The organism is Leisingera sp. ANG-M1, assembly GCF_000813745.1.
Taxonomy (GTDB): Bacteria; Pseudomonadota; Alphaproteobacteria; order Rhodobacterales; family Rhodobacteraceae; genus Leisingera.
In genome coordinates this window covers 113,656-170,346 of the sequence record NZ_JWLC01000021.1, presented here as the reverse complement: position 1 = coordinate 170,346, position 56,691 = coordinate 113,656, and the positions used below count along the sequence as shown (strand labels likewise).

Here is a 56,691-nt window from a genome sequence, read left to right as displayed (position 1 = left end):
TTCAATCGAGGCGCTTCACAGCCTGCCCTTTCTTCACGATACCGCCCACACCGAATGGCAGCGCGTTATCGAAGCCAACGGAGGCGAATCCCGGAACTTTGAGAACGGATTGTACTTTGGTGATTCTAGCGCAACCTTGAATGCGCTGGTGTCTGGCCACGGCGTCGGGGTCGTACGTGATGTTCTGGCGAACCAGTACCTGCGCGATGGCCGTTTGGTCCGGCTGCCTTTTGCCTCCGTGAAAGGGCCGTTTTCCTATTACTTCCTATGCCCCACACATCGTCTCGAACAGCCAGCGGTTCAGGCCTTCCGCTCTTGGTTGAAGACTGAAATCGAATCCCCATAAGAAATTCTTTGTCAGCGGCCAAGATTTCACCGTTTGGAGACACGCAGGTTTCCCTGCACCATCCCGGCAAGAAACTTTAACTGGAGCCTGCCGTGGAATTCTCGATTTTCAACCTCATGACCAAACCGGTGGATGGTTCCACCCATCAGGATGTGTTCAACCAGATGCGCGACATGACCCGCATGGTCGATGATGCCGGGTTTGAAGTTGCGTGGTTTGCAGAACACCACCTGTCAAACTACTGCATTTCCCCGTCGCCGCTGATGACTGCATCGCATATGGCCGGGCTGACCAAGAACATCAAGCTCGGCCCGGCGGTTGTCGTCATGCCGTTCTACGAACCGCTGCGCCTGGTCGAAGACATCTGCCTGACAGATCAGCTGACCGACGGCCGCCTGGTTTTGGGTCTGGGCACCGGGTATCAGCCGCGCGAATTCAAGAAATTCGGCTTTGAAATCAATGACCGGCTGATGCGCGGGCTGGAGATCTGGGACTGTATCCAGCAAGGCACCACTACCGGCGTGATCAACTTCAAAGGCGACCACGTCCAGATCGAGGACGCAGCCCTGTCGATTGCCCCGGTGCAGAAAAAGATCCGCACCTTTGCCGTCGGCAACTCGCCGGAAATCCGCCAGAAGATGATTGATTACGGCGCGGAGCCTCTGACCACTCCGGCCTTCGGCCCGGCCTCGATCGTCGGCACCGCGCGCAGGCTCTATTCTGAAACCCGCGAAGAAAACGGCCTGTCGGCGGATGGCTTCCCCTTTGCAGTGCAGCGCTATGTCTATGTCGCCAAAGACAAGGAAGACGCCCGCCGGGCCGCAGAACAGGTTCTGGCCCACGCCCGGATGGCAACCAACATGCGCCTGCCCGAACCGGTGATGAACGGCGCCGACCTGGACGTGCTGCCCTTTGACGGCGAACCCGACATCGACACCATTCTGGAACGCGCAATCATTGGCGACGCAGAAGAGGTCACCCGCCGGATTGTTGCCGAAGCCCGCGAATTCGGCATCACCCATCTCAGCGTTTTCATGCAGATCGCCTCGATCCCCTTTGCCGATGTCCTGCGGTCGCTTGAAATCTTCTGCGACACCGTGATGCCTGCAGTGAACGCAGCCCTGGCGCAAGACAAAGAAGCGGCTGCGTAATGGTTAGTGCAAGTCTTTCGCTGCGCGGGAAAACGGTGCTGGTGACCGGCGCCGCCCGCGGGCTGGGCGCCGCCATCGCCCGCGCCTGTGCGGACAACGGTGCGCGGCTCCAGCTTCAGGATCTGAACGAGACGGCCCTGAACCAGACCGCGCAGGAACTGCGGAACGCCGGGCACGACGTGCAGACCGCAGCCTTCGACCTGACCGATTTTGGCGCCTGTGCCGAATGGGTCCATACCGCCGCCGCCGAAAGCGGCGGCATCTGGGGGCTGGTCAACAACGCCGGGATCACCAACCACGGGCATGTGACGGATCAGACCGTCGAAGACTACAAGTCGATCTACGACCTGCATGTCTTTGCGCCCTTTGTTCTGGCCCGCGAAGCCGGCAAAGCCATGCTGTCCAACCCCGGCCCGCAGCGGGGCCGGATCGTGTCCATGTCCTCCATCGCTGCCACCAACCCCCGGCCCGGCATCGGCAATTACGCCTCCTCCAAGGCGGCCATCGCCGGTCTGACGCGGTCGCTGGCGGCTGACTTCGGCAAGGACGGCATCTGCTGCAACGCGATTGCGCCGGGCTATGTCCTGACGGAAATGAACACCCGCATTCTCAGCGACGAGAAATTCGTGCGGCGCATTGAAAACAGAACCCCGGCCGGCCGCTGGGCCAAACCGGAGGAAATTGCCGCTCCGGCGGTGTTCCTGCTTTCGCAGGCCTCGTCTTACGTCAACGGCCAGCTGCTGGCGGTCGATGGCGGGATGAACGCATTTTTGCATGCAGAAGATGACTGACAATGATTGATCTCACTCAGAAAACCGCCCTTGTCACCGGGGCGGGCTCTCTGGCCAATGGCATGGGGAACGGCAAGGCGACAGCCCTGCGGCTGGCAGAGGCCGGCGCCGCAATCTGCGCTCTGGACCGCGATCTGAAAGCGGCCGAGGAAACCTGCCGACTGATCCAGGACGCAGGCGGCACGGCAATTGCCGTTGAAGCGGATGTGACCGACGAAGCGCAGATCAAATCCGCGGTGCAGCACTGCATCGAGGCCTTCGGGAAAATCGACATCCTGCAGAACAATGTCGGCATTCTGCGCACCGGCGGCGCGCAGGACACCACGGTTGAAGACTGGAACCTGCTGGCAGAGGTCAACCTCAAGGCCGTGTTCCTGCCCACCAAAAGCCTTCTACCGCATTTTGTCGAAAACGGCGGCGGCGTGATTACCAATGTCTCGTCGATTGCAGGCCGCCAGTATCTGGGCGCGCCCTATATCGCCTACAACACCACCAAAGGCGCGATTGTGTCTTATACCCGCAATCTGGCTGCGGAGATGGCGCCGCATGGGATCCGGGCCAATGCCATCCTGCCGGGCTTCGTGGACACGCCGATGGCGCGGGATTCCATCATCCAGAACGCAGAAAACCCAGAGCAGATCGACTGGGACGAACTGGACCGCCGCCGGGCGGGACGTATTCCCCTGGGCCGGGTTGGAACACCTTGGGACATCGCCGATACAGCCCTCTATCTGGCCAGTGATCTGGCCAGCTATGTGACCGGTACGGAAATCATTGTCGACGGAGGCGTATCTTGTCGCGTGTAAGAGCTGGACGATCCGGCCGCGAAGCCCGCCGCCAGGCGCAGGCCGTTATTGCCGGCCGCCTGCCTCCGGTTCGGCGCCGCCTGAAGCCGCAGGAATTTCTGGAGCCGGAAGGGCTTGAGCAGATTCACCTGGCCTCTCTCGATATTCTGGAGGAAGTCGGCATTGTCTTTCGTGACGAAAAGGCTCTGAAGCACTGGCGCGACGCGGGCGCGTCGGTGGATGGCGAGCGCGTCTACATCGGCCGGGATCTGCTGATGGAGCTTGTCAGCAAAGCGCCGTCCGAATTCCGAATGAAAGGCCGCGGCGAAAAGACCGGCTTTGTCATGGGCGGGAACACCAGCGTGTTCTGCCCCATGAAGGGCGCGCCCTTCACACGTGACCTGGATGGTGTCCGCCGCTCGACAACGGAACAAGACGTCATCAACTTTGCCCGTTTGACCCAGGCCTGCTCCAGCTTTCACATGGCCGGCGGTTTCACCTGCGAACCAATGGACATCGCGGTTCCGCACCGCCATCTGGCCATGATCCGCCACCATCTAATCGAGACCGAACTGCCGCTGTTCGGGATTGGCACAACCCGGGAAAGAGCGCAGGACAGCGTTGCAATGGCGCGGATCGCAACCGGTGGCATGGAAGATGCCGTCTCGATTCTGATGCACGCCTCCGGCAACTCGCCGCTGGTCTGGGACGAAGCCATGCTCGAAGGGCTGCGCGTCTTTGCAGATGCCGGACAGGGCGTGTTGTGCTCGCCCTTTGTTCTGGCTGCTGCCAATACGCCGGCAGATGTGGCCGCCACCATCGCCCAGGTCAATGCCGAGGCGCTGGCCGCAATCGCCTATGGACAGCTCTACCGGCCCGGCACCCCGATGATCTACGGCCAATATACCGTTTCGATCTCCATGCAATCGGGGGCGCCAATGGCCGGCACGCCGGAAGTTGCCCTGATCACCACAGTGATCGGCCAGCTTGCTCGGCGGTACGGGGTGCCCTGGCGGACCTCCGCCAACCATGCGTCTTCCAAATCTTTTGATGCGCAATCCGGCTTTGAGGGCGCAACCACGTTGATGACGGCGATGAATGCCGGCGCCAACCTGATGCTGCACTCCGGAGGCTGGGATGAAGGCGGGCTGGCCATCTGCTATGGCAAATTCATCGCCGACAACGAACAGAACCTGATGATGGCCCGCTATGCCGGCGGGATCTCCTTTGATCGGTTCAAAGATGCGCTGAAAGCGGTGCGCCGGATCGGTCCCGGCGGGCATTATCTGGGGGATGAATTCACAATCGCCCATTTCCGCGATGCCTTTGCCATGCCCGAAGCAATGGACTTTTCCAGCTTCGAACAATGGAGCGCGGCTGGGTCTGCTAACATGGCGGCACGCTGCCGTGCCAAAGCCCGCGCCCTGCTGGCCGAATTCAAAGCACCGGAAATGGATGCAGCGCGGCGTGAAGAGCTGGACGATTTCGTCGCACGCCGCAAAGAGCAAATCGACCCGGCAGCTCTGTAAGTTCGCTGGCAGCTTGCTTTTATTGTCAAAAACCCAAGGGCGCCCAGCAACTGCGGCGCCCTTTTGACATCCGGGTGAGACCTCCGCTGTCACAAAAGGGCGGCCAGGATCGTCATATCCATGAAAGCAAATGGAAAGGATGTTTTCATGACAGATATGCACGCCCCGGTAACACACGAACAGAATGATCCGGAGCTTATCGGCCATCTTGGGCAGGTTCACCCGATGATGGAAACACGCGGACTGGCGCCATCCCTGTCGGCCCTGATTGAACTGCGCGCCTCCCAGATCAACCAATGCGCCTATTGCGTCAACATGCATGTGACCGAGGCCCGCAAGGCAGGCGTGCCGCAGGAAAAACTCGACAAGGTGATCGTCTGGCGCCACACCAATACCTTTGACGATGCTGAACGGGCGGTGCTGGCCTGGACAGAAGCGCTGACCAAACTGGATCATCACACCGACTATGCCAGCCTGAGAGGAACCCTGCGGCAGCATTTCTCCGAACATGAAATCACGATTATCACCACGGACATCGCCATGATCAACATGTGGAACCGCATCCAGGTCTCCAAGCATTGACCCGGTTGATGGATAGAAAGACCGCTGAATTTGAAGCAGCGAGGCCCCATCTGACGGGCCTCGCTTACAGGCTTTTGGGGTCTGTCAGCGACGCTCAGGATGCGGTGCAGGATACCTTCCTGAAATGGATGACCTATCCAGAGCCAGTAGAAAGCCCACCGGCCTGGTTCACCCGGGTCTGCACCAACCGCTGTCTTGATATGCTCAAATCCGCCCGGCATCAAAGGGTCGACTACATCGGCCCCTGGATTCCTGATCAGCTCCAGACAGAATTTGAACCCGGCGCCGAACAGCAGCTGGAACTGTCCTCCTCGCTGACAACCGCATTTCTTCTGCTCCTGGAACGGCTGACCCCAAAAGAAAGGGCAGCCTATCTTCTGCACGACATTTTTGCGATGCCGTTCCAGGAAATCGCCGAAGTTCTGGATCTGAAACCGGCAAACTGCCGGAAACTGGCGGCGCGGGCGCGGTCACTAGTAACCCAGAGCACAGTGCGCCACGCGCCATCGCAGGCCCGGCAGGCCGAATTGCTCAATGCCTTTGAGACCGCACTCCAAACCGGGGACACTGCCGATCTGGGCGCTTTGCTGCGGGCGGATGCCGATTTGCGTGCCGACAGCGGCGGGCGGGTGCAGGCGGTGCGGGATGTCCTGACCGGGCAAAACGCCATTTGCGCCTTTGTCAAAACAGTGCTCATCCACGCCTGGGCCGGTATGCGGATCACCCGTCAAAGCGTGAATGGCAGCCTTGCCCTGATCCTGCACGAGGGGGCGGCGCTGCACGCAACCGTTTCTTTTGGTTGCGATGCGCAGGGCAACATCGCGCAGATCTACATACTGCGGCATCCCGACAAGCTGAGACAGCTTGGCGCAACCAAAACCTCCCTGTCGCAATCAGGCGGTATGCAGCTGCAGTGACGACAGCTGCCGGCCTGGCTGTTTCTTCTGCCGGAATGTCACATCCGGGCCGCCCCGGTCGTCAAACAAGGGAAGAGCGCAATCCGGCGCTCCAAACCCGCAAAAGGTTCCGCGCCATGACCCATCCCGACACCACCGCACAGCCACAGCCCGCGAAATGGATACATCTGCTCGAAGGCAAGCTGGCCCTATACTCCGTCATTTTTGGCGCCAGCGTCGCCTTGCACGCACTCAACGTCTTCATTGCCACCACAATAATGCCCTCTGTCATCCACGACATAGGCGGGCTGGAAGTCTACGCTTGGAGTTCGACAGTTTTCGTCATCACCTCGATTCTGGCCGCGGCGCTCAGCTCGCAGCTGCTTGCCCATGCCGGCGCCAACCGGGCCTATGCTATTGCCAGCCTTGTATTTTCGGTCGGCACCCTGGCCTGTGCCACAGCTCCGGACATCTGGGTTCTGATCCTGGGGCGCGCGGTTCAGGGCCTGGGGGGCGGCTTTTTCTATGCGCTGGCCTATGCGGTGATCCGGCTGGTCTATCCGGCCCGGCTGTGGCCCCTCGCCATCGGGCTGATCACGGTGATGTGGGGGATTGCAACGCTGACCGGCCCTGCAATTGGCGGTGTGTTTGCCGAACACCAGGCGTGGCGGGCAGCCTTCTGGGTGCTGATCCCGGTGTCCTGCGCGCTGGGGGCGCTGGCCTTCACAATCATGCCGACCCACACAGCCAGCGGCCCGCAGGAAGGGATGCCGATGCTGCAGCTCGCCCTGCTGATCGGGATCATTCTGATCCTGTCACTGGGCAGTGTGGGCGCCACCCCCGCCAAGGCTCTGATCTCTGTGGCCACGGCCGCTGCTTTGGGCGTAATTCTTCTGCGCTTTGAACGTCATGCAGCGGCCCGGCTGCTTCCCCGCGGCAGCTGGTCCCCGAAATCTGCATTGGGGGCGCATTACATCTGTATCGCGCTTTTGCTCATCGGAATGCAGCCGGAGCTGTTTGTGCCATATCTACTGCAAGCCCTGCACGGGTTGTCACCGCTCTGGGCCGGCTATGCCGGAGCCCTGATGGCTCTGGGCTGGACATTGGGGTCGATAACCAGCGTATCCTGGCCTGCGCCAATGGCCGCCCGCACCCTTGTGTTCGGGCCTGTTTTTGGCCTGTCGGGCCTTCTCCTTCAGGCGGTTTTTGTCCCCCAGGCGCATATGCCCTGGGCGCTGATCCCCATCTGCATCGGACTGACAGCTGTTGGGTTCGGCATTGGTCTGGCCTGGCCGCATATTGTCCCCCGGATCTACCAGCGTGCCGCCGAAGGCGAACAGGATCTTGCCGCCGCCGGCGTCACGACAATGCAGCTGTTTTCAACCGCTCTGGGGGCAGCTTTGGGGGGAATGGTCGTCAACCTCGCCGGGTTAACCGGGCAGGACAGCACCACCGGGGCTGCAACAGCGGCGCTTTACCTATTCCTCAGCTTTGCACTGGCCCCATTGTTCTGCATTGCGGCGGCAAAAAGGGCGCTTGCAGAATAGAAACAGGATAACAGCGCAGGTGGGCCGGGCCTTGACCGACCTAGCCCGAACCGCATTTTCACGGCTCTCCTTCACCGCTCCTGTCCCCGTCCCGGCCCGTGGTCAGGAACAGCGCCAGCACCACCAGACCGATACATGTCAGCATCCCTGCCGTCAGCGGATCGCCAAAAATCGCCGCCGCCCACAGCACCCCGGCAACAACGGTCACATAGTTTGCCTGCGCCACAAACACCGGCCCTGCCAGCCTGAGAATCTCAAAATACAGGTAGATTTCGAGAATTGAGAACAGAACCATGACCGGGATCGTCCAGGCTTCGGGCACCATCCATGCGGCAGGGGAAATTGTGCCGCCGCCAAGAAACATAATGGCCAACAGAACCAGTGCCGCCGCCCCTGTTTCACCATGCGCCACCTGCCATGAGTCGGCGCCCTCCGGCCAGAACCGCTCTGCATAGATGTGATACACCGCATAAGAGACCGGAACCGCACAGGCCAGCAGCAGCCAGCCAGCACTGCCTGTCCCCGCGGGGCCGGTCAGGTCCGGCAGCACAAGCAGAACCACAGCCCCGAACCCAAATGCCAGACCAGCCGCAGTGCGCATGCCGATGGCGCGCCTGTGCAGCAGGGAAGAAAAAGCAGTGGTCCAGAAAGGTGTGGTTGACACGATCACCGTCAGCAGCCCCGCTGTCAGATGCCGCGCCGTCGCCAGCTCTGTCAGGACAGGAACAGTATAGCCCAGGACCGCGCAGGCCGCATAAAAGGTCAGGCTGGACCGGGACAGCCGGGGCGGTTTTCTGCGCAGGGCCGCTATTAGCGTAAACCCTATCAGGGCGCCGCCAATGTTTAGCGCGGCAACTCCGTTAATATCCATCCCCGAAGAGGCCGCGATCTTGATCAGTGAAAAATGCAGCCCCCAAAGCGCGCCCAGCACAATCAGAAGGGTCACAGCTTTGATCCGGCTGCGCCGGTGTTCAGCCCGGGTTATGCGATCGGAAAACTGCATGCGGACACTCTGTTAAGGTGATTCTGACTTCGACGTGGCAAAAAGAAATCTCTAGCGGCTCAACCTGACTTCAGGTCAACAGCAGCCCGGTATTTTTCATTCTGCGGCGCCAGAGGTTGCGCTGTTTTTCCCCGCCTGATCAAGCGCTTTGTCCGCAACAAGCGACAGCAGACCCGCAGCCAGGACCAGCAGCATGCCCAGCAAAGTCGTCATGTCGGGCCGCTCGCCAAAAAAGACAAAGCCCCAGAAAGCCGCAAAAATCAGGTAGGAATAATCAAACGCCGCGATCACCTCCGGTTTTGGGGACTGATAGGCACGCGCCAGACCAATGCTGACAACGATGATCAGCACGGCCAGCACGGCGATGATCCCCCAGCTTTTCTTCGTCATGGCGGACCAGCCGCCGAACAGGAAAGGGTAATCAGGCAATTCAGCCGGCGGAAGGCTATGGATGGCAACCGTGGCCAGCAGTCCAAAAACCAGCAGGGCGGCATTCAGCCAAAGCGCCAGGGTTGCCGGATTTTCTGTGGCGCATTTCGCCCGCGTCATCACCGCGGCAACGGCATACAGAAAGGCAGCCAGCATGGGGATCAGGCTCAAGGCGTCAAACACATCGGCGGCCGGGCGCAGGATGGCCAGAACCCCCAGAAAACCCAGCGTAATCGCGCCCCAATGCAGGGCCAGAATACGCTGGCCCAGAAGCACCGCCGACAGGCAGACAATGAACAAAGGCCCCAGATACAGCGTTGCGGCAATGACCGACAGATCAAGAACCGGGATCGCCGCATAGATCGCCAGATACATCAGCACCAGCGCCAGACTTCGCGCCGCCACCCAGCGGGCGGCTCCCGGCCAGACAGCCCGGCGGGCGAAAACCGCAAAAACCGGCAGCACACAGGCCGAGCGCAAGACGTAAATCTGCCAAAGTCCCATGTCGGCGCTGCTGTATTTGACAAAGGCATCTGTCAGCGCCATCGCAAATACAGTCGCAATAATAGTGATGACACCTGCGGTAGTGGAGGGTCCGGCTTTGTAAGTCATGCAGATTCCTTTGCGGTTTTCACAAGGGTGCCTGACAAAAATTATTTCCGGTAGACGGTGATAACTAATCAGATTGTGTGCTTAAATCGAATAATGAATCGCAGCGACATCTCCGGGCTCGAGGTCTTTCTGGCCATTGCCAAAGCAGGATCCCTGCGGGCTGCCGCCGTTGCGCTTGGCGTCAACCCGCCTGCCGTCTCGCATCAGCTCAAGGCCTTTGAAACCCGGCTTGGCGTCGCCCTGTTCGACCGCAATACGCGGTCCGTGCAGCTGACAGAAGCAGGCCGCGTCCTGCGGGAAAGATGTCGGCATGTTACCGAAACATTTGACGACGCGCTTGAAGAGGTGCGCCAGATCGGAAAGTCCCGCGTCGGCACCCTGCGGTTGACCCTGCCTTACCGCGCCTGGCAGCTGGTCATCCTGCCACGGCTTGCCGCCTTTCAGGAGACCCACCCAGGAATCCGTCTTGATTTTTCAATCGACGAAGGCCTGGTCGACATCATCAGCCAAGGCTTTCATGCCGGGATCAGGCTGGAAGACCGCCTGCAACCGGACATGGTCGGGCGGCGGCTGACCGGCCCGCTTGCCGCCGCGCTGGTGGCTTGCCCTTTTTTTTTGAAAAAGCATGGCACACCGCAAACCCCCGCCGACCTGCATCGGTTCAGATGCATCGGCTACCGCGGACCGCAATCGGGCCAGATCATGCCGTGGTCCTTTAAAGGCCCCGACGGAGAATTCACTCTGGATCCAACCGGGGCGCTGATTGTCGATGATATGCGTACAGCAGTCGAGGCGGCTGCAATGGGGCTTGGCATCACCTGGAGCCTGCGCGACGGCGTCGAGCCCCTTTTGAAGAACGGAGCGCTGCGGGAAATCCTACCCGGCTATTCGCGCAAACGGCCCGGCTTTCACCTCTATTATTCCCGTCATATCAGGAACATGGAGCTATTGCGCCTGTTTTCCGATCACTTCAGCTAAGGCTTTCAGTTAAATGGATCTTGGTCACAACTCGTATAACTAGACCGGTTCGAAAGTGAAGTTTTGGGTACATGGGCTGCAACCGGAGGAGTGTTCCGCCGGAACAAAGCCCAGCCAGGCCGCCATGTCGCGCGCTTTGTCTAACTGGCGCCCATTGCAACCTAAAGCAACAAATGCCGCCGCATCAAGCGCACTAATCCCTTGAATCGTCAGCAGACGTCGCACGGTCTCGTGGCTACACGCGAACACTTCGACCTCTTTCTTCGGCTCAGCAGCCCACTTCTCGATGTGTGTAAGATCGTTCAGCAGATCGATGAACAGATCCGGCAGCAGGCAGCCTGGCATCACCGGTTTGCCAGGGAAATGGCACTCGAAAGCCCACAGGCCCGGCGACAGGTCCAGGTCGGCGGTGGCATGGCCGGCACCGTGCTCCCCGCCCACGACGCTGATACTGGTGATCCAGTTCATCATCAGCATCAGGGGGGCTGGAAGCTGAGCGTTGCCCGGCTCGAATAATTCTTCCCTGACGCAGCTGTGCAAATCCTCTTTGCCTAAAGAAGCGGCCCACTTGCGCAAGGTGCCAATGGTGACCATGGACGACAGGCGTGCCCGGCTGGTCCCCGTACACCTGGGGCGCGGGACGAGCTGAGCTCTTGAACAACACAGTCCATCGGACAATCCTGCCGGTAACAGGTTTCATGCGGTGCAGCACCGGCACCTGGAACAGGTTATGGACTAATAGCGCACTTCCTCATAACCGGGATTGCCCTCAAAGTCCTCCCAGGAGACCCCAACCGCCCGGAACCTAAGAGCTCTGCATTCGCCTCCTGCCCTCATCTGATGAATTGCAGATTGAGAGGGCGCATTCCATGAAGTGGTCACAGTAAACTGTGGCCCGCCTCGATCGTTATCGCTAGTTGGAACGCGCCGGGCCGAACGGAGACTATGCCCTTGCCAGAGGAAATCTCCCTGCAAACCATAGGTGCCCAAGCGGGAGCTGTCCCGCCGTTCGCAATAGCCAGGTTCCTTTGTCTGCCGAAAATCCATGTGAAATACACGCAGTGAGCGCACAAATTCAAATGCCGGGTCTGAAATATCAACATCGGCGCCGGCCGCTAATTTGGCGGATACGGCCAGCCTCATGTCCTCCAACGATCTCGCAGCTCCCTCTTTCTGGTACACCAATCGTGCAAACCCGCGCGCTTCTAGCTCCTGAAAAAACTCTGCTTCGTGCAGGCGCGCCAAGGGCGCGATAGCAGGTCTTTGATTTGTCGCAGCCTTCATCGGGCAGCGCCAGATTTGCAGCGGCGGCTCTACTGGCCAAGGAGTAATTCTGCGTATGAACACGGCCTTTGCATGGCTGCACTCTGCAGACGCCGGCCAGCCGCCAGCAAGACAAAGAAGGATTGCACAGTCGACTGGGTATGCATCTGCTGCAGTAGAAGGCAGGAGAGCAGTGGCAACTCCCAAAACTGCACAGCGCAACAACATCCAGGACGAATTTCCCAATTTAAACAGTCTTCTAAAAAACAAATTCCACCTCACAACATTTCTATCCAGGGGTGCGTGTTGCAAACTTGACTCCTCCTTAGATAGATTTACTGAGTTTGACCTAGCGTCATGCGAGCGCGATCTTCGCCCAGCCGATCAGTCTCACGATAACTTTTTAAGCGCAATATTAAATATTGCCTTATATTGGAAATTAATTTGATATTTACTATTGACAGTGATTGGCATTCCGCAGAGGGTCCTCTCGTACTAGAAGTCGTCTCAAGTGAGGGACGACGCATGCCGACAAAACGAAAATATCAGCTGATCACCATCAAGGCGGTCAAAGCCCTCATGGAAACGGGGGCCGATTTTCAGTGCCGGTATGATCTGATCGAGCTGGACAATGGAAAACCGCGCTACCAGTGTATTTACATCAGTGAAGGCAGGGAAAGCATTCTCATTGCCGACCGGGTTTCCGAGAACGGTGTGGAGCCGCGGCTGTTCAGCCTGTGGCCCGGTCTCCTCAAACATCACTTCGAATTTGGCGACGGCACTGATCTCACTATCGATCGGAATTACATCATCACCACAGGCAGCCTCCGCGGATGTGATGATGTTCCTAAGGGACGGAAGCGTTAAAGCCTCAGGCTGGACATTTCATGGCCCCCCACCGGCAGACGTTGAGCTCATTGGCTACACCCGCAGTGTTGCGAAGCCCCGCACTCCTGCTCGAGGAAGTGTAGCAGCTGCCGCTAGAAGCGATGTTGTACGTTCCGTTCAGTTGGCCGCTGAACGGCATCAGCGAAACCCGGCCCTCGCACTAGCTGGTTTAGATGAGGCCGGCTGGCAGCTTCTGTTCCGCTCGCTGATCCAAGCCGAAAGTGCCTTCAATCCCAAAGCAATCAGCCCGAAGGGTGCCATTGGCCTCGGCCAGCTGATGCCGGGTACCGCGCGGCAGCTTGGCGTTGATCCGTATGACATTGAGCAGAACCTCGACGGCGCCGCACGCTATTTTCTGGCGCAGCTGTCCAGGTTTGGTTCTGTGGAACTGGCACTTGCTGCCTATAACGCCGGACCGCACCGCATTGAAGAATACAGCGGTGTTCCCCCGTTCCGGGAGACCCGCAATTATATCGCCCGCATAAACCGCCTTTCGGGCGGATTGGCCAAACAGCCATCCGGCGCTGCATCCGGTTCACCACCAACACATGGAGCATTCCGCTCATCAGCTGTCTTGCTGAACTAAGAAAGACAAGGAAATTTCGATGACGTACAAAGGAATTAGAAGCGCGGCCATTGCGGCCGCAGGTGCGGCTATGCTGGCAACACCCGCCAGTGCACAGGATCTCTCCCCGATCCAAACCATGCTGGAAACAGTCGAAGCGGCACTGACGGGGCCGATCGGGATCGCAGTTGCCACACTGGCCGTCATTGGCACTGGCTTTATGTGCATGATGGGTCGGCTTAATTGGGGCTGGTTTGCCTCGGTGATCGTCGGGATCGTGCTGATCTTCTCCGCTGGAACCATCGTCGCCGGCTTCGCATAGAGCCAGTTAGGCGGCTTTCCTTCCAATCAGCAATCAATTGAACGTGGCCTGCATTGCAGATGCCGCACGGTTCCACGCGTTCATCTTGACGCTTCTTTGATCCGAAAGCAGATCCGTTATGGCAGATCAATCTCCGCTTTTTCTCGGTCTGACCAGGCCACCCAAATACCTCGGCCTCCCGGTCGGCTATCTGGCGGTTTTGAGTATGAGCATAGTCCTGCCCTTTATCTGGACAAAATCCCTGCTCCTTCTCCTGCTTGGAATCCCCGCTTATCTGATCATGTGGGTCGTTGCCGACAAAGAACCCAGGTTCTTTGAAGTGCTGCGAGTCTCATACGGCAAGGTGCGTGGAACGCGGAATGCGCACCTTTGGGGAGGCGACTCCTATGGTGCTTGACGGCCGCAGTTTCAAAGACCTCTCCCCTGCCCTGCTGTCTGCAGACGCCGAGGATTTTGCCAGGGAGAGCTATCTTTCTGAGCACATGCCTTATCTCAGCTTTGCTGACGATCACACCATACTGCTGAAGCAGGGTGATCTCATGGCCACCTTGCGGTTTGACGGCGTGAATCCGATGACCAGCGAGGACGGAGATCTGGATGCCCTAAAGCGTGCAGTTTCTGCCATCGTTTCGCTGACGGGCAGCAGTTTCGGGTTCTACGTCCACCGGATAGCTGTCCCCCAGAGCTTCAATTTGACGCCCATCCCGGGCAAGGGTTTTGCCGCAGAAATCGACCGGCTCTGGCAGGGCCACATCCAGAATTTAGCGCCCAAACGGCAGCAGCTGTACTTGAGTGTTGTCCGCCGCCCCAATCTAAGCGCGCGCCTGCCGCTGCTGCGCAAGGTTGCTACCCGGCACTACATCAAGGACCGCACAGCCCGCATCCGGCAGCTGAACGAAGTGATGAGCTTCTTCCAGGAAGCTCTATCCGCCGCAAACCCTGTCCGCCTGAGCAAATACGGCGGCGAATGGCTAGGCTTTCTTGCGGCGTTGAACTCGGGCAGGTTCGAACCCATCGCAGAGAGTGCGGCCTTCACCTCACTGGCATCTCAGGCCAGCAACTGCCGGGCTATCTTTGACGGCGACAAGATCACTATTCAGGAAGGGGTGACAGGCACCCGGCGCTACGGCGCACTCTTTGCGGTGAAGACCTACCCCTCCGTCACTGATGTCACGATGCTTGATGCGCTGGATCTGCCCATCGATGTCGTGCTGACCAACAGCTTCACACCCATTCCCAACAACGTCATGCTGGAGAACATCCAGCGGGTTGTTCGCCAGATGCGCGCAGCAGACGACGCTGCAATCTCCTTGCGTGAACAGCTGACGGAAGCCGCCGATGATATGGAATCCGGCCGCATCGCTTTCGGGGATCACCATCTGTCTGTCGCGATCTATGCCGACGATCCCGATCAGCTTGAGCAAGGCGTGGCTCAGATCAAACGGATTGGCCAGGAAATCTCCACGGTGCTGATCCGCGAGAACATGGCACTCAAAGCCACATATTTTGCCCAGCACCCGGGCAATTTCTCCTACCGGCCACGCAAGACACCTATTTCCTCGGTGAACTTTGCTGATTTCTCAGCCTTGCATGGAACAATCGAAGGCCGTTCACCGCAGAACAGCCCCTGGTCGGAAAATGTCACTGTCTTTCCAACCGTTGGTTCTTCGGCTTACCGGTTCAACTTTCATGAACCAGGGAATCCAGAGAAAGAACCAACCGCCGGGCATGCAGTTGTCCTGGGCACCATGGGCACGGGCAAAACTCTCACAACAGCTTTTCTCGCGGCTCAGGCACAGCGGATTGGTGCCCGGCTGTTCTTCTTTGACAAGGACCAGGGCTTGGAAACGGCCGTCCGGGCTTTGGGCGGCAGCTACAGCCGGATCCGTGCTGGCGTTCCCACTGGCCTGAATCCGCTGGCAACGGAAACCGACGCACGCGGCCAGGCCTGGCTCTCAGACTGGCTGACCACGTTATTGTCGGGTACCGGACCGCTTAACGGCGAACAGTCCCGCCACCTTCAGCTGGCCATCCGGCAGAACGCCGAGGCACACCAAGGCCTGCAGACCTTCACCGGCTTTGAGCAGCTGTTCCGCTCCCTGGACGATGAAGATGAGCTGCAATCCCGTGTTGCTGAATGGGCGCCCGGCGGACGGTTCGGCTGGGTCTTTGAAGAAAGTGGCGAAAACAGGGATCTCAACATCAAAGGCTCCGTTGCTGGCTTTGACATGACCGAGATCCTCGACATGGATACCGAACGCACGGCAGTGCTTTCATATATCTTCCGGCAGATCGAGCGGATCCTGGAAGACCGCAAGCCCACCATCATAGTGTTGGATGAAGCCTGGAAGCTGCTGAACGATGACTATTTCGGCGCCCGTCTGGAAAACTGGCTGGTCACCCTGCGCAAGATGAACTGCGTAGTGGTCATGCTGACTCAGCTGCCCTCCCAATTGGAGCGGTCCCAGGTCGGCAAAACCATCGCGGAGACGGTCACCACCCAAATCCTTTTTCCCAATCTCAAAGCCGAACCCGCAGACTACCGCTTCCTCCGCGTGAACAGCAAAGAAGCTGAGCTGCTGGTCCAGCCCATGATTGGCACCCGGGCAGCCCTTGTTCGCTCCGCTGGCGAGAGCGTGTTCGTCAATGCGGATCTGAGCGCTTTGGGCTCGTTGCTGCCAATACTTGGTGGCGGGGCAACCGGAGAAACCCATGCCGGGACCGGCTGGCGGACAAGAGACGATTTCTGGAAGGCACCATGATACGCGGACCTATTCTTTTTGGTCTTCTCGCCGCTCTTGCGGCCTGTGAGACATACACCGATAAAACATCCCCTTGCTTCGGCCGGGATGGCAAACCAGTGGTCAGCCGCAGCGGCATCTCCCCTGCTTTCTTTGCTTCTGCGGCCATTGCCCGGAATGCCCAGGACCATGACTGCGTTTTCAAATCCATTGGAGCCGCGGAGTGAAAAAGCGTGGTCTGATGCTGATGCTGGCTGCGGGCTTGTTCCCAGGCGTCCCTACCGCACAGGGTGTTCCCGTTTTTGATCGTACGGTGGTCGATCGGCAGATCGCGAAGGTGTCCGCCTTGGTTGAAGACCTGAGGGTTCAAAATGAGAGCCTGTTGGTCCGCCAGTCCCTTGCCGATGTGCAAGCTAATCAGCTGTCTGTGCTTGAAGAAATGACCGCAGCGATGACCGGGCCGGGATTTAATGTCTCCGCGCTCGAAACCTCCAGCACTATTGGGGCGGACACGGTCTATCCTGTCGCCAGCACCGGCCAGATGGACAAGCGCCTCTTCGGAGATGCCCGCGAAACTGTCGAGCGCATGATTGCACAGGTGGCACTGGAGTATTCCGACGCCGCAGCGGCCGCGGGGCTGTCTCCAACGCAGTTCCGCTGTCTGTTCCAGGCGCTGATCAAGCAGGAAAGCCGGTTCAATGTTGCAGTAACCAGCCCAGTTGGCGCCTATGGCCTCACTCAGCTGATGCCCGGCACGGCCAGCGATATGGGCGTTGACCGCACGATCCCGATCGAAAACCTGCGCGGCGGGGCAAAATACATCACCATCCAGCTGCGCCGCTTCGGCAATATCCCCAATGCCCTTGCCGCCTATAACGCAGGTCCTGGGCGGGTGATTGAATATGGCGGCGTGCCGCCTTTCTCAGAAACCCAAGGCTATGTTCGCAACGTCACCAGGTTCTACAATGAATACCTGGCCGTTGTGGGTGGCGCAGATGCGCTTGGCACCCTCTCACCCAGCGATATGGCACTGGCGGAGTACAGCAATACATCCGATGCCGCCGCTTACTATGGCGCGGCCAGCCATGCCACGGCGGAACAGGTAACTGCCCGCTTGGCCAGCATCATCCGTCAGATTGATGCACAGCCAAATGCCAAGGCTGCCCTGGAGCTCAATACTTACGCCCGCGCTGAAATCGCACGGATCCTCACGATGCGGGCCCGGCTGATGGCGGCCAGCCAGATCCGCTCCGCAGCCTACGAACAGCACCTAACCGCTGACCGGTTTGCCGAAATGGAGTTCAAACACATGAGGATATCCCAATGATCAGACGCACGCTCCTCGCCGGCGCCGCCTCGTTGTTCATTTCTGCATCGTACGTTTCCGCGCAGGGTGTACCCACAATTGACGGCACACAACTGGCCCAGCTGGTTGCGCAGCTTGAGCACATGGCCAACGATTTCAATGTCCAGCTCGAGCAGGTTGCCACCATGCGCCAGGAGCTGGAAACCCAGATCTCCCAGCTGACCAACCTTAAAGCCCAGCTCACATCCCTAATTGAAAGCAACGGCTTGGGGCAGCTCCTGGCTACCGTGGAAGACTTCGAGCGCATGAAAGGTGTGATTGAGCAGCCCATTCACGCGCTGGACCAGATCAAGGCGGGCAACTTCACCGGCGCGTTCCGGGAGGGATCTGCAGCGGCCAGCCGCATTCGAAGTGTTCTCAGGGACGTCGGATTTACCGGTGAGCGGCTATCATCCCTCTCAGCCTCGGCGCAGCCTTCCGAAAGGAATTTGGCGACCCAAGCAGGCGCCAGTGCGATGCTGTCAGTGGCAGCGGAAGAGGCGCATGCCGACGCAGGCCAAAGCCTGCAGCGTATTCAGACCATGGTCGGGCACATAGATGACCAGGACGGGCTCAAGTCCGCGGTTGATCTGAACACCAGAATGACCGCTGAACTCGGCATCATTCTCACTCAAATCTGGCGACTGGAAGCCGCTGCAGGTGTCAGCGCCGGGCAGCTTGGTGTCGTTGATGCAGCCACGCTGGCCGAGGAGCGCAAATTTCGGACAATGGCAGTGGAAGAGTAACCGGCATGAGAAAAGCAATTGTTTTTGGCGCCGTCTTGGCGGCTGCGGCTGGCGCTGCATTCTGGGCGGCACGAGATGCGGGCGAGACCGGCTCTATTGGTGACCTTTCAAATGGCGTGGATTCAAGCCGAGGTGAACTTGCAGCGTTTGCCCCTACGCGGGCACAGAAAGAGTTTCGCAGTATGGCGGTCGCGGCCGATCTGCCAGCATGCCGCACTCCGCAGCCTCCCAAAGCGCTCTCCTCAAAGGCGTACATTCGCAATAGCTACGCTGCCATCTTAGAAATTCTGGCAGTTCAGCGCTGGCAGTCTACAGGGTCATGCGCTTGCTTCTTCGATGACATCAGCTGGGAAGAGGTCGTGCGCAAGGCCCCGGCCTTTGAACGTATTGACGGCGTAGCACTGCGCTTTGATCTGCCAAAGCTCCGCGAGCAGGCTGATGATCTGATAGCCCAACGCCTAGCGAGCTGCGGCGCGTAATGGGCATTATCACTGACATATTGGGTGTTGTGGACAACGCTGTAGAAGGCATAGCGGAAATTGGCTTTTCTCAGCTGGCCGGGACGGTTGGCGGTGTGATTACAGCCGGATCTGCTCTTTTGGTTGTACTGCTTGGCATCAACATTGCAGCCCAGATCCGGCCCATGACCTTTGCCAGCTTCTTCGCCTTTGGTATCAAACTATCGCTCGTCGGTATCTTTGCGCAGTCCTGGCCGAACTTCCTAGTGGTTTACAACATCATCACCGAGGTCCCGGACAGCATTGGCGCGGCTGTGATAGGCCTCACCGGCGTCAACACAACCGGCGGCCTGTACTCCGCACTGGATGACATGGTCTCTCAGGTGACAGAGTATGGCGATGCCATTGGAGACAGCGCCGGCTGGGTTTTTGGAGCCGTTCTCGGCGTCGTTGTTTGGGTCGTAGCGGCTGTCTTTGCAGCCGTATCCGCGGGGATTATTGCATACTCAAAGATTGTTCTGACGCTGATGGTTGTCTATGCGCCGATTGCCATCGTCTGCTCATTGTTCAAACCAACCCTACCGCTGTTCGAAGCCTGGTCTCGCTCGATCATCGGCTATGCGTTCATGCCGATTGCCGCTGCAGGTGCCGCAGGCATTGTCATCGCAATCGCCGGAGAAATTGCCAGCAGCGCCCCGGATCCGGATGATGTGGAGACCCTCAGCCTGATCTTCCCATTCATTGTTGTCCTGTTTCTGTCGGCGGGCATCATGCTCGCAGTGCCCGCCATCGCTATGGGGCTTAGCGGCACAATCGGGTTGGCCTCCAATGCGGCAGGCCTCAGCGGATTGGCCAAAAGAGGCGTCATCCAGTCCGGCCAGCTCGGGCGCAGAGCCATGGGTGAAATCGGCTACCGCGGATCTCAAGGGATCGAAGCGTCCAAAGCGCAGCTGCGCGGCGGGTCTTCGTCATCAGGCGCCGTCCCGCCCAGATCCAGCCCCGCTGCCCGGCTCGCGCAAACCCAGGCTCTCAGACCAAAACAGTGACAAAAGCACGGGGCTTTGACGGCCCTCACAGAAGGACTCTGCCTTGAATTCCGCAAAGGACATTTTTGAAACCGACCTTATCCTTGGCCCGCGGCGCCGGGAGCGTATTGCCTATATTGTCGCCGGTGTCAGCATTTTAATTGGCATGGCCGGGTTCCTCGGTGCTGTTTCGGTTCTGCCATTGAAGACGGTCGAAACCCATGTGGTGATTGTCGACAAAGCAAGCGGACAGCTGGATCGGGTTGCTGCCGTCCAGGATCTGACGCTCAATGAGAGCGACGCCATCATTCAGGCGCACCTGGTCTCATATGTTGATCAGCGCGAGACCTACGATCTGGCCGACAGCGAACAGCGCATCAACTCGGTGCTGGGCCGCTCGGATGGTGACGCGGCCCGGACACTGCGCGCATTGTGGACCTCCGCGAATGAAGACTACCCGATCGCTGTTTATGGACCGGACGCCAAAATTGACGTGGTGATCAAATCGGTGAACCAGCTTAGCGAAAGCGTCGCACAGGTCCGCTTCACCAAGACACTGCGGATGCCCCGCGAAACCCGCGCCGTCACACGCGGTTATGTCGCCACCATCGCATTCGAATTCCGTCCGGAAACCAAACAGCTGCTTCAAGAGGTCTGGGGCAATCCGCTGGGGTTTGTGGTGACCTCCTACCGTGTGGACGCGGAAACCTTGGAGAACTGAGATGACAACAATTCAATTGCGCAGCACGCAATTCCTGCGGCGGGCAGGCCTGACCGCATCGCTGCTCGCCCTGCTTGCTTCCCCTGCCCTTGCAGCTGGAACTCCTCGCGGCGGCCACAAAGACATCCGCATCCGGGACGCCATCTATGACCCCGACCAGGTGTTTGTCATTGAGACAGACCGCCGGTTCTCGACCACTATCCACTTCGGCCGCGGTGAGCGCTTTGATGCCGTCATCGCCGGTGACACCGAGAGCTTTGAAATCACGCCGATTACTGGCCTCGGCAACGTGATCTCCATCAAACCGCATGTGTCCCGGGCCGTTACAAACATGACGGTGATCACCAACCGGCGCACCTATTCCTTTGAACTGCGTGAAGGGCATATCAAGGGGCCCAAAGGACGGTTCTATGAGGTCCGCTTCACCTATCCCGAAGATACGCGGCGCCAGGCAGCAAGCAGTACCGCAAAGAGCTATCAGCCTCCCAAACACTACGGATACAAGATTGCTGGCAAAGGAGATTTCCAGCCCGGCTCTATCTATGACGACGGCCGCTATACCTATTTCCACTTCCCTGAAGGCATCCGTCAGCCTGCCATCTTCAAGGCAGATTCAGAGGGGCGTGAGAGGACAGTAAACTGGACTCAGCAGGGGAATACCGTTCGTGTCCTGGGCACAAGCAAATACTGGACGCTGCGCATCGACGATGGCGCACTCTGCATCGTCCGTAACAGCTCTACCATCTATGCGCGGAACTGAACCATGGCGGAAAATTCATTAGAAGAACGCCTGGCGAAAATGCAGGGCAAACCCCAAGCGGCGCCGCGGCGGCGTACCGGCCTGCCTGCCATTGGCGCAGGCCTAGCGGTTGCCGGTGCCTTTGCTGCCTACCTCCTTGCCGCGGACTTGCAAGGTGATGCGGAAAAGCCGCTCAGCACCTCCGAAGTGGAAGACTTCCAGAAAGGGCAGGCAAATGGCGGGCGGCTGAACTTTGAAGCTCCCGAACCGGAACAGAGAGTGGAGGAGGCAATAATCCGGATAGAAGATGCACTTGAGGTCCCTGCCCCGCCGCCGGCATCAGAGCAGGATCCAGGGCTGACAGCAGAGCTGGCGGCGATGCGCCAGGCACTCGCTGAAAGCACAGCCAGTAGGGATAAGGTTATTGCGGAAGCAGTTGAACAGCTGAAATCAGCCTTTGAGGACCGGGCGGCAGAACTCGAAACCGCTGCGAGACAAGCGCAGTCAGATCTTCTGGCATTGCAGTCATCCTCAGCTGCACGCGAGAATTCTCTGCAAGCATTGCTTGATGCGGAACGTATGCAGCGGCAAGCACTGGAACGTGAGATGGCAAGCAGTGAGGCCCTGGCGTTAGAAGCGCTGCTGGCGGAACAAGCCGCAAGGGATGCGGCCGAATTGGAGCGGCGCCAGATTGAATCGCCTGCTGTGATCTTTGCCAGCAGCCAGGCCACGGTGACAGCTGGAAACGGCGCCCAGGATGGAAGTTCTGGCAGGCGCAAGCTGTCTGCCAATGAAGCATTCCTGCAATCGGCCCCTGCCCTGACTGTTCAGCAAGCAGAAAGGATGCAAGTCCCTGACCGCACGCTGGCCCAAGGATCAGTTGTGCAGGCCGCCTTGCAGGTTGCCATTAACAGCGATTTGCCCGGCAATGTCATCGCGGTGGTTACAGAACCTGTCCCCTCCTTCGCCGGAGACAACATCCTGATCCCGCGTGGGTCCCGTCTCTTTGGCGCATACAGCGCGGGCATTGATGCAGGCCAGAAGCGCATCCTGATTGCCTGGAACCGCATTCTGACACCTGAAGGTGTTTCCATGCAGATATCCTCAGTGGGCGGTGACCAGCTGGGCCGCTCCGGTGTCACCGGCCTTGTCGATAGTAAGTTTGGCGAAAGATTTGGCGGTGCTGCTCTGATCTCCCTGATTGGAGCCGGCCCATCCATCGCGGCCTCCCGCGTTGAAGATGAGACCACATCGGACACTCTGGTCTCAGTGACTGAGGACTTGGAGGACGCCACAGGCACAGTCATTGCAGAGCAGCTCTCCCGCAAACCGACCATCTATGTGGATCAGGGCGCCGGTGTCACCGTTCTGGTGGACCGGGATGTGGTGATCTGGTGACCACTGCACTGGCCAGCTACGTCGACGCCTATCTCGAACCCTTCGCAGAATGGCTCACGGATCCAGGCATATCTGAACTTGCCATCAATCCAAATGGGCAGGTTTGGATTGAGCGGTCAGGCGCGGCTCATATGACGCCTGTTGCTGGGAAAAATGTAGCAGCTCAAACTGCCGTTGATATTGCTCAGGCGATCGTTGGCGATGCGAAAGCCAAAGTCTCGAAATCCAGGCCGCTGGTTTCCGGAAAGATCAGCTTCCGGGACCGGCCGCTCCGTGTGCAGGTGGCGGTCCCGCCTGCCGTGGAAGATGGGGCCTCCGTCTCAATCAGGCTGTTTCCAGCCAACGGCATTCCAGACTTCAAGGCGGAATATCTCTTTGGCAAGGCCATCTCGCTGGAGGACAAGCGGCGTGAACTAATGGCAGAGGTCCGCGAACTTGCGGAAACGGACCTAGACAGCGCCCTGAAGCGGCTTGTCGAACTGCGTCTGAACATTCTCATCAGTGGCGGCACATCGACGGGCAAGACCACGTTTGCCCGGCATCTGCTCGGGTTTGCTGGCAAGGATGAGCGCCTGATTACAATCGAAGATGCGTTTGAACTGTTTCCGCGTCAGCCGAATGCCGTCAGTCTTCTGGCCGAGCGCGGAACAGACTCGCCCAGGACAACCGATGCGCTTTTGGCGGCTTCTCTTCGAATGCGGCCGGACCGGATTATCGTAGGAGAGCTGCGCGGGCGGGAAGCGCTCACCTATCTGGAAGCCATCAATACCGGGCATGGCGGGTCGATCTCAACATTGCATGCCGAGACGGCAAAGCTCGCAATAGATCGGCTAGCCATCATGGTTCTGCACGCTGGGACACCGCTGACCTTTGCAGAAGTGAAAGAGTACATCGCCCAATCCATCGATGTGATTGTTCAGCTTGGACGAGTAGGTGGGCGAAGGGGAGTCACAGAGTTGTTTTTCCCGAAGTGCGAAGGCGGATAGTCGGCGCTTGTCCTGCCCCCAGCCGAGACACCCCGTCGAATGTCAGGGACACCACGTTGTCCGTATTGCGGTTCGGGACTTGGTCAGCGGAAAGGTTGTGATTTCGCTACTCGGCCGAGATCGGCTGACCAAATTGCCAAAAAACGTCCAGTAGGCGGGGTCACGTTGAGAACCAACTTCTCGGTCAACCTGGACTGATTGGCTAGGGCACCCGCAGAGAATGGCTGCAATGTCCCGCATCTTGCGAGTTCGTGCAATGTTCGGCGGACGGCGGGTCTCGATCGATGTGAGGCGAAAAGGACCCCTTTTTGCCGCAGTTTTCCGGCCGCTGCTAAGTCATTGATTCCGATTGCGTTGGACTGCTGCAATAACCTTGTGCAAAACGATCCCATGAAAATCCGCTACGCGCTGCGTAGGAGCGCGGCAAGCGGCTTGGTCGTCCGCCAGGCCTTTCCACCACGCAAGTCACCCTTGCCAATGTGAGCGACACCTGAACTGCGACCCCTATTGGCTTGGAGGGTAGGGAGATCGACCTAATTCCTCCATCATCTTTTCCCGGAAGACTTCCGCCGGCGTCTTCCACCCAAGGCATTTGCGGAGTGTGTTGTTGAGGCGGTCGCAGAGGACCTCCAGTTCGTGATCTGAGACCATCGCCAAATTGCGCATGCGTGGCAGACAGCGTCGGAGCCGTCGGTCTGTGTTCTCGACAGTGCCTTTCTGCCAGGGTGAAGAGGGGTCGCAAAACCACGTTTGCGTCCCGATCTCAGCTTGAAGGTGCGGCCAGCTGACGAACTCGGTGCCGCGATCAAAGGTGATCGACTTCCTCGCAAGGTAGGGCAGTTCGCGGATCGCCCTCATGATTTTGCCCATGACCGGCTTTGTGCGTTTGTTCGGGTTTTTCAGGATCACCTTGAAGCGGCTGACACGCTCGACCAGGGAGGTCACATTGGATTATCCAAGGCTTTGTTTGAACAGCATAAGATCTGCCTCCCAATACCCGAACTGGCGGCGGTGCGCGACACCGTCGGGACGGAACAGGATGCTGACATCGCGGTCGAACTTTGGCGCCTGACGCTTTCTGGCACGACGCGGTCGGCGGTACATTCTGTGTTCAGGTAGATACCACCAGAGCTCATCGGCCATGCCTTCTTTAGAGTAGATGTAGCGATAGATCGTTTCCTGATAAACTCGCTGCCTCGCACCTTCGTGGATCATCCGGTTGCCAATCTGCTCTGGTGTCCAGCCATTCTTCAGGCGCTCGATCACACGCTTGCGCAACTCCGGATAGCGGATCAGTTTCCGTTTCCGGGCGCGTCGGCCGGACGTCATCAACTGCGCGGCCGCACCATAATAGCCATCGCATTTCGGCAGACAGGGATCCGAAAAGAAATTTCGTTTGATCTCTCGATGGATGGTAGATTTTGAGCGCTTCAGCACGCGTGCCATTTCGCGAACAGGAACTTTTGCGTGCCTCCAGCGCTCAATTCTACGGCGTTCTTCGATGCTCAGTTGCGAATAAACGGCGCCCATGCCAGACTCTCCTCATTAGATAACCCTTTGGTTTCTAATAGGAGTCGCAGTTGGAGGTAGCGCGCACCCCGCCGCCTCCCAGCCGCCGGTAATAATGGTTATGTTAAAAAGACATCCAGACTTTGGTTCAACCCGGTATAGGGAAAGCTGCCTGCAATGGTTAAACACCTCCGGCTGCACAGTCTCGATCCCCACAAGAGCAGCCTGCCGCTTTCGGGCATGATTCTGCTGCCTCTTGACTAAATTGCTCTAATGAGCAGCATGGTCATCAAAGTGTCATGAAATTTGCTCATATGAGAGTTGTGAGGTGGCAAATGACCAGACAAACCGCAATACTTGAGACCGCTCAATCCCAAGGCCGGGTGCTTGTCGACGAATTGGCGGAGCGTCTGAACGTGTCCCCGCACACGATCCGGCGCGACATCAACGCCTTATGCGAGCAAGGCAAGCTGCGCCGCCTGCACGGCGGGGCCGAGTTCATCGAGGGCAGCTCGAATCTGCCATACTCCACCCGCTCGGCCCTGAATGTCGCGGCAAAGAAGCAGATTGCCGGGCAAGTCGCCGCGCTGATTCCGGACGGGGCCACGTTGTTCTTCTCAATCGGCACCACGCCGGCCCTGGTTGCCGCCGCGCTGGCCGAACGGGAAGGGCTCACCATTGTCACCAACAACCTGAACGCCGCCATGGCCCTGTCCGAGGCACCTGGCGCACGGATCATTCTGCCCGGCGGCACGCTGCGCCTGCCAGACCGGGACATTCTGGGCGCGCAGGTGCTGGACCTGTTCCGCGGCTACCGTGCAGATTTTGCGATCTACGGGGTCGGCGGCATCGACAGCGACGGCAGCCTGCTGGATTTCCACGAGGAAGAAGTGCAGATCCGCCAGACCCTGCGGGACAATGCGCGGGCTTCCATCCTGGTGGCGGATGTCTCGAAATTCGGGCGCCGCGCCGCGGCGGTCGGCGGCAGGCTGGAGGAGGCGGACCGCATTGTGATCGATCAGCGCCCCGCAGCCCCGTTTGACGCGCTGCTGGAGCCGGTGCGCGATCAGCTGATTATTGCGGGAGAGGCAGCATGAGCTTTCTTGCGCTGGAGCACGTCAGCCGCCAGTGGGACGGCCAGGGCGGGGTGCAGGACATCAGCCTGAGCCTGCCGCAAGGCGCGTTCCTATCGATCCTCGGCCCCTCGGGCTGCGGCAAGTCCACGCTGCTGCGCCTGATTGCAGGGCTGGAACAGCCGCAGGAGGGGCGCATTTTCATCGGCGGCAAGGACGTGACCGCCCTGCCCGCCGCGCAGCGCAACCTGTCAATGGTGTTCCAGTCCTACGCTTTGTTTCCGCATCTGAGCGTTGCCGAAAACGTGCTGTTCGGCCTCAAGGTGCGCCGCATCAGCCGCGCCGAGCAGGCCAAGCGCCTGGCCAAGGCGCTGGAGATGACCGGCCTGCAGGGACTGGAGCGGCGCAAGCCCGCGCAGCTGTCCGGCGGCCAGCGGCAGCGGGTCGCGCTGGCCCGCGCCGCGGTGGCGGAAAAACCGCTCTGCCTGATGGACGAGCCGCTGTCCAACCTCGATGCCAAGCTGCGCCATTCCGTGCGCAAGGATATCCGCGCTCTGGCCCGCACCCTGGGGCTGACCGTGGTTTATGTCACCCACGACCAGGGCGAGGCGATGAGCCTGTCGGACCAGGTGGTGCTGATGAACGCAGGCCGCATCGAACAGGCGGGCAGCCCGGCGGAGCTTTATACCCAGCCAGCATCGACTTTTGCGGCGCAATTCATCGGTGAACCGCCTGCTGCCCTGATCGAAGGGCCCGCGCTTGGCCTCGGCAGCGGCCTTCTGGTGGGCGTCCGGCCCGAAGCCCTGCCGGTGCATCCCGCCGGCACAGGGGATCTGACCGCAACAATTGAAGACATCGAATATCTGGGATCGGAAACCCGCCTTTCGCTGGCCCATCCCGCGGCCCAGGGCCTGGCTGCCATCCTGCCCGGCACCGCGGATTTCGCGCTTGGCCAGCAGGTTGGCATTTCCATCCCGGCAGAAGACCGGCTCCTTTTCAACGCCCGCACAGGCAAGTTGGAAAAGGAGCCGCAGCAGAATTCCGAGGCGCGCATTCGCCAAAACACAGCGTCCGGAAATGGGCCCCAAGCCCCCCGTCACCTGAACCCGTCACTTGAACTTGCCCAGAAGGAACTCTGACATGACCCGTATGTCTGCCGTAGCGGCTATTTTCGCCGCTGCCACCGCGCTCGTCAATCCGGCCGCGGCCGGGACCGAACTGACCATGTACTACCCGATCGCCGTCGGCGGCAAGCTGACCGAGGTTGTCGACGGCATCGTCGCCAAATTCGAAGACCAGAACCCGGATATCAAGGTCAACGCGATCTATGCCGGCAATTATGACGACACCCGCATCAAATCCTTGGCCGCGCTCGAAGCAGGCGAGCCTGCGCAGCTGGCGGTGATGTTCTCGATCGACGCCTATGACCTGATCGAGCAGGACCTGGTGGTGCCGTTTGACGATCTGGTCGACGGTACGGAAGAGGATGCCTGGCTGAACAGCTTCTACCCGGCACTGATGGCCAACGGCAAAATCGAAGGCAAGACCTGGGGCGTGCCGTTCCAACGCTCGACCATCGTAGCCTATTACAACAAGGACATGTTCCGCGCCGCAGGCCTGGATCCGGACAAGGCGCCTGCCACCTGGGAAGAACTGGTCTCGATGGGCAAAGCCCTGACCAGCCAGGAACACCACGGGCTGATGATTCCCTCCACCGGCTACCCCTACTGGATGTTCCAGGCGCTGGCGATCCAGAATGGCAAGGAAGTGATGTCCGACGACGGCGTGACCACCTATTTTGACGACGCAGCCGTGGTCGACACGCTGGAATTCTGGAAATCGCTCAGCCAGGAGCATGGCATCATGCCCGAAGGCACGGTGGAATGGGGCACCTTGCGCCAGGCTTTCCTGGAAGGCAAAACCGCGATGATGTGGCATTCGACCGGCAACCTGACCGCAGTCAAGAACAACGCTGAATTCGATTTCGGCGTCGCCAAGCTGCCGGGCAATGTGCGCCTGGGCTCGCCCACCGGCGGCGGCAACTTCTATGTGTTCAAGAACAGCACCGCAGAAGAGAAAGACGCCGCGCTGGAGCTGATCAAATTCATGACTGCGCCGGAGCAGGCCGCCGAATGGTCGATTGCCACCGGCTATATGGGCGTATCGCCCGCCGCTTACGAGACCGAGACGCTGAAAGCCTACACCGCAGGGTTCCCGCCCGCGCTGGTGGCCCGCGACCAGCTGCAGCACGCGGTGGCCGAATTCTCGACCTTCGAAACCGCCCGGGTGCGCGACGGGCTGAACGCCGCGATCCAATCGGCGCTGACCGGCGAGAAGACCGCCGAACAGGCCCTGGGCGAAGCACAGGCCGCCGCCGAACGCCTGCTGCGCGCTTACAAATAAGCCGCCCAAATCTGTGGAAACTCCGGGCGCCGGGTTACCCCCCGGCGCCCGCTTCAGCCAGGACACCGCATGACCGACGCATTTGCTCTTGAACGCCGCCGCAGGGCCGTGAACGGCTGGCTCTTGCTCAGCCCCGCGCTGATCATGCTGTCGGTCTTTGCCTTCTACCCGTCCCTGGCGACAGTCGTCACCTCGCTGTGGTCGCGCGGCACCCGCCGCCGCCCTTCCGAGTTCGTGGGGCTCGAGAACTACCAATACCTGTTCGAGGATCCAACATTCTGGCTGGTTGCCTGGAACAACCTGCTCTACGCCGCAGTGACAATCCCCGTCTCCATCGCGCTGGCGCTGGCAATGGCGCTTTGGGCCAACTCGAAAATCCCCGCCCGCAGCTTTGTCCGCACCGCCTATTTCACCCCCACCGTGCTGCCGATGATTGCGGCTGCCAACCTGTGGCTGTTCTTCTACACCCCCAGCTTCGGCATCCTCAATCAGATCGGCGCGCTGTTCGGGGCCGGTCCGGTCAATTGGCTGGGCCAGCCCGGCACCGCGCTTTGGGCGGTCAGCGCCGTCACTATCTGGAAAGAAGCCGGGTTCTTCATGATCTTCTACCTGGCCGCCTTGCAAACCATCCCGCCGGACCTGAAAGAAGCCGCCGAGATCGAAGGCGCCAGCCGCTGGACCTACCTGCGCCGCATCGTGCTGCCGCTTTTGATGCCGACCACCCTGTTCATCCTGGTCAACGCGATGATCAATTCGGTCAAGCTGATCGACCATCTGTTCATCCTGACCAAGGGCGGCCCCTCGGACAGCTCCAAGCTGATCCTCTACTACATCTGGGAGAACGCATTCGCCTACTTCGACCGCCCTGCTGCCGCCGCGATGACGGCGCTGGTGCTTGCGGTGCTCGGCGCGCTGGCCGCCTTCCAGTTCCTGGTGCTGGACAAAAGGACCCACTACAGATGAGCCGCTTTATCGAGCCTGCCATGGCCATCCTGCTGGCCCTGTTGTGGATTTCGCCGCTGGTCTTTGCGCTATGGGCGGCGTTCCATGATGTCAGCGACGCCGTGAACTTCCGCCTCAGCGCACCGCTGACTCTGGACAATTTCCGCACCGCCTGGGAGGGCGCACCCTGGCTGCAGTACTTCCTCAATACCTTCCTGCTGGTGACGCTGATCCTGACGGGCCAGTTCTTCCTCTGCACGCTGGCGGGTTTTGCCTTTGCCCAGACCGAATTCCGCGGCCGCGACACCATGTTCATCCTGGTGCTGCTGCAGCTGTTCATCCTGCCCGAAGTGCTGATCGTCGAGAACTACCGCGTCGCCGCCGCCCTGGGCCTCCTGGACAGCCTGGCCGGGATCGGCGCGCCCTATATGGCCTCGGCCTTTGGCATATTCCTGATGCGGCAGGCCTTCAAATCCGTGCCCAAAGATCTGGAGGAAGCCGCCCGTGTCGAAGGCTGCTCCACCCTGGGCGTGCTTTGGCGCGTGTACGTGCCCGCCGCCCGGCCCACTTATCTGGCCTATGCGCTGGTCTCGGTCTCGACCCATTGGAACAACTTCCTATGGCCGCTGATCGTAACCAATTCCGAAAGCACCCGCCCGCTGACCGTTGGCCTGTCGCTGTTCGGCGCGCCTGAGAACGGCGTCGACATCTCAGTCATCTCGGCCGCCACCGTGATGGTGATCGCGCCGCTTCTGATCCTGTTCCTGGTGTTCCAGCGCCAGTTCGTGCAGGCGTTCCTGACCGCGGGTGTCAAGTGACCCCCGGCCGCCCCATCCAAGCATATGATTTCATGACAAGAATTCTTCAGATTTCAGACCCGCACATCCTGCCCGAAGGGCAGCTGTTCCAGGGCAGCCTCGACACCGCAGCAGCCTTGCGCCGACTGTTGCGCGGCCTGGCCAGCCTGCTGCCCCGGATCGCGCCGGTCGACCGGATTGTCGTCTCCGGCGATCTGACCGAAACTGGCTGCCCCGCGGCCTATGCCCATTTCAGCAAGCTGATGCAGGACAGCCCGCTGCCCTGGCTTGCCGTTCCCGGCAACCACGACAGCCGCACCGCCATGCGAGCAGCCTTCGCAGCCCGGGACTGGATGCCTGCACAGGGCCCGGTCAATTGGCGTCAGGATTTGCCGGGCCTGACCCTGCTGGGCCTGGACACACTGGTAGAGGGCGCGGCGCACGGCGCGCTGTCCGCTGACAGCTGCGATTGGCTGGCGGAACAGCTTGGCAGCCTGAACGGCCGCCCTGCCCTGCTGTTCCTGCACCACCCGCCGATGGACACCGGCATCCAAGCCATGAACGAAATCGGCCTGCGCACACCCGGCCGCCTGGCAGAGCTTCTGCGCGCCCACAGCGGCCCGCTGCAGATCGGCTGCGGCCACATCCACCGTGTATGCCACAGCACCTTTGCCGCCCATCCGGCCATCACCGCACCCGGCGTATCCCACAGCATCGTGCTCGATCCGGACGGCCGGTCCAGCCTCAGCTGGGCCCCAGGCGGAACCGGCGCGATCCTGCACAGCTTCGACGGCCGGTTCCGCGCCGACTTGATCACTCCGGCAGATTTCGGGCCTCCCACCCCCTTTGCATAGGGTGAGACCCTTCATTCCTGCATCTGGCCCAGCCGGCGTCACAATACAGCCGGCGTCCGGGATTGTTCCCGGCTCCCCGGCTTTATTGCATTTGCCTTTAGCGGCGAAAGCTAACTTGCCGCATCACCAACATATTGAGATGATTACGCCGTCCTTCCACCGGCCGAAACGCAAGGTTTCCCATGCAAGCGAAACGTCTTTACCGGAACATCCAAAGGCTTCTGCCAGCCTTTGAAGCGGCTGCCCGGTTGGAGAGTTTCACACTGGCAGGTGAAGAAGTCGGGCTTTCTCAAAGCTCCGTCAGCAAGCAGATCAAGGAACTGGAAGACCGGCTTGGCCAGCCTCTTTTTACGCGCAGTCACAAGAGCATAAGCCTAACCTCAGCAGGCCGGAAACTGTTGCGCGCGTATAGTTTTGCGGCGTCGCACATGGCCGACACGCTGGACGATATTCTGCAGGAGAAATCAAGGCACCAGATCGTATTGTCGACTTCGACCTCAAATGCGGCCTTCCTGCTTCTGCCGCGTGTCGCCGAAGTCAGAGCCTGTTTTCCCGGGGGCGAAATCTTTGTGGTGACATCAGACCCGCAAGGCATTGAGCCCTCCGGCAAGGTTGATCTGGCCCTTGTGTTCGGAGAACCCGATTTCCCCGGGTTCAAATCGCAGCCCTTGTTCAATGACATCCTCACTCCAGTCTGCACACCGGAGTATCTGCGGGAAAACGGGCCAATCGAAAGCGTCCAGGATCTGCTCGGCTGCGAGCTTTTGCACATGCAGGCGCAGCATGCCTCATGGGTGGGCTGGCGGCGCTGGCTGCGCCACTTTTCCCAGGAACTGCCCAAGGACCGCCAGCCGATGGGTTTCAACAACTACTATCACGTCATTCAGGCCTGCCTGGCCGGGCAAGGCGTGGCGTTGGGCTGGATGCGCATGCTGGGCGACCTGACAGCTTCCGGGCAGCTGGTCGCTCCTCTGGCTGAATGCCTGGAAACTGAAGACCACTATCATCTGGCCTGGCCCGCGAACCGCCCCCCCGCATTCGACGCGGCCCCGTTTAAAGACTGGCTGAACCGGCAATTCAACGGCTGTCCGCCCTCAGAACCAGCACCTGTTCTGTAGACTCCGCTCGGGCATCCACGCTCCGACCGCAGCAGCATGCATTCTCTGAGGGAATGCAAAGCTGCAATAGCTTTCATTTGAGGACTAAGGGCCCATCCAGCATTTTACGCAGGTCACCTGTGCAGGCTGCTTTGCCTGCCCCTTCACCACATTCAGGAAGACCCAAGGAATGCGCAACAAATTCACCTTCAGCCACCAGCCAGCGCAGCGGAACTGGACCGTTGCGGGCCTGAGCGCCAGCAATGGCAAGCTTCGGCTCACAGATGTGGCAGCCATGAATGCCAGGCAGGCAGCGCGGGCTGACGACGCCGGAAACGATACGCGGATGACCCGTGTTCAAACTCAGGGCAATGTCCGGGCGGCGGCGTCAAATACCCTCGTTACCGCAACGCTGAGCACCTGCCAATCTGCCGTGCGAAGCGGCGCCTTCCCGTATGAAGCCGTCTCCGCACAGATGAGCCCCTGCGAGCTTAAGGCGTTCCGGTCCGCCCCCCTTGGCACTGAAGGCAAAGGATGACCGGCATGGCACAGGAAACCGCAGACGCCGCATCCGGCGTCACACTGCCCCGCAAATCCACTTGGAACTGGCACCCTGAGCTGCCGCTTCAGGATCATTCGGTCTTCAACCTCAAACGCGGCCCGGTTGCAGCTTTAAAAGTGCTATGGGGCTCCTGGCTGCCCATCTCCGACCGTCTGATTGTTGTCGCGGTCTCATTTCTGACTTGGTTCTACCTGTCACCTTCCCTGGAGACAGCACAGGCCTTTGCCTGGGATTGGGTCGCCGCCGTCTACTTCCGCAATCTTGCCCTGATGCTGCTGCTGGCAGGCGGGATGCACCTCTATCTTTATACGTTCAAGCGCCAGGGCAACTATCTGCGCTACGATGCGCGCCCGTTCCATAAGAAAAGCGCGCTGTTCACCTTCAACAGCCAGTTCCGCGACAATGTGTTCTGGTCGGTTGCCAGCGGCGTGACGGTCTGGACAGCCTATGAGGTCATTGGCCTTTGGGCCTATGCCAACGGATTCATGCCGGTAATGGAGTTCGCCAGCAGCCCGGTCTGGTTTGTGCTTTGGTTTGTTTTTCTGCCGGTTTACGGCGTGTTCCATTTCTACTGGATCCACCGGCTGCTGCATTGGGGCCCGCTCTACACACATGTGCACGCGCTGCACCACCGCAACGTCAATGTCGGCCCCTGGTCCGGCATGTCGATGCACCCGGTTGAACATATCGGCTATCTAAGCTCGGTCCTGATCCATCTCGTGCTGGCCTCGCACCCGGTCCATTTCATCTTCCAGCTGCAGCAGAAAGTGCTACTCGCGGTCAGTTCGCACGCTGGATACGACGCGGTCACCGCAGGGGAAGGCAGCGATAAGGGGCTGAAGGTCGGTGATTTTTTCCATCAGCTGCATCACAGGTACTTTGAGTGCAACTACGGCGAGCCGGAAGTTCCCTGCGACAAGTGGTTCGGCACCTTCCATGACGGCACCGAAGAGGCCACCGCGCAGACCCGCGCAAGGCTGAAAGAGATGCGCAGGAAGTAAACGGCTGCACCGGCAGGCAAAGCCCCGCCGGTGCCAATTCAGCAAAATCCAGGTTCCGCCATCCTGCGTAGTACAAAAAACGGGCAGTTCTAATCCTTTTCGGCCACCAGCCACTTAGCAGCCAATCACTCCAGCAGAGGGCCCAGGGCCACCGCCCGCCCGCGCTGGACACCGTCGTCCCGGTTAACGTTGCATCCAATGACGCGCCGCTTCTGTCACGAGCCAATCAAATGTATCTACCTTCCAGAAAAAATCGTCTTTCGTCCAAGGCAGTTCGGATGGCTGAGGCCGGCGTGCGAGACTGTACGCTTTTGCTGACCATTCGGTCGCTCCGCTACGCTCTTCAAGAAATCCAGCAGCCGGAAGCAAGCCGAAAACGCATTTCAGCGTTTCCGGATGGCCTAATCTTCCGTAGTGATTGTACGCCTTAAACATCGCCGAAAACGCGTTGCCCAAAGAAGATTGATTGCTGAACGGAAGTTCCGGCGGTGTTTGAAGCTCAAATTCATCGCTTGAAACGAGCAGCTTGCAAGAAAAATACGGGTATTCGACACTGGTTGCAAATCCGCATTCCAGCAAAGCACTCATAGCCATTTCAAACGCGGTTATCGCTTGATTGGACAGAATAGTTCCTGCAGCCACGAAACCATCTGTCAGCGCTTGCGGATTTCGGGAAAGATCCTGGGGATCAAAATTCGTGGAGTACGCAAACAGCGTTTGAGCATGGTAACGGCACAGCTCGACCATCAGATCGCACTCCGCTCGGTTCCAAACTTCCCGGTTCATTTTCATTCTATCCAACTCCGCTTCTGCTCGCGGACCATAGTGAACACTTGTTTCCAATTGAAGCGAGGGCATGTGTGACCGGCAGCAGCAGCCCTGCGTTAGCCGCCTGGAGCCGGTTGCACAGGTCCTAACGGAAATCTGCGTGTCCAGATTGGCGGCCAATCTGGCTATTGCAGCCCCACCGGTCCCAATCGGCTTGCTACGGAGGGGCACGCAACTATTTTTCAGCCGGGAATGATCCAGGTTTCTCATAGGACCGTAACCGGTCTATGGTGACAGTAAATTTGGACAAACCGCCCGGCAGAAAAGCTCTGCATGGGGTATCCCCAGGGGCCACAGCAGCAGTGTCAAACGGCAAAGCCTTTTCTCAGCTGACGATCTGGCTGCTTGCGATCCGCGACCAGAGGGACCGGGCGGCCTTTGGTGCGCTGTTCGACCATTTGGCGCCTCGGCTGAAAGGGTTTGTCATGCGCTCCGGAGCCAGTTCCGCGCTGGCTGAGGAAATCGTGCAGGATGTCATGCTCACCATCTGGCGCAAGGCATCACAGTTCGATCCGCACAAGGCGCAGGCCTCGGCTTGGATTTATCAGATTGCCCGCAACCGCCATATCGACATCGTCCGGAAGGAGCACCGCCCGGTTCCCGATGAGCTGAGCGCGGATCCCGGACTGGAACCGGACGCCAGCCAGATCCTGGGGCTGGAGCAGGAAGCCGAACAGCTGAAGCTGGCAATCCAGCAGTTGCAGCCGGATCAGAAAGAGATGATCGAAAAGGCCTATATCGGCCAGCTGACCCACCAGGAAATCAGCAGCCAGACCGGCCTGCCTCTTGGTACTGTAAAGTCGCGCATCCGCCTCGGGTTGGGGCGACTGCGCAAAGAACTAAAAGGATTGCGCTGATATGCCTGCAATCACCCACCATATCCCCGACGCGATGATCGCCGCCTACGCGGCGGGCAGCCTGCCGCATGCCTTTGCCATGGTGGTGGCCAGCCACCTGTCCTATTGCCGCGACTGCCAGGCCGCGCTTGGCGCCCACCAAAGCGCCGGCGGCGCCCTGCTGGAAGCAGCGCATAGCGAAGAGCTCTCGCCTGGAATGAAGGCCAGCGTTATGGCGATTCTGGATAAGCCCCCGACGCCGGAGCCGGTCTATGATGCCAAGGGAATTTATCCTGGCCCAGTGATGCAGGCCCTGAAGGGCGGCGCCCCGCGCTGGCGGACCCTGGGCATGGGCGTAAAGCAGAACATCCTTTACGAAGGCGACGGCGGTTCGGCCCGGCTGCTGTATATTCCGGCGGGGCAGGCAGTGCCCGATCACACCCACAACGGCCTGGAACTGACCCTGGTGCTGCAAGGCAGTTTCAGCGACGAGACAGGAAGGTTCGGCGTCGGGGATGTCGAGATCGGCGATGAGGATCTGGAGCATACTCCAGTGGCGGATGCCGGCGATCCCTGCATATGCCTGGCGGCCACTGATGCACCTCTGCGGTTCAGCGCATTGATGCCGCGCCTGCTGCAGCCGCTGTTCAGAATTTGAATCTGACCTTACCTGCCGCGGTAGATGAGCCAGTCGGGCAGCAGGTGCAGCAGTTTGATCATCCAGGAAAACGGGCGCGGAAAATCTGTCCGGAACCGGCTCGATTTCAACGCCGCCACAACATACTGCGCCGCCAGCTCCGGAGTCATAAGCTGCGGCATGGCAAAGCTGTTCTTGTCCGTCAGCCGGGTCTTGATAAATCCAGGATTGATGATGCGGACCGTTACGCCGGACCCTTTCAGGTCATGCCGCATGGTTTCAGCCAGGCTGATCAGCGCGGCCTTGCTGGCGCCATAGCCGATAGCGGCGGGCAACCCGCGGTACCCGGCCAGCGATCCGATCAAGGTGATTTCGCCACGGCCCGCTTTGACAAACTCCGGCAGAACCTGTCCCAGCACCCTGACAGCACCATTGTAGTTCACATCATTCATCCTCAGGACGGCCCCGGTGTCCCAGTCCTGGGTGCGCATCGGCTCATAAGCACCAGCGTTGTAGATGACCGCATCCACAGTTCCCGCAAGCTGCGCCGCCTGGGTGATTGACCCCATGTCCGTTACATCCACCGGCAATGGCTGTGCCCGGGTCAGTTCGCCCGCCAGAATCTCCAGCGCTTGGCCCGATCGGGCTGACAGGATCAGCCGGGCGCCCTCCCGGTTCAGCTGCCGCGCGATCTCGCGCCCCAGCCCGTGGCTTGCGCCCACCAGCCAGACGGTCTTGCCCTCAAAGCGGTTCATGCCCCGCGGCCGGAATAGGTGGAGCTGTCAGACACGAGCGGTTCAGGCGGCGCGGGTTTGTTCAGGAATGGCGCCCGTTTGGCCCAAAGCTTCAACGCCTGCCAGTAAATCAGCGCCACCACCCGTATCGGCCCCAAAGGCCTGCGCAGCGCAGCACCGGCCAGTGAGGCCGTGGAGGCCGGGCGGCGCAGCCCGTTCAGCGTTGCCAACACACCCTGGGCGCCGTTCCTGTAGGAAATCCGGATGTTGAAGGCGCGGTCTGTCATCCCGAAATGAAACTGGTAGCTGCCGGCAACCTGCTGAAACGGAGACACATGCATCATCTTTTCAGCACCGATCACCTCGTCCCGTCGGATCGGCCGGAAATCCGAATGCGCAGCAAAGTAGCAATGGCGGTGGCCGAAGGTGTTGTTCACCTCGGCGATGAAGGCTCTTGGTGTTCCGTCCCTGACAGCGATCCAGAAGCTTACCGGGTTGAAATGAAACCACAGAAAGCTCGGCTGGGTCAGCAGCAGCAGTTGCGCGTCTGCCAGCGGAAAGCCGCGCTGCTGCAATTGATCACGGAACCAGGCAACTCCGCTGCCTGCACCGCGCGGGCCGCCGTGGTGGCGGTCATGAATGGAGAACAGATTGAACCGGTTGCGCGACAGCAAGGGCGGAGCGCCCTTGGTCATATCGGTCAGAATATAGTCCACACCGTAGCGGAAGGCGTTTTTCAAACCGCCCCTGCGGGCGTGGAAGGTCTGGGCGGGCACATGCTCAATCATAAAGATCTTACGCGCGCGTAGCCGCTTCGGATCACGTCACGCGAAAATTTTCCTTCCGCAGTGATCCGTCCTCCGGTGCGGCGCGTAACAGCTTCAAACAACAGGAAGGAAAGCTGCCTATGCTTGATCAGACGCAGGGCCCGCGGCGCAAGATCGCGATTGTCGGAGGCGGCATCTCCGGCCTGTCCGCAGCCTACTACTTGTCTGCCAAACATGACGTCACCCTGTTTGAGGCTGCCCCCCGTCTTGGCGGCCATGCCCGCACGGTTCTGGCAGGCAGGAACGGGGACCAGCCTGTCGACACCGGTTTTATCGTCTTCAACTATGCAACCTATCCCTATCTCACCCGGCTGTTTCGCGAGCTGGACGTGCCGGTAATGAAAAGCGAGATGAGCTTTTGCGCCAGCATCGACGATGGACGGCTGGAGTACGGGCTGAACAATCTGCGTATGCTCACCGCGCAGAAGAGCAACCTGTTCCGGCCGCAATTCCACGGAATGGTCGCTGATATCATCCGCTTCGGGAAACGGGCCGAGGCGGCAGCGGCAGACGATGAAAAGACCATTGGCGAACTGGTGGATGAGCTGGGCCTGGGCAGCTGGTTCCGCAACAACTACCTGATGCCGATGTGCGGGGCGATCTGGTCCACGCCGGTCAGCGATGTGGATGCCTTTCCGGCAAAATCGCTGGTGCGGTTCTTCCGCAACCACGCGCTGCTGGCCGGCACCGGCAAGCATCAGTGGTGGACGGTCAAAGGCGGCAGCATCGAATATGTCCGCCGTCTGGAGGCCGCGCTGATTGCCCGCGGGTGCCGGATCCGGACCGGCACGCCCGTCCGCAAGGCTGTCCGCCACGGCGAGGGCGTGGCACTGCACATAGACCGGCAGGAGCCATACGCCTTTGACGAGGTGATCTTTGCCTGCCATTCGGATCAGGCGCTGGCCATTCTGGGCAGTGACGCAACCCCCGCCGAAGCTTCGGCACTCGGCGCAATCCGCTACCAGCCGAACACGGCTGTGCTGCATTGCGATGAAGGGCAGATGCCCCGGCGGCGCACCTGCTGGTCCAGCTGGGCTTACCGCAGCCAGGACGGCGGCGTCGGGGTGACCTACTGGATGAACCGGCTGCAGAACATCCCCGAAAGCGATCCGCTCTTTGTGACGCTGAATCCGTCCCGCTCTATTCCGGAAGCAAAGATCTATGACCAGGTGGAATTTGCCCACCCGGTCTTTGACCGCGCCGCGCTGCGGGCGCAGCGGCAGATCCGGGCAATGCAGGGACAGAACCGCACCTGGTTTGCCGGTGCCTATAACCGGCACGGATTTCATGAAGACGGCATCGCCAGCGCCATGCGGATTGTCCGCATGATGAATTCTCCCACCGCATTCCAGGCCAAAGGAACAGAACATGGCATTCACAGACAAAGCCCTGCAGTCAGAATTCCTCTCAGCCTGCGCGCGTCTGCGTGAAGGTCGGCTGACACTGCGCACGCCGGACGGCGCGCGCTACGAATTCGGCGACCGGGGGGCAGAGGCAGAAATGCAGATCCATGACTGGGCTGCGGTCTCTGCCATGGCAGCGCACGGCCAGGTTGGCCTGGGTGAGGCCTATGTGCAGGGCCTATGGGACACACCGTCTGTCGAAGGCCTGATGCGGCTCGCCATGCAAAACCGCGGCCACCTCGGCAGCTATGATCAGGCCAGTCCGCTGAACCGGGCAAAGTTCCGCATCGTCGACACTCTGCTGCGCGCAAACTCCAAGCGCGGCGCCCGCAAGAACATCCGCGCCCATTACGATGTGGGCAATGAGTTCTACCAGCTCTGGCTGGACGATGGCATGACCTATTCCTCCGGCCTGTTCAGCCCGGGCTGCGAAGACCTGGCCAAGGCGCAGGCCCGCAAGAACGATCGTATCCTGTCGCGGCTTGGCGAGGGGGAGCGGGTGCTGGAGATCGGCTGCGGCTGGGGCGGCTTTGCCGAACAGGCCAGCGCCGAGGGCCGCGCGGTGACCGGGGTTACCATCTCGCGCAACCAGCACAGCTATGCGGAAAGCCGCCTGGACGGGCACGCCGACATTCAGTTGCGCGACTACCGCGACATCGAAGGCAAGTTCGAAAACATCGTGTCGATCGAGATGGTCGAAGCGGTGGGCGAACGGTATTGGCCCAGCTATTTTGCCAAACTCAAAAGCAATCTGGCAGAGGGCGGCCGGGTGCTGCTGCAAGCCATCACTGTGCGCGATGATTTCTTCCAAACCTACCGCAGCTCCTCGGACTACATCCGCCAGTATGTGTTTCCGGGTGGCATGCTGCTGTCCGATCAGGTGATTGCACAGCAGGCAAGCACGGCCGGGCTGCAGGTCCGCGACAGCTTTGCCTTCGGTCAGGACTACGGAAAAACCTGCCGCATCTGGGCACAGCGCCTTGCGGATCAGAAGCGCCGCATCAAGGATTTGGGCTATGGCGAGGCCTTCTTCCGCAACTGGCAGTACTACCTTGAGATCTGCGCAGCGTCTTTTGCCATTGGCCACACCAATGTGGTGCAGGTGGAGCTGGCCCATGCTTAGGCCGTTTGCCCTCCTGTGCCTTTTGGCGCTGCCTGCAGCCGGGACAGCCAGCCAGCTGCAAACCCTGCTGCCGGGCGTCAAGGAGCGCGGCGCCGCAACCTTCCGCCTGCTGGGCCTGCCGGTCTATCAGGCCCGGCTGTTCACCAAGGGTGCGGCCCCGCTGGACTGGTCGCAGGATTTCGGGATCGAGCTGACCTATCAGCGCCGTATCAGCCAAGCCGATCTGACAAGGGCGACCCTGCGCGAGATGCGCCGCATGGGCAATCCGGTGCCGCCGGAAGCCAAGCTTGCCGCCTGCCTCCAAAGCGTTGCGCCCGGGGACCGCTACCTGGCCGTCAGCCGGGGGCCGGACCAGGTCGACTTCCTGCGCAATGGCCGCAAGACATGCAGTCTGCGGCAGCGGGGCATCAAACGGCATTTCATGTCGATCTTTCTGGGGGAAAACTCCCGTTCTGCCAGCTTCACACGCGGCCTCCTGGGGTGAAAGTGCTTTACCCCCGCGTCAGCCTTTATGCGATGATGCTCGCCTCGGCAGGCATTCCGCTTTACATCCACCTGCCGCAATTCGCGTCGGTGGAACTGGGGATCGGGTTGGGTACGCTTGGCGCTATCCTGCTGGGTATCCGCCTGGTTGATCTGGTTCAGGACCCGCTGATCGGCTGGATGGCCGACCGCTGGCCCCGCGCCCAGCTCGGCCTTGCGATGCTGGCGGCCGGAGGGCTGGCGGCCGGCTTCCCCCTGCTGTTCTCGCTGGCGCCGGGACCGCAGGCCGCGGTCCGGCTGGTTCTGATCCTCATCGTCCTGTTCACTGCCTACAGCCTGGGCATGATCCTGCTCTATGGCCGCAGCGCAACGCTTGCCAAACACCCGGCCCCCCGCGAGCTGCTGACTCTCGCAGCCTTTCGCGAAGCCGGATTGCTGGCAGGCGTCATTTTCGCAGCTATCGCACCTGCGGCTCTGGTCGCCCTTGGGGCCGCGGGCCAGGGCTATGGCGCCTTTGGCATCGCCCTTGGCCTGTTTGCACTGCTGACTGCTGTGCTGACCCGCCCCATCTGGACCCGCCCGGCCCGCACCGGACAGCACTTGTCCGTGCGGTCGCTGGCCAGCGCCGGGGCCGTCAGGCTGCTGGCCCTGGCAGTGCTCAACAGCCTGCCGGTTGCACTGACCTCCACCTTGTTCCTTTTCTTTGCCGGGGACCGGCTTGAGCTTGCAGACTATGCAGGCGCGCTGCTGGTGCTGTTCTTCCTCTGCGCGGGCCTCAGCGTGCCGCTGTGGACACGCCTCAGCCAGCGGACCAGCCCCAAGCAAACCCTGCTGATTGCCATGCCGCTGGCAATCGCAAGCTTTGCCGGCGCAGCTTTTCTCGGCGCTGGCAGCCTGGCGGGGTTTGCGCTGATCTGCGCGGCCTCCGGTGCTGCGCTGGGGGCTGACATGGTTCTTCTGCCTGCCATGTTCAGCATTGCTCTCACCAAAGCCGGCCTCAACGCCGCCGCCGCCTTTGGCATCTGGTCCTTTGCCGGCAAGCTGGCCCTGGCGCTGGCTGCAGCACTCGCGCTGCCGCTGCTGGAACAGCAGGGCTTCCAACCCGGCGGCCCGAACACGGCTCAGGCGCTGGGTGCCCTGACCCTGGCCTACGCTGTGCTGCCCTGCGTTTTGAAAACCGCTGCTTTTGCCTTTGCCTTCACGCTTCCATCGGAGAAACCCGCGTCATGAAACTGCTCACTGCCCTGCTGCTGATCGCGCTTGTTGCGATGATTGCAAAAACCTACCTGCTGAGCTTCCGGTTCCAGTCGCCTGAAGACTATGCCGGAACCGGGCCGGAGTTTGACCTGACCAAGCATCTGTCCGGCGAGATCCTCTCCGAAGGGCTGATCTTTGGCCCCAATGGCAAAATGGCCAACAGTTTCACCGCCAAAATGGTGGGAGAATGGCAAGGCAGCTCCGGCACATTGTCCGAGGAGTTCACCTATTCCAACGGCGTGACACAAAGCCGGAAATGGTATCTGACACTTGGCCCGGACAACACGTTCACTGCCACCGCCGATGATCTGGTTGGAGAAGCTAAGGGCGTCGTTTCCGGTGCCACAGTGCAGCTGAACTATACGATCAAACTGCCCGAAAGCGCCGGCGGCCATGTGCTGCAGGCCACCGACTGGATGTATCTCACAGAAAGCGGTGTCATCCTCAACAAGTCCGAGATGCGCAAGTTCGGCCTCAAAGCAGCAGAGCTTGTGGCGAACATGCGGCCTGCACATTGAACTGGGCTTTTAGGGGAGCCGTGCCAGCTTCCCGGCCCCGGCCAAGATTTGGTGCAGTAAGTTTCTTGACCAGAAAGTTAAGAGAGTATATCGGGTCGGCACCACACTTCAAAAGCGTATTAGCAAGATGACAGGCACCTGAATGCAGGTGCGGAGTCCAGTCAAACGTTAAACTTTCTTCTGCTCAAGGCAGCTGAACGAAGCTTTAACACCGGGCAATGCCCGCCTTTGGACTCAAAACCGGCTATGCGACTTGCCTTTGCCTGCTTACTGTTTTCATTGCTGGCCGGTGCTGCGGCGGCACAGAGCTTCCCGGTGCGGCTTGAAACCCGTTTTGGTGACGCAACCGTCCCTGAAAAACCCCGCCGCATCGTATCAATCAGCTTTATCGGCCACGATTTCCTGCTGGCGCTTGGCGAAACCCCGGCCGCCTTGCGGAACTGGTATGGGAACGATCCCTCCGGCGTCTGGCCCTGGGCGCTGGAGGTGCTGGGTGAAAACCGTCCAGCGGTCTTGCGCGGCGGCATAGATATCGAAGCGGTTGCGGCGCTTGAACCCGATCTGATCGCCGCCCAGTGGTCCGGCATCACAGAACGGGAATACGCCCTCCTGTCCCGCATTGCCCCCACCCTTGCACCGCCGCCCGGGTTCGGCGACTACGGCACTCCCTGGCAACTGATGCTGCGCCGGCTCGGCGCTGCCACTGGCACTGCGGACCGGGCAGAGGCGGTCATCGCGCGCATCGGCCGGCGTTTCGAAGACCTGCGCGCAAGCCATCCCGATTGGCAGGGCGCCAGCGCAGCCATGGTCTGGGCCGGGCAGACCGGAGCCTTCACCAGCCGCGATATCCGCGGCCGCTTCCTGGAAGATCTCGGCTTTCAAGTGCCTGCCGAAATCAACGCTGCCGCTGGCATCAATAGTTTTCACGCGCTGATCCCGGCCGAGGACCCCGCACCAATCGACGCGGATGTGCTGATCTGGCTCGACTACGGCGGTTCCGCGCCAGAAATTGCCCGGATGCCGCTGCGCCCGACCCTGCGCGCCTACAGGGAGGGCCGGGAAATCCACGCTGATCCGCTGCTGGCCGCCGCGCTGTCCCACTCCAGCCCGCTCAGCCTGGATTACGCGCTCGACCGCCTGGTGCCGCTGCTGGAAGCCGCGGCCGACGGCACCCCCGCAACACCTGTTCCCGGTATGGCCGAGGCCGGGCTTCTGCCCGAGGGGTCCTAAGATGCCGGACACCGCACTTGCCCTGGCAGCCCCCCACCGCCGCGCTGTCCTCTCCAGCCGGGCACTCTGGCTGACCGGATCGCTGGCGGTACTAACACTGCTTGCGGCGGTATCGCTGCGGCTGGGCCTGCGCCCCGTCAGCTGGGCCGACGTCTGGCATGCGGTCACCGCTTACGAACCGGCCAGCGCAGAACAGATCGTCATCCGACAGATGCGGCTGCCGCGGCTGCTCGGCGCCGTGATCACGGGCGCCGCGCTGGGAGTCTCCGGAGCGCTGATCCAGGGGCTGACCCGCAATCCGCTGGCCGACCCCGGCCTCCTTGGCATTAACGGCGGTGCCGCGCTGGCGGTGACCGGCTGCATCCTGCTGCTCGGCATAACCGATCCCGCGGGCTTTGTTTGGGCCGCCCTTGGCGGCGCGCTGGCGGCAGCCCTGCTGGTGGCCGTGCTCAGCGGCGGCCCGCTGGCCGGCCCGTTGCGGCTGCTGCTGGCCGGGGCAGCCGTCAGCGCCCTGTTTCTGACTCTCACCCGTGCGCTGCTGCTGGCCAGCCAGCAGGCGCTGGACGTGTACCGGTTCTGGGTGCTCGGCGGCTTTAACGGGATCGAGGTGCAAACCGTCGCGGCGCTCGCTCCCTTTTTCGCTTTGGGTACGTTGGCAGCGGTGGCAGCGGCACCGGGCCTCGATGCCCTGCTGCTGGGCGAAGACAGTGCCCGCGGCCTGGGCGTGCGCACCGGCACGGCCCGGCTGCTGGCCGGCGCTGCCATCGTGCTGCTGAGCGGCAGCGCCGTCGCCTTGGCGGGCCCGATTGCCTTTGCAGGCCTGATCGTGCCGCATCTGGCCCGCTGGGCCGCCGGGCCGGGGCTGCGCTGGAGCCTTGCCCTGTCAGCCCCCTTTGGTTCCATTCTTCTGCTTGCCGCCGATCTGGCCGGCCGCCTGCCGCTGCTGGGCGGCAATCTCCAGGCCGGGGTGATGACCGCCCTGCTGGGCGGGCCCGCATTGATCTGGATGGTGCGCCGGAACGGAGCCCGAAGCCTGTGACCTGGACCTTCCGTATCGCCGCCCTTTCGCTGCAGATCCCGCGCCGGGCCGTTTTAGCAGGCGCCCTGCTGCTGGCAGTGCTGCTGGCATTGGCCGCACTTGCGGCACAGCTAGGCAGCTACCCTCTTGGCGTCACCCGCAGCCTGCAGGTGCTGGCAGGCCAGGGCAGCGCGATGGAGCAGCTGGTTCTGCTCGATCTCCGTCTGCCGCGTATCTTGTCAGCGCTCGGCGCCGGAGCCGCCTTTGGCCTCTCCGGTGCCATCTTCCAAGCGATGCTGCGCAACCCGCTGGCCTCGCCCGATGTGATCGGTTTCAACGCAGGCGCCAGCTGCGGCGCCCTGGCCGCGCTGATCCTCACCGGCGGCCTGGTGCTGCCCGGCGCAATTGCCGGCGCGCTGCTGACCGCTGCCGCCGTCACCCTGCTGGCCTGGAAGGACGGGCTGTCCCCGGCCCGGCTGATCCTGACCGGCATCGGCGCAGGCCTCGCGCTCAGTGCCGCCGCCGACCTGCTGCTCAGCCGTCTCGACATCCAAACCGCGGGTGGAATGGCGCATTGGCTCACCGGCTCGCTGAACGCACGCAGCTGGGACGATGCAGCCCTGGTCTGGACCGGGCTTGCCGTGCTGGCGCCGCTGGCGCTTTGGCTGCAGTTCCCGCTCGCCCGCCTGCCCCTGGGCGAGGAGACTGCCGCCGGCCTAGGCCTGAACCTGCCCGCGCTGCGGCTGGCGCTCACTGTGACCGGCACCCTGCTGGCAGCGCTGGCCGTCAGCACCGCCGGACCGCTGCCTTTTGTGGCCTTTGCCACAGGCCCTATTGCCCGCGCCCTTGGACCCGGCGGACGCCCTGCCCTGCCGGGTGCGGCCCTTGCGGGCGCGCTGATCACCCTGCTTGCCGATACCGTTTCCCGCACCCTGCCCGGTATCCAGCTGCCCGCCGGCGTCTTCACCGCCCTCGCCGGCGCGCCGCTGCTGATCTGGATGCTGCTGCGCCACTTCCGTAAAGGACCGCTCTGATGCCCCCGGCCTCCACTGCCCCAAACGCCCGCCTGCGCGCTGAGGCCCTTTCGGCCGCCTATGCCGGGACCCAAGTGCTCGCAGACCTGAACGCAGAGATCCCTGACGGCAGCATCACCGTCATCGCAGGCCCCAACGCCTGCGGCAAATCCACCCTGCTGCGCGCCCTTGCGCGGCTGCAGCCCGCCGCCGCGGGCCAGGTGGTGCTGGACGGCAAGGCAATCCACCGCCAGCCCAGCCGCTCTGTCGCGCAAAGACTGGCGATCCTGCCGCAATCGCCCGCCGCCCCCGAAGGGCTGACCGTCCGCGACCTCGCCGCCCGCGGCCGCACGCCGCATCAATCGCCGCTGCGGCAATGGTCCCGCCGGGACGCCGCCGCCGTGGACCAGGCGCTGCAGCGCACCGGCATGGCATCCCTCGCCTCCCGGCCGCTGGAGGCGCTTTCCGGCGGCCAGCGCCAGCGCGCCTGGATTGCCATGGCGCTGGCCCAGGACACCGGCATTCTGCTGCTGGATGAACCCACCACCTACCTTGATCTGCCGCATCAGATCGAGCTTTTGAAACTGGTGCAGGAGCTCAACCGCGAAACAGGGCGCACCATTACCATGGTGCTGCACGATATCAACCTCGCGGCCCGCTTTGCCACCCATATGATCACCCTCAAATCCGGCCGCGTTCATTGCCAGGGCACTCCGGCCGACGTGGTCACCGAAACCGTCATGCAGGAGGTGTTCGGCCTGCCCTGCCGGATAATCCCCGACCCGCTGCATGGCACCCCCCACGTGATCCCGGAATGAGACCCGCACCGATGAACAGCCATCCCAGCTTCCCCCTGCGGGCCGGGGCCGCACTGCCCGCCTTGCCCTTTGCCGCCGCCCGGCCGGCTCTGCGCGCCATGGCGCAAGAGCATGAATTGCCAATCCTCCACGATGCTGACACCAGTCTCACAATCGAGATCCCCGGCTTCGGCCACTACTGCTTCACCGCGGAGGGGGAAGGCAGCGCGATCCTTGTATCGGCTGCACTACCGGACCGGCTCCACATGCTGAAAGAGGGTTTTGCCGAGCACCTCGAACACCTGCAGCCTGGCACGGCGGCTTCACTCCGCTGGCCGGATGACGGTGCTGCAGGCACTTTGCCTCCGGACGTGCAATTCACCACCGTGCTCTCTGTCGCTCCGCTGGGCCGCAATTTTCTGCGCATCCGCTTGCAAGCACAGGACCTGTCCGGCTTTGGCGATGATGCCATCCACTTCCGCCTGCTGCTGCCGCCCGCAGGCTGCACCGATCCGGAGTACCCGAAGATCGATACCAGCGGCCGGACCCTTTGGCCCAAAGGCGCCAAGGCATTGCACCGGCCGGTCTATACCGCCCGTCGCGTCTGCGCCCACAGCGGGTTGCTGGAATTCGACCTGTTCCTGCATGCCGGCGGCCGTGCCTCTGCCTGGGCGCAGAACGCTGCAGCAGGCCATCAGCTGGCCATCGCAGGCCCCGGCGGCGGCGGCATTCCGGACGCGGAAGAAATCCTGCTTTACGCTGATGAGACCGCCATTCCGGCCGCGGCCCGCATCCTCGAATCCCTGCAGCCCGGTACTCGCGGCCGCGCCACGCTGCTCACGGATGGCGCCGCCGCCTGCGGGTATCCGCTCACCGCACCACCCGGCATTTCCCTGCGCTGGCTGGACCGGCAGGCCGGAGACAGCCTTGGCGGCTGCGCCCGGGCGGAGTTCCCAGAGCATCCCGGCGCCTTCCTCTGGTTCGCCGGCGAAAAGTCTGAGGTCCAGCCCTTGCGCGATGCTGCCCGGGCCGCCGGGGTGGCGTCCGGCCAGCGCTATATCGCAGCCTATTGGAGCCTGCCGTAGCCCATCGTCCTGCCACCCGGCGAGGCTCCGCTCTGCAGGGCGCTCCTTCTCTCTGCCTGCAGACCTGACAGCACATGAGAAGCAGGGAAAAAGCTCTCCAAATCAAGGGTTATGGTTCCGCCGCCATTGACTCTTCACCTGTTAATTGTATGGTGCCGCCACCCAGGAACGTCCCAGGCGAAACACGCAATTTGCCAACCAATAGGGCCAGTTCCCTGCCACCCGTGCAGCCTGGCCGATAAACCTGGGACTACAGTGATGACAATCCAATCCGCCCCGGCCGCTACCGGCCGTCCCGCCTTGCGGGCGCTGCTCTGCGGCACCGCGCTTGGCGCCTCTGCGCTCGCCGCCCACCCCGTTTCTGCTCAGGAAGAGGACGTGCTGGAGCTTGCGCCGATCATCGTGCGCGACAAGCTGCAATATGCAGGCGCCGTCGACGGCTATCTCGCGCCCGCTTCCGAGACCGGCGTCAAATCCGGCGTGCCACTGGCCGAGGTGCCGCAGTCGATCTCGGTCGTGACCTCCACCGAGCTGGAACGCCGCCAGCCCGCCCAGGTCGAGGACGCGATCAAGTTCACCCCTGGCATCAACCCTTCCACCTGGGGCACCGACGACCGGTTCGACCAGTTCTCGATCCGCGGCTTCGACATGGGCACCAGCGCGCTCTACCGCGACGGGTTGCCGAACAAAGCGCATAATTTCGCCAGCTTCAAGATCGACCCCTACATGCTGGACCGGGTAGAGGTGCTGCGCGGCCCGGCAGGTGTTCTCTATGGCTCCAACGACGCCGGCGGCCTGGTCAACCTGGTCACCAAACGCCCCACGTTTGAAAACGAAGGCTCTGCCTATGCCGGCTATGGCAGCTTTGGCACCGCCGAAGCCGGCGTGGACGTCTCCAGGGTACTGAATGACGAGGGTACGCTGGCCGGGCGGCTGACGGTGCTGCTGCGCGACGGCGAAACCGAGCTGGACAATTCCCATAACGACCGCAGCCTGGTGGCGGGCAGCCTGACCTGGGCGCCCAGCGATGACACCAGCCTGACGGTGCTGATGCATCTGCAGCAGGACGAGCGCACACCGCTGCAGTGGGTCCCGCAAGCGGGCGTGGAATATGACGCGGCACTTGGCAGCCTGCCTGCGGACTTCTACACCCGGCAGTCTGACTTCAATTCCTATGAAAGCGACAGCGGGTCCATCGGGTGGGAACTCTCGCACCGCTTCGGCGACGGTTTCACCTTCAACCAGAAGACCCGCTATGCCCGCGACAAGATCGACTACCGGCACCTGTACCTGGCCTCGACCGATTTTGCGACCGGCGACATGGGCTATACCGCGCAGGCCAACACCGAAGAAGCCTATAACCTGGGCCTCGACAATTACCTGGAATGGAAACGCGGCGGCAACAGCCTGATCGTCGGCGCCGACTATCAGCGCCGCAAGACCGAATACCGCCAGCACCTGGCCTACGGCGCCTATTCCGTCAGCTTCGCCGATCCGGTGTTCGATTTCGACGTCGCCTACCCGCCGCAGTCGGCGCATAACCGGGAAGAATACACCGAAAAAGGGATCTACCTGCAGAACCACCACAAATTCGGCAACGGCCTGGCGGTCACTGCTGGCCTGCGCCGCAGCTGGTTTGAAAATGAAATCGATAATCTGCTGACTTCCACGACCCAGTCTCAGAAGAACGCCGCAACCACCGGCATGCTGGGCCTGACCTACGAAATGGCCAACGGCCTGACACCTTACGTCAGCTATACCGAAGGCTTCGTCCAGAATTTCGGCAAAACCATCGCCGGCGCGCCGCTGGATCCTTCCGAAAGCAAGCAGTGGGAGGCCGGCCTGCGCTACCTGCCGGAACATGGCAGCTACATGCTCAGCGCCGCCATCTTCGATCTGCGCAAGACCAACGTAAAGGACTACGACCGCAACGACCCGACCTGGAGCAGCTTTACCCAAGCCGGCGAAATCCGCTCGCGCGGGCTTGAGCTGGAGGCCCGCGGCCGGATCACGGACAATCTGCAAGGCGTGTTCGGCTACACCTACCTGGACAGCGAAATCACCAAGTCGCTGGTTGAGGGCCTGACTGGCAACGACAATGCCATGGCACCGCCGCACCAGCTGTCGCTGTGGCTGGACTATGATGCCGCGGCCTTGCTGCCGGGTCTCAGCATCGGCGGCGGGCTGCGCTACAATGACGATGCCTTTGCCACTCAAAGCAATGCACGGGTGACTCCCTCCTATACCCTCGCCGATCTGGCTCTGCGCTATGAATGGCAGGAAATGGAGGTGAACCTGCGGGTCTCCAACCTGTTCGACAAGGAATACGACAGCGTTTGCTACGACGGCTACGGCTGTTCCCGCGGCGAAGGCCGCACCGTGTCCTTCACCATCGGCAGATCCTTCTGATCAAACAAAAAACAGCGGCACGGGGTTCACCCGTGCCGCCTGCGTCCACTTGGCAGCCGGGGCCTGAATAACCCCGGCTGCTGCCGTTACACGCCTTCGAAAGCCCGCTCCAGCGCCGCCTTGAAACGGCCATGGAACAGCTGGTCGCCAATGATATGCAGATGGTTGGTGCCCGGCACCACTTCTGCCGGTGCAGCCCGCGGCGACACCTGCCGCCAGTCCACCAGGCTCAGCCCCCGGCTCAGCGTGTCACCCGCGCTGAAAGATGCCACCGGCACATCCAGCTGCGCCAGCTGGTACTGCCGGAACACCAGCGCGTTGTCGATCAGCACCCAGAACGTGTGCTCGCGGCTGGAAACCTCGGGCCCGTCAAAGGGCAGCGGCTCCGCCTCATTTCCGATGAAGCGCAGGAACTGTTCATAACACAGCGCATCCATCGCCCCGATCAGCGCATCCCACTGTGCCCGCATCCGGGTTTTGCCCAGCCAGGCCCGCAGCTCCGCTTCCAGCGTCTCCCGCTCGCCAGGATCAAACCGCGGCACTGCGCCAGGGGCAAAGTCGCGGCCCAGATCGCAGACATCCACCATGCCGATCATCCGCAGATCCACTTCACCGTGCAGCTGCCGCGCCGCCTCCCAGGCCAGAAGACCGCCCCAGCTCCAGCCCAGGAAGGCGCAGGGCCGCCCCGCGCTTTGCCGGCGGATATGATCGACGTAAGGCGCCACCACATCCTGCACGGCCACGTTCAGGTGCTTCTCCTCATTGAGCGAATGGCACAGGAAGCCGGTCACCGGCTGATCCTCTCCCAGATAGGCGGTCAGCCGCAGGTACTCGCGGGTCGAGACCAGCAGCCCCGGGAAGCAATAGAGCATCGGCCTTGAGCCGGTACCGCGCAGCGCAATCGCCTGCCGCCCGGTGGCATCCCCGGCCTCAAGCCGCCGCGTCAAGGCCCGGACCGTCGGCGCGTCAAACAGATCCGCAATGGTCAGCGCCGTGCCCGGCCAGGCTTTGCGCATGCGGGCCAGCACCTTCAGCGCGGTCAGCGACCGGCCGCCCATGTCAAAGAAGTCATCGGTCACTCCCATATCCGGGTTTCCGGTCTCTTCCCGCCAAACTGCCAGCACCGCGGCCTCAGCCTCTCCCGCCGGGGCCTCGCCTTGTCCGGCCCGCCGCCGCACCCCCGGCAGCGGCAGTGCCGCCCGGTCTACCTTGGCATTGGCATTGGTCGGCATCCGCTCCAGCACAACGATGGCCGAGGGCACCATATGCCGGGGCAGCTGCGCCTCCAGCGCCCGCATCAGCTGCTCTTCCTGCACCTTCTGCGGTGCCACCGCATAGCCGACCAGCCGCTTCTCGCCGCCATCCTCGCGCAGCAGAACCAGCGCTTCGGACACGCCCGGCTGCTGCAGGAGCGCCGCCTCGATCTCCCCCGGCTCGATCCGGTAGCCATTGAGCTTTACCTGATGATCCACCCGGCCCAGGAATTCAATCGTGCCGTCCTCGCGCCAGCGCCCAAGATCACCGGACCGGTACATCCGCGCGCCCTCGCGCCCGTCCAGTTCCGGCGCAAAAGGATCGGGAATAAACCGGTCCGCGGTGGTGCCGGGCCGGTTCACATAGCCGCGCGCAACGCCCTCGCCGCCCAGATGGATCTCGCCCACCACCCCGACGGGGCACGGCATCAGCTGCGCATCCAGCACATAGGCGCGGCGGTTGCCCACGGCGCGGCCCAAAGGCGCATAGGCGCCCTCGAACCTGGTACCTGCCCGAACCTTCCAGACCATCGGCGTCATGATGGTCTCGGTCGGCCCGTAGCCGTTGATCAGCAGAGGCGCCCGCAGCTCCCGCGACAGCAGGTCAAAAGTCGCCTGCGCCAGACCTTCGCCGCCGAAGGAATAGAGCCGCATCTCCGGCCCCTCGCCGGTCTCTGACGCCCATTCCGCCAGCTGCTGCAAATAGGACGTCGGGATCGAGGCATTGTTGCAGCCGTATTTGCGCATCGCCGCAAAGCTCTGCTCCGGCGTCCACAGCGGCCCGTCTGGGATCACCGCCGAACCGCCCATCATCAGAGGGTTCATCCAGCGCTCGTGCCCGCCATCCGAGGAGAACGGCAGGAACGGCAGTTCCCGGCTTTCGCTGCTCATCTCATAAACACGCGCGGTGTCCTGCAGATGATCGCTGAGCGGCCCGTGCTCCACCGCAACCCCCTTCGGCTTGCCGGTAGAGCCAGAGGTATACATGATATAGGCCATCTGGTCCCGGCGGATGGGGACATCCGGGTCCGTCTCCGGCTGGCCCGCCCCGGGATCATCGTCCAGGCACAGGATCCGGGCCTTGAGCCCTTCGGGCAGTTTGCCCAGATGGCGGCGGCGGGTGATCACCGCCTGCACGCCTGCGTCGCTCAGAATGTGGTGGTTGCGGCTTTCGGGATGGTCCGGGTCTATCGGGACAAAGGCACCGCCTGCCTTCAGCGCCGCCAGTATTGCCATCACCGCCTCGTTGCCGCGCTCGACCATAACGGCCACCGGCACTTCAGCGCCGACACCCAACGTCCGCAGCCGGTGCGCCAGCCTGTTGGCCCGGCGGTTCAGGGTGCCGTGGCTCCATTCCTGCCCGCCGCTGATCAGCGCCGTCTTATCCGGCGTTTGGCGGGCATGGTCCGATATGATTTCATGCACCGCGCGCGGATCGTTGACCGCGCCGTCCTCATATGGCGCCGACAGGGTGCCCAGTTCCTCGCGGCTCAGCAGCGCAATCCGCCCTGCCGCCTGCTCCGGATCTGCCAGCCCGGCCTCCAGCACCCTCTCCAAATGCACCAGAAAGCGCCCGATCAAGGCTGGCTCGAACAGGTCCCGCGCATAGCTGGCCCGCAGGATCACCCTGCCATCGCTGCACAGACGCACCAGCAGCAGCAGCTCCCCCTGCGCCGCAGGCTCAGGCACGGCGCAGAAACCCAGCCCGTCCGGCAGCGGCGCATCCCTGCGCACATGCAGAGTGACGGCCCCCAAGGGATGCCGGTCCGCCCCCTCGCGGCGCAGCATGTCCTGCACCAGGAACTCCGAAGGCACTGTCCGCGCCCTGCCCTTCGCCAATTCCGCTTGCACTTGCTCCAGCACAGCCGCTGCACTGCTTCCTGGGTCGATCTGCAGCCGCAGCGGCAGGATGTCTTCACTGCGCCGCACTGCCTGCGCCCGGACAGAACCGGTTGCAAAACGCAGATCCCGCTGCCCGCTGCAGCGCGACAGCACAATGCCAAGCGCAGCAGCGAAACGGGCTTCCACCCCGGCGCCTTCACGGCACAGGGTGTCTGCCAGCGCCGGCTTCAGCCCTTGTTCCGCGCAGCCCCGCGCAACGTCTTCACTGCCGCCATGGCGGTGCGGCAAACGGGCAACCGCACAGGCCGCGTCCTCCAGCATTTCCCGCCAGCCAGGCAGCTGATCCCGGACCGCTTCGGCCGCCGGCGCCGCTGAAGTTGGCGCAGCCGCCCCAGCCTCTCCGGTCAGCGCATGGGCAAAGCCCAGGGCCACAGCGTTCAGCACCCCGGCATCGCCAAAGGCCGGATGCAAAGCCACACCGAACAGATGGCCCTCGGCATCAGCTGCGACGCAGGCAAAGGCACCCGCACCGCCGTCCAGATCAAACCGCATCCCTGCCAGAGCAGCCTCCAACCCCTTTGCTGGACGTTCTGCCAACCCTATCCGGTTCTCCGCCTGTTCCGAGCGGCACATTTCCCCGCCCGCCAGCCGGTGCAGACGCGCACGAAACACCGGATGCAAATTCAGGACGGCGTCCGCTGCCTGCCGGACCTCTGCGGTCTTCCAGCGTGCGTCCGCCCTAAGCAGCAGCACCTGCACCCCATAGGGCGCCAGCTGCCCTACCTGGTCATGGGCGCAAACCTGTTTTTCACCCGGTGTCAGCTCCACCCCTGCGTCTTCAAGCACCTGCGTACCGCTCATGCCATCGCCTCCTGCAGCGCCTCGGGACGCGGGTCGCTCCAGCGCGCCTCAATCTCCGCCAGGCAGGCGCCGCGGTCCGCAGGCGCGCTTTCGGCCTGCCATCCCGCAGGAACCGGCAGGTCTGCAGGCCAGACAGACCAGCGGCCTTCACTGTTTCTGACGCAGATCCATTGATCGGGTCCGGGTTGGGTCATCTTCAGGTCTCCATTCATCTCTTGTCCCCGGAAAGACGCAGCACCCGGCCCGCAGTTCCCCCCTCCGGGCAGAAAACTTGCCCCCGGCTTGTGAATTTCCCGGCCCCGCCTGCGTCAAAGGTCAGGACGAACCTTCATCAGACGGAAGCCTCAAGACCATGACCGCCTTGAACCTTGCCAGCCCGGACCTCCTGCGGACGCTGCTGCGCGCAGGCCTTCCCACCGCAGGCGGCCTTTCGCTCAATGCCGCCCACCAGGGCGTGGACAGCTACTTCGTCGGCCAGCTGGGGCCGGAGGCGCTGGCCGCCGTCAGCCTGGCCCTGCCCCTTACCGGCGTCACCGCCGCAATCGGCGTGGGGCTGGGAATCGGCACCGCAGCAGCAGCCGGGCGCGCCCTGGGTGCGGGACGCAGGCAGGAAGCCGCCCGCCTCGCCTCCGCTGCCATGGCACTGTGCCTGCTGCTGGCCGCCCTGTCCGCAGCCGCGCTTTGGCTGGCCCGGCTGCCGCTGCTGGATATGCTTGGCGCCACCGGAGCGGTGCGCGAACCTGCCTTGCAGTACCTCAGCATCCTTACCCTCTCGGCCGGGTTGGGGATGGTGCAAATCCTGTGCGATTTCACCGCCATCGGCAGCGGCCACGCCCGTTTCAGCCTGTTCAGCCTGATCCTCTGCTTCTCGCTCAACATGGCGCTGGACCCGCTGCTGATTTTCACCGCAGGCCTTGGCGTGCGCGGCGCCGCGCTGGCCACCGTTCTGGCTCAGCTCGCCACCCTGGCCCTCTATGGCTGGTATTTCACCGCCGCCCGCAGCCCGCTGCAGTTGCGGCCGCGTTTATCGCGCAGCGCCCTTGCCCGCCTCTGGCCGGTTCTGCGCATCGGCCTGCCCGAGGCAGCCTCGGTGCTGCTGGCCAGCCTCGCCTTCCTGCTGCTCTACCGCCTGGCCGGAGAGCACGAGGGCACCGTCGGCCAGGCCGCCATGGGCATCGCGCTCCGGCTCTGGGTGCTCGCCACGCTGCCGGTCGAGGGATTCTGCCTCGGCGCCCAGGCGGTGCTGGCCCATGCCGCGGGCGCAGGCAATACTGCCCGCCTGGCCCGCGCTGCATTCGCCACAGCCACCCTTGCCGCCGCCGCTGCCAGCCTGTTCCTGCTGGCAGGCCTGCAAGCGGCCCCACAGATCAGCGCCCTTTTCACCGCTGATCCCGCGGTTCAGTCCCTCGCCGTCCCGGCACTGGCAGCGCTGGCCTTGTCGCTGCCCGCCACGGCTTTGCGCCACGCGGCCCAAGTCAGCCTGCAAGCCACCGCCCGCGCCCGGGATGCCGCCCTTCTCGGCCTGGCACCGCTCGGCTGGCTGTTTCTGCCCCTCCTGTTCACCGCTGCCAGCTTCTGGGGCTTTGCCGGGCTCGCCCCCGCCCTGTCGCTCGCTGCCCTGCTCACCGGCTTTGCCGCCGCCCTGATCCTGCGGCGCCTGCCGCACACCGCCCTGAAAGGTCTTCCCGTATGAACGATCACACGCCCCGCGGCACACTGGCCGCCTCCGACCGGCTCACCCCCGACCTCATCGCCCCGCATGATCCTATGCCGCATGGCGCCAGTTCAGTGCCGGTGTTCCAGACCTCGTCTTTCCTGTTTGACCGCTACGAGGACCTGGCCGCCGTCTTTGCAGGCAAGTCCAGCCGCTATATCTACAGCCGCGGCAACAACCCCACGGTGGCGGAGCTGGAAAGCCTCATCGCCCGGATGGAGGGCGTGGAGGCAGCCCGCGGCTTTGCCTCCGGCATGGCGGCCATTGCTGCCGCCGTGATCCCTTTTGTGCAATCCGGCGACCGCGTTGTCGCGGTCGAGAACCTCTATTCCGACGCCTTCCGCCTGTTCGAATGCCTGCTGAAAAAGTTCGGCGTCACCACTCAGTATGTGGACGGCACTGATACCCAGGCCGTTCTGGACGCCCTGCCCGGCGCCACCCTGGTCTATTTGGAAAGTCCAACATCCTGGAGCTTTACCACCCAGGACTTGCGCGCCATCGGGGCCGAGGCGCGCCGGCTGGGAGTGATCTCGGTGATCGACAACAGCTGGGCCACGCCGCTGTATCAGCGTCCGGCAGAATTCGGCATCGACCTGGTGGTTCATGCCGCGTCCAAATACCTCGCAGGACATTCCGACACGCTGGCAGGCCTGGTTGCGGGCCCCAAGGCGCTGCTTGCCCGTATCGACCACGAGGCTTATCACTTCCTCGGCGGCAAGCTCTCTCCATTCGACGCCTG

At 61.7% G+C, this 56,691-nt stretch carries 54 protein-coding genes and 2 pseudogenes (2 of these 56 cut by a window edge); 46 read left to right on the top strand and 10 right to left on the bottom strand.

Going from position 1 to position 56,691, the window contains the following annotated elements; translation table 11 throughout:
• From RA19_RS18470 to RA19_RS18435, 8 genes are all read left to right on the top strand, one after another.
• Positions 1-346 carry the 3' portion of a LysR substrate-binding domain-containing protein gene (locus tag RA19_RS18470; protein ID WP_052261914.1) on the top strand. 629 nt of this gene lie to the left of the window's left edge, so the window shows 346 of its 975 coding nt (coding positions 630-975); the start codon falls outside the window, past its left edge; its stop codon occupies positions 344-346.
• Positions 347-438: 92 nt separating this feature from the next.
• The gene (locus RA19_RS18465; RefSeq protein ID WP_052261913.1) at positions 439-1,497 is read left to right on the top strand and encodes an LLM class flavin-dependent oxidoreductase; all 1,059 of its coding nucleotides are present in this window, start codon (positions 439-441) and stop codon (positions 1,495-1,497) included.
• Positions 1,497-2,288, top strand: coding sequence for an SDR family NAD(P)-dependent oxidoreductase (locus tag RA19_RS18460; protein ID WP_039165312.1), 792 nt, complete (start codon positions 1,497-1,499; stop codon positions 2,286-2,288). Before RA19_RS18465 ends, RA19_RS18460 begins: the two co-directional genes overlap by 1 nt.
• Before the next feature lie 2 nt (positions 2,289-2,290).
• On the top strand, positions 2,291-3,094 hold the full coding sequence (locus RA19_RS18455; protein WP_039165311.1) for an SDR family NAD(P)-dependent oxidoreductase: 804 nt from the start codon (positions 2,291-2,293) through the stop codon (positions 3,092-3,094).
• Positions 3,082-4,602, top strand: a complete 1,521-nt coding sequence (locus RA19_RS18450; RefSeq protein WP_052261911.1) for a trimethylamine methyltransferase family protein — start codon at positions 3,082-3,084, stop codon at positions 4,600-4,602. The genes RA19_RS18455 and RA19_RS18450 overlap by 13 nt, the downstream gene beginning before the upstream one ends.
• A gap of 147 nt (positions 4,603-4,749) precedes the next feature.
• On the top strand, positions 4,750-5,184 hold the full coding sequence (locus tag RA19_RS18445) for a carboxymuconolactone decarboxylase family protein (protein WP_039165306.1): 435 nt from the start codon (positions 4,750-4,752) through the stop codon (positions 5,182-5,184).
• Between the two features lie 8 nt (positions 5,185-5,192).
• A complete protein-coding gene (gene sigJ, locus RA19_RS18440; RefSeq protein WP_206540292.1) occupies positions 5,193-6,101 on the top strand; it encodes an RNA polymerase sigma factor SigJ in 909 nt (302 codons plus the stop codon).
• A gap of 116 nt (positions 6,102-6,217) precedes the next feature.
• Positions 6,218-7,627: an MFS transporter gene (locus RA19_RS18435; protein WP_082020608.1), complete on the top strand. Its 1,410-nt coding sequence runs from the start codon at positions 6,218-6,220 to the stop codon at positions 7,625-7,627.
• Between the two features lie 58 nt (positions 7,628-7,685).
• On the opposite strand, the gene RA19_RS18430 is transcribed toward RA19_RS18435, so the two are convergent.
• A complete protein-coding gene (locus RA19_RS18430) occupies positions 7,686-8,573 on the bottom strand; it encodes a DMT family transporter (RefSeq protein ID WP_193748300.1) in 888 nt (295 codons plus the stop codon).
• Positions 8,574-8,726: 153 nt separating this feature from the next.
• Complete coding sequence (locus RA19_RS18425) at positions 8,727-9,671, bottom strand: DMT family transporter (protein WP_052261909.1); 945 nt, start codon at positions 9,669-9,671, stop codon at positions 8,727-8,729.
• Positions 9,672-9,764: 93 nt separating this feature from the next.
• Between RA19_RS18425 and RA19_RS18420 the strand changes: the two genes are divergently transcribed.
• A complete protein-coding gene (locus tag RA19_RS18420; RefSeq protein ID WP_039165302.1) occupies positions 9,765-10,649 on the top strand; it encodes a LysR family transcriptional regulator in 885 nt (294 codons plus the stop codon).
• 39 nt (positions 10,650-10,688) lie between these two features.
• Here RA19_RS18420 and RA19_RS27035 read toward each other — a convergent pair whose 3' ends face one another.
• Entirely contained in the window at positions 10,689-11,243 is a 555-nt protein-coding gene (locus RA19_RS27035) for a transposase (RefSeq protein ID WP_193748299.1), read from the bottom strand.
• Positions 11,244-12,437: 1,194 nt separating this feature from the next.
• Here RA19_RS27035 and RA19_RS18405 point away from each other — a divergent pair.
• The 13 genes from RA19_RS18405 (at position 12,438) to RA19_RS18345 (ending at position 23,846) form a co-directional block, all read left to right on the top strand.
• Positions 12,438-12,779, top strand: a complete 342-nt coding sequence (locus RA19_RS18405; protein ID WP_039165299.1) for a hypothetical protein — start codon at positions 12,438-12,440, stop codon at positions 12,777-12,779.
• A 142-nt stretch (positions 12,780-12,921) separates the two neighbouring features.
• Entirely contained in the window at positions 12,922-13,386 is a 465-nt protein-coding gene (locus tag RA19_RS26250) for a lytic transglycosylase domain-containing protein (RefSeq protein ID WP_241479101.1), read from the top strand.
• A gap of 19 nt (positions 13,387-13,405) precedes the next feature.
• Positions 13,406-13,687, top strand: a complete 282-nt coding sequence (locus RA19_RS18395; RefSeq protein WP_052261906.1) for a TrbC/VirB2 family protein — start codon at positions 13,406-13,408, stop codon at positions 13,685-13,687.
• Positions 13,688-13,805: 118 nt separating this feature from the next.
• On the top strand, positions 13,806-14,084 hold the full coding sequence (locus RA19_RS18390; protein WP_039165297.1) for a type IV secretion system protein VirB3: 279 nt from the start codon (positions 13,806-13,808) through the stop codon (positions 14,082-14,084).
• Positions 14,074-16,449 carry a VirB4 family type IV secretion/conjugal transfer ATPase gene (locus RA19_RS18385; RefSeq protein WP_039165295.1) on the top strand — a complete coding sequence of 792 codons (2,376 nt, stop codon included), beginning with the start codon at positions 14,074-14,076 and terminating at the stop codon, positions 16,447-16,449. The genes RA19_RS18390 and RA19_RS18385 overlap by 11 nt, the downstream gene beginning before the upstream one ends.
• Before the next feature lie 220 nt (positions 16,450-16,669).
• A complete protein-coding gene (locus tag RA19_RS18380) occupies positions 16,670-17,755 on the top strand; it encodes a lytic transglycosylase domain-containing protein (protein ID WP_039165457.1) in 1,086 nt (361 codons plus the stop codon).
• Positions 17,755-18,519, top strand: coding sequence for a type IV secretion system protein (locus RA19_RS18375; RefSeq protein WP_039165455.1), 765 nt, complete (start codon positions 17,755-17,757; stop codon positions 18,517-18,519). Before RA19_RS18380 ends, RA19_RS18375 begins: the two co-directional genes overlap by 1 nt.
• Positions 18,520-18,524: 5 nt before the next feature.
• On the top strand, positions 18,525-18,998 hold the full coding sequence (locus RA19_RS25910; RefSeq protein WP_052261905.1) for a hypothetical protein: 474 nt from the start codon (positions 18,525-18,527) through the stop codon (positions 18,996-18,998).
• A complete protein-coding gene (locus RA19_RS18365) occupies positions 18,998-20,023 on the top strand; it encodes a type IV secretion system protein (protein WP_039165293.1) in 1,026 nt (341 codons plus the stop codon). The genes RA19_RS25910 and RA19_RS18365 overlap by 1 nt, the downstream gene beginning before the upstream one ends.
• A 43-nt stretch (positions 20,024-20,066) precedes the next feature.
• The gene (locus RA19_RS18360; protein WP_039165292.1) at positions 20,067-20,723 is read left to right on the top strand and encodes a virB8 family protein; all 657 of its coding nucleotides are present in this window, start codon (positions 20,067-20,069) and stop codon (positions 20,721-20,723) included.
• A gap of 1 nt (position 20,724) precedes the next feature.
• Complete coding sequence (locus tag RA19_RS18355) at positions 20,725-21,483, top strand: TrbG/VirB9 family P-type conjugative transfer protein (protein ID WP_052261904.1); 759 nt, start codon at positions 20,725-20,727, stop codon at positions 21,481-21,483.
• A gap of 39 nt (positions 21,484-21,522) precedes the next feature.
• On the top strand, positions 21,523-22,860 hold the full coding sequence (locus tag RA19_RS18350) for a TrbI/VirB10 family protein (RefSeq protein WP_342586089.1): 1,338 nt from the start codon (positions 21,523-21,525) through the stop codon (positions 22,858-22,860).
• Positions 22,857-23,846 carry an ATPase, T2SS/T4P/T4SS family gene (locus RA19_RS18345; protein WP_446720297.1) on the top strand — a complete coding sequence of 330 codons (990 nt, stop codon included), beginning with the start codon at positions 22,857-22,859 and terminating at the stop codon, positions 23,844-23,846. Before RA19_RS18350 ends, RA19_RS18345 begins: the two co-directional genes overlap by 4 nt.
• Positions 23,847-24,350: 504 nt before the next feature.
• On the opposite strand, the pseudogene RA19_RS18340 reads toward RA19_RS18345, so the two are convergent.
• Positions 24,351-25,376: pseudogene (locus RA19_RS18340) on the bottom strand (IS30 family transposase).
• 314 nt (positions 25,377-25,690) lie between these two features.
• On the opposite strand from RA19_RS18340, the gene RA19_RS18335 reads away from it, so the two are divergent.
• From RA19_RS18335 to RA19_RS18305, 8 genes and pseudogenes are all read left to right on the top strand, one after another.
• The gene (locus RA19_RS18335; RefSeq protein ID WP_193748298.1) at positions 25,691-26,452 is read left to right on the top strand and encodes a DeoR/GlpR family DNA-binding transcription regulator; all 762 of its coding nucleotides are present in this window, start codon (positions 25,691-25,693) and stop codon (positions 26,450-26,452) included.
• Entirely contained in the window at positions 26,449-27,567 is a 1,119-nt protein-coding gene (locus RA19_RS18330) for an ABC transporter ATP-binding protein (RefSeq protein ID WP_082020606.1), read from the top strand. Before RA19_RS18335 ends, RA19_RS18330 begins: the two co-directional genes overlap by 4 nt.
• Position 27,568: 1 nt before the next feature.
• On the top strand, positions 27,569-28,831 hold the full coding sequence (locus RA19_RS18325) for an ABC transporter substrate-binding protein (RefSeq protein WP_039165290.1): 1,263 nt from the start codon (positions 27,569-27,571) through the stop codon (positions 28,829-28,831).
• A 69-nt stretch (positions 28,832-28,900) separates the two neighbouring features.
• Entirely contained in the window at positions 28,901-29,794 is an 894-nt protein-coding gene (locus RA19_RS18320) for a carbohydrate ABC transporter permease (protein ID WP_039165289.1), read from the top strand.
• Positions 29,791-30,591: a carbohydrate ABC transporter permease gene (locus RA19_RS18315; RefSeq protein WP_039165288.1), complete on the top strand. Its 801-nt coding sequence runs from the start codon at positions 29,791-29,793 to the stop codon at positions 30,589-30,591. The genes RA19_RS18320 and RA19_RS18315 overlap by 4 nt, the downstream gene beginning before the upstream one ends.
• A 32-nt stretch (positions 30,592-30,623) precedes the next feature.
• Complete coding sequence (locus tag RA19_RS18310) at positions 30,624-31,424, top strand: metallophosphoesterase (protein ID WP_039165442.1); 801 nt, start codon at positions 30,624-30,626, stop codon at positions 31,422-31,424.
• Between the two features lie 182 nt (positions 31,425-31,606).
• A pseudogene (locus RA19_RS27785) lies at positions 31,607-31,804 on the top strand (LysR family transcriptional regulator); the annotation flags it as partial.
• A 48-nt stretch (positions 31,805-31,852) separates the two neighbouring features.
• Positions 31,853-32,542, top strand: coding sequence for a LysR substrate-binding domain-containing protein (locus tag RA19_RS18305; protein ID WP_039165285.1), 690 nt, complete (start codon positions 31,853-31,855; stop codon positions 32,540-32,542).
• Between the two features lie 73 nt (positions 32,543-32,615).
• On the opposite strand, the gene RA19_RS26660 is transcribed toward RA19_RS18305, so the two are convergent.
• Positions 32,616-32,882 carry a hypothetical protein gene (locus tag RA19_RS26660; protein ID WP_152615814.1) on the bottom strand — a complete coding sequence of 89 codons (267 nt, stop codon included), beginning with the start codon at positions 32,880-32,882 and terminating at the stop codon, positions 32,616-32,618.
• A 182-nt stretch (positions 32,883-33,064) separates the two neighbouring features.
• Here RA19_RS26660 and RA19_RS18295 point away from each other — a divergent pair, with 182 nt between their 5' ends.
• The gene (locus tag RA19_RS18295; RefSeq protein ID WP_052261930.1) at positions 33,065-34,084 is read left to right on the top strand and encodes a sterol desaturase family protein; all 1,020 of its coding nucleotides are present in this window, start codon (positions 33,065-33,067) and stop codon (positions 34,082-34,084) included.
• 183 nt (positions 34,085-34,267) lie between these two features.
• On the opposite strand, the gene RA19_RS18290 is transcribed toward RA19_RS18295, so the two are convergent.
• Positions 34,268-34,876: a hypothetical protein gene (locus RA19_RS18290; RefSeq protein WP_039165282.1), complete on the bottom strand. Its 609-nt coding sequence runs from the start codon at positions 34,874-34,876 to the stop codon at positions 34,268-34,270.
• 338 nt (positions 34,877-35,214) lie between these two features.
• On the opposite strand from RA19_RS18290, the gene RA19_RS18285 reads away from it, so the two are divergent.
• Complete coding sequence (locus RA19_RS18285) at positions 35,215-35,769, top strand: sigma-70 family RNA polymerase sigma factor (protein ID WP_039165280.1); 555 nt, start codon at positions 35,215-35,217, stop codon at positions 35,767-35,769.
• Position 35,770: 1 nt separating this feature from the next.
• Entirely contained in the window at positions 35,771-36,406 is a 636-nt protein-coding gene (locus tag RA19_RS18280; RefSeq protein WP_039165279.1) for a ChrR family anti-sigma-E factor, read from the top strand.
• 8 nt (positions 36,407-36,414) lie between these two features.
• On the opposite strand, the gene RA19_RS18275 is transcribed toward RA19_RS18280, so the two are convergent.
• Positions 36,415-37,140 carry an SDR family NAD(P)-dependent oxidoreductase gene (locus tag RA19_RS18275; protein ID WP_039165278.1) on the bottom strand — a complete coding sequence of 242 codons (726 nt, stop codon included), beginning with the start codon at positions 37,138-37,140 and terminating at the stop codon, positions 36,415-36,417.
• Positions 37,137-37,907, bottom strand: a complete 771-nt coding sequence (locus RA19_RS18270) for a DUF1365 domain-containing protein (RefSeq protein ID WP_039165277.1) — start codon at positions 37,905-37,907, stop codon at positions 37,137-37,139. Before RA19_RS18270 ends, RA19_RS18275 begins: the two co-directional genes overlap by 4 nt.
• A gap of 119 nt (positions 37,908-38,026) precedes the next feature.
• On the opposite strand from RA19_RS18270, the gene RA19_RS18265 reads away from it, so the two are divergent.
• The 11 genes from RA19_RS18265 (at position 38,027) to RA19_RS18215 (ending at position 50,282) form a co-directional block, all read left to right on the top strand.
• A complete protein-coding gene (locus tag RA19_RS18265; RefSeq protein WP_039165276.1) occupies positions 38,027-39,376 on the top strand; it encodes an NAD(P)/FAD-dependent oxidoreductase in 1,350 nt (449 codons plus the stop codon).
• Positions 39,315-40,472, top strand: coding sequence for an SAM-dependent methyltransferase (locus RA19_RS18260; RefSeq protein ID WP_039165274.1), 1,158 nt, complete (start codon positions 39,315-39,317; stop codon positions 40,470-40,472). Before RA19_RS18265 ends, RA19_RS18260 begins: the two co-directional genes overlap by 62 nt.
• A complete protein-coding gene (locus tag RA19_RS18255) occupies positions 40,465-40,956 on the top strand; it encodes a hypothetical protein (protein WP_039165273.1) in 492 nt (163 codons plus the stop codon). Before RA19_RS18260 ends, RA19_RS18255 begins: the two co-directional genes overlap by 8 nt.
• Positions 40,957-40,958: 2 nt before the next feature.
• Positions 40,959-42,185: an MFS transporter gene (locus RA19_RS18250; RefSeq protein ID WP_039165271.1), complete on the top strand. Its 1,227-nt coding sequence runs from the start codon at positions 40,959-40,961 to the stop codon at positions 42,183-42,185.
• The gene (locus tag RA19_RS18245; protein ID WP_039165270.1) at positions 42,182-42,730 is read left to right on the top strand and encodes a DUF3833 family protein; all 549 of its coding nucleotides are present in this window, start codon (positions 42,182-42,184) and stop codon (positions 42,728-42,730) included. Before RA19_RS18250 ends, RA19_RS18245 begins: the two co-directional genes overlap by 4 nt.
• A gap of 246 nt (positions 42,731-42,976) precedes the next feature.
• Entirely contained in the window at positions 42,977-43,960 is a 984-nt protein-coding gene (locus RA19_RS18240; RefSeq protein WP_052261902.1) for an ABC transporter substrate-binding protein, read from the top strand.
• Between the two features lies 1 nt (position 43,961).
• Positions 43,962-44,999: a FecCD family ABC transporter permease gene (locus tag RA19_RS18235; protein ID WP_052261901.1), complete on the top strand. Its 1,038-nt coding sequence runs from the start codon at positions 43,962-43,964 to the stop codon at positions 44,997-44,999.
• Positions 44,996-46,012 carry a FecCD family ABC transporter permease gene (locus RA19_RS18230; protein ID WP_039165269.1) on the top strand — a complete coding sequence of 339 codons (1,017 nt, stop codon included), beginning with the start codon at positions 44,996-44,998 and terminating at the stop codon, positions 46,010-46,012. The genes RA19_RS18235 and RA19_RS18230 overlap by 4 nt, the downstream gene beginning before the upstream one ends.
• Complete coding sequence (locus RA19_RS18225; protein WP_039165268.1) at positions 46,012-46,809, top strand: ABC transporter ATP-binding protein; 798 nt, start codon at positions 46,012-46,014, stop codon at positions 46,807-46,809. Before RA19_RS18230 ends, RA19_RS18225 begins: the two co-directional genes overlap by 1 nt.
• An 11-nt stretch (positions 46,810-46,820) precedes the next feature.
• Positions 46,821-47,873: a siderophore-interacting protein gene (locus RA19_RS18220; RefSeq protein ID WP_039165266.1), complete on the top strand. Its 1,053-nt coding sequence runs from the start codon at positions 46,821-46,823 to the stop codon at positions 47,871-47,873.
• 258 nt (positions 47,874-48,131) lie between these two features.
• The gene (locus tag RA19_RS18215; protein ID WP_039165264.1) at positions 48,132-50,282 is read left to right on the top strand and encodes a TonB-dependent siderophore receptor; all 2,151 of its coding nucleotides are present in this window, start codon (positions 48,132-48,134) and stop codon (positions 50,280-50,282) included.
• 86 nt (positions 50,283-50,368) lie between these two features.
• Here RA19_RS18215 and RA19_RS18210 read toward each other — a convergent pair whose 3' ends face one another.
• Entirely contained in the window at positions 50,369-54,238 is a 3,870-nt protein-coding gene (locus tag RA19_RS18210; RefSeq protein WP_052261900.1) for a non-ribosomal peptide synthetase, read from the bottom strand.
• The gene (locus tag RA19_RS18205; RefSeq protein WP_039165263.1) at positions 54,235-54,432 is read right to left on the bottom strand and encodes an MbtH family NRPS accessory protein; all 198 of its coding nucleotides are present in this window, start codon (positions 54,430-54,432) and stop codon (positions 54,235-54,237) included. The genes RA19_RS18210 and RA19_RS18205 overlap by 4 nt, the downstream gene beginning before the upstream one ends.
• Before the next feature lie 158 nt (positions 54,433-54,590).
• Here RA19_RS18205 and RA19_RS18200 point away from each other — a divergent pair, with 158 nt between their 5' ends.
• Positions 54,591-55,931, top strand: a complete 1,341-nt coding sequence (locus tag RA19_RS18200) for an MATE family efflux transporter (RefSeq protein ID WP_052261899.1) — start codon at positions 54,591-54,593, stop codon at positions 55,929-55,931.
• On the top strand, positions 55,928-56,691 hold the 5' portion of the coding sequence (locus RA19_RS18195; protein ID WP_039165261.1) for a PLP-dependent transferase. It continues 427 nt past the right edge of the window; the window shows 764 of its 1,191 coding nt (coding positions 1-764); the start codon lies at positions 55,928-55,930; its stop codon lies off the right edge, out of view. Before RA19_RS18200 ends, RA19_RS18195 begins: the two co-directional genes overlap by 4 nt.

What these genes read in the sequence shown, in the direction of transcription:
- RA19_RS18460 (WP_039165312.1), top strand. Translation starts at nt 1,497, where the DNA reads ATGGTTAGTGCAAGTCTTTCGCTGCGCGGGAAAACGGTGCTGGTGACC.
- RA19_RS18455 (WP_039165311.1), top strand. Translation starts at nt 2,291, where the DNA reads ATGATTGATCTCACTCAGAAAACCGCCCTTGTCACCGGGGCGGGCTCT.
- RA19_RS18445 (WP_039165306.1), top strand. Translation starts at nt 4,750, where the DNA reads ATGACAGATATGCACGCCCCGGTAACACACGAACAGAATGATCCGGAG.
- sigJ (WP_206540292.1), top strand. Translation starts at nt 5,193, where the DNA reads ATGGATAGAAAGACCGCTGAATTTGAAGCAGCGAGGCCCCATCTGACG.
- RA19_RS18435 (WP_082020608.1), top strand. Translation starts at nt 6,218, where the DNA reads ATGACCCATCCCGACACCACCGCACAGCCACAGCCCGCGAAATGGATA.
- RA19_RS18425 (WP_052261909.1), bottom strand. Translation starts at nt 9,671, where the DNA reads ATGACTTACAAAGCCGGACCCTCCACTACCGCAGGTGTCATCACTATT.
- RA19_RS18420 (WP_039165302.1), top strand. Translation starts at nt 9,765, where the DNA reads ATGAATCGCAGCGACATCTCCGGGCTCGAGGTCTTTCTGGCCATTGCC.
- RA19_RS27035 (WP_193748299.1), bottom strand. Translation starts at nt 11,243, where the DNA reads ATGGTCACCATTGGCACCTTGCGCAAGTGGGCCGCTTCTTTAGGCAAA.
- RA19_RS18405 (WP_039165299.1), top strand. Translation starts at nt 12,438, where the DNA reads ATGCCGACAAAACGAAAATATCAGCTGATCACCATCAAGGCGGTCAAA.
- RA19_RS18395 (WP_052261906.1), top strand. Translation starts at nt 13,406, where the DNA reads ATGACGTACAAAGGAATTAGAAGCGCGGCCATTGCGGCCGCAGGTGCG.
- RA19_RS18390 (WP_039165297.1), top strand. Translation starts at nt 13,806, where the DNA reads ATGGCAGATCAATCTCCGCTTTTTCTCGGTCTGACCAGGCCACCCAAA.
- RA19_RS18385 (WP_039165295.1), top strand. Translation starts at nt 14,074, where the DNA reads ATGGTGCTTGACGGCCGCAGTTTCAAAGACCTCTCCCCTGCCCTGCTG.
- RA19_RS18380 (WP_039165457.1), top strand. Translation starts at nt 16,670, where the DNA reads ATGCTGATGCTGGCTGCGGGCTTGTTCCCAGGCGTCCCTACCGCACAG.
- RA19_RS25910 (WP_052261905.1), top strand. Translation starts at nt 18,525, where the DNA reads ATGAGAAAAGCAATTGTTTTTGGCGCCGTCTTGGCGGCTGCGGCTGGC.
- RA19_RS18365 (WP_039165293.1), top strand. Translation starts at nt 18,998, where the DNA reads ATGGGCATTATCACTGACATATTGGGTGTTGTGGACAACGCTGTAGAA.
- RA19_RS18355 (WP_052261904.1), top strand. Translation starts at nt 20,725, where the DNA reads ATGACAACAATTCAATTGCGCAGCACGCAATTCCTGCGGCGGGCAGGC.
- RA19_RS18350 (WP_342586089.1), top strand. Translation starts at nt 21,523, where the DNA reads ATGCAGGGCAAACCCCAAGCGGCGCCGCGGCGGCGTACCGGCCTGCCT.
- RA19_RS18335 (WP_193748298.1), top strand. Translation starts at nt 25,691, where the DNA reads ATGACCAGACAAACCGCAATACTTGAGACCGCTCAATCCCAAGGCCGG.
- RA19_RS18330 (WP_082020606.1), top strand. Translation starts at nt 26,449, where the DNA reads ATGAGCTTTCTTGCGCTGGAGCACGTCAGCCGCCAGTGGGACGGCCAG.
- RA19_RS18325 (WP_039165290.1), top strand. Translation starts at nt 27,569, where the DNA reads ATGACCCGTATGTCTGCCGTAGCGGCTATTTTCGCCGCTGCCACCGCG.
- RA19_RS18320 (WP_039165289.1), top strand. Translation starts at nt 28,901, where the DNA reads ATGACCGACGCATTTGCTCTTGAACGCCGCCGCAGGGCCGTGAACGGC.
- RA19_RS18315 (WP_039165288.1), top strand. Translation starts at nt 29,791, where the DNA reads ATGAGCCGCTTTATCGAGCCTGCCATGGCCATCCTGCTGGCCCTGTTG.
- RA19_RS18310 (WP_039165442.1), top strand. Translation starts at nt 30,624, where the DNA reads ATGACAAGAATTCTTCAGATTTCAGACCCGCACATCCTGCCCGAAGGG.
- RA19_RS18305 (WP_039165285.1), top strand. Translation starts at nt 31,853, where the DNA reads ATGGCCGACACGCTGGACGATATTCTGCAGGAGAAATCAAGGCACCAG.
- RA19_RS18295 (WP_052261930.1), top strand. Translation starts at nt 33,065, where the DNA reads ATGGCACAGGAAACCGCAGACGCCGCATCCGGCGTCACACTGCCCCGC.
- RA19_RS18290 (WP_039165282.1), bottom strand. Translation starts at nt 34,876, where the DNA reads ATGAAAATGAACCGGGAAGTTTGGAACCGAGCGGAGTGCGATCTGATG.
- RA19_RS18280 (WP_039165279.1), top strand. Translation starts at nt 35,771, where the DNA reads ATGCCTGCAATCACCCACCATATCCCCGACGCGATGATCGCCGCCTAC.
- RA19_RS18275 (WP_039165278.1), bottom strand. Translation starts at nt 37,140, where the DNA reads ATGAACCGCTTTGAGGGCAAGACCGTCTGGCTGGTGGGCGCAAGCCAC.
- RA19_RS18270 (WP_039165277.1), bottom strand. Translation starts at nt 37,907, where the DNA reads ATGATTGAGCATGTGCCCGCCCAGACCTTCCACGCCCGCAGGGGCGGT.
- RA19_RS18265 (WP_039165276.1), top strand. Translation starts at nt 38,027, where the DNA reads ATGCTTGATCAGACGCAGGGCCCGCGGCGCAAGATCGCGATTGTCGGA.
- RA19_RS18260 (WP_039165274.1), top strand. Translation starts at nt 39,315, where the DNA reads ATGGCATTCACAGACAAAGCCCTGCAGTCAGAATTCCTCTCAGCCTGC.
- RA19_RS18255 (WP_039165273.1), top strand. Translation starts at nt 40,465, where the DNA reads ATGCTTAGGCCGTTTGCCCTCCTGTGCCTTTTGGCGCTGCCTGCAGCC.
- RA19_RS18245 (WP_039165270.1), top strand. Translation starts at nt 42,182, where the DNA reads ATGAAACTGCTCACTGCCCTGCTGCTGATCGCGCTTGTTGCGATGATT.
- RA19_RS18240 (WP_052261902.1), top strand. Translation starts at nt 42,977, where the DNA reads ATGCGACTTGCCTTTGCCTGCTTACTGTTTTCATTGCTGGCCGGTGCT.
- RA19_RS18235 (WP_052261901.1), top strand. Translation starts at nt 43,962, where the DNA reads ATGCCGGACACCGCACTTGCCCTGGCAGCCCCCCACCGCCGCGCTGTC.
- RA19_RS18225 (WP_039165268.1), top strand. Translation starts at nt 46,012, where the DNA reads ATGCCCCCGGCCTCCACTGCCCCAAACGCCCGCCTGCGCGCTGAGGCC.
- RA19_RS18220 (WP_039165266.1), top strand. Translation starts at nt 46,821, where the DNA reads ATGAACAGCCATCCCAGCTTCCCCCTGCGGGCCGGGGCCGCACTGCCC.
- RA19_RS18215 (WP_039165264.1), top strand. Translation starts at nt 48,132, where the DNA reads ATGACAATCCAATCCGCCCCGGCCGCTACCGGCCGTCCCGCCTTGCGG.
- RA19_RS18210 (WP_052261900.1), bottom strand. Translation starts at nt 54,238, where the DNA reads ATGAGCGGTACGCAGGTGCTTGAAGACGCAGGGGTGGAGCTGACACCG.
- RA19_RS18205 (WP_039165263.1), bottom strand. Translation starts at nt 54,432, where the DNA reads ATGACCCAACCCGGACCCGATCAATGGATCTGCGTCAGAAACAGTGAA.
- RA19_RS18200 (WP_052261899.1), top strand. Translation starts at nt 54,591, where the DNA reads ATGACCGCCTTGAACCTTGCCAGCCCGGACCTCCTGCGGACGCTGCTG.